Origin of the sequence: Fibrobacter sp. UWB15 (assembly GCF_900177705.1) — a bacterium.
Classification (GTDB): domain Bacteria; phylum Fibrobacterota; class Fibrobacteria; order Fibrobacterales; family Fibrobacteraceae; genus Fibrobacter.
This window is the reverse complement of the sequence record NZ_FXBA01000003.1, coordinates 57,672-115,342: the sequence shown is the minus strand read 5'-3', so window position 1 is coordinate 115,342 and position 57,671 is coordinate 57,672. Positions and strand designations below refer to the sequence as shown.

Annotated in this window: 50 protein-coding genes and 1 tRNA gene (1 of these 51 only partly in view); 40 read left to right on the top strand and 11 right to left on the bottom strand. The window is 52.0% G+C overall.

The window, feature by feature from the left end; genetic code table 11:
* A protein-coding gene (locus tag B9Y58_RS06740; RefSeq protein WP_085534857.1) for an ABC transporter permease crosses the window boundary here: on the top strand, positions 1-872 show its 3' portion. 208 nt of this gene lie to the left of the window's left edge; the window shows 872 of its 1,080 coding nt (coding positions 209-1,080); its start codon lies beyond the left edge, outside the window; it ends in the stop codon at positions 870-872.
* Between the two features lie 143 nt (positions 873-1,015).
* On the top strand, positions 1,016-2,062 hold the full coding sequence (locus B9Y58_RS06735) for an ABC transporter ATP-binding protein (RefSeq protein ID WP_085534856.1): 1,047 nt from the start codon (positions 1,016-1,018) through the stop codon (positions 2,060-2,062).
* 21 nt (positions 2,063-2,083) lie between these two features.
* Here the strand turns inward: B9Y58_RS06735 and B9Y58_RS06730 are convergent, their stop codons facing one another.
* Positions 2,084-2,785, bottom strand: coding sequence for an SIR2 family NAD-dependent protein deacylase (locus B9Y58_RS06730; RefSeq protein ID WP_073055047.1), 702 nt, complete (start codon positions 2,783-2,785; stop codon positions 2,084-2,086).
* Positions 2,785-4,170 carry a M20/M25/M40 family metallo-hydrolase gene (locus tag B9Y58_RS06725; protein ID WP_085534855.1) on the bottom strand — a complete coding sequence of 462 codons (1,386 nt, stop codon included), beginning with the start codon at positions 4,168-4,170 and terminating at the stop codon, positions 2,785-2,787. The genes B9Y58_RS06730 and B9Y58_RS06725 overlap by 1 nt, the downstream gene beginning before the upstream one ends.
* Positions 4,171-4,266: 96 nt before the next feature.
* Between B9Y58_RS06725 and B9Y58_RS06720 the strand changes: the two genes are divergently transcribed.
* Together B9Y58_RS06720 and B9Y58_RS06715 are read left to right on the top strand one after the other, a co-directional pair.
* On the top strand, positions 4,267-5,454 hold the full coding sequence (locus B9Y58_RS06720; RefSeq protein ID WP_073055050.1) for a beta/alpha barrel domain-containing protein: 1,188 nt from the start codon (positions 4,267-4,269) through the stop codon (positions 5,452-5,454).
* A gap of 2 nt (positions 5,455-5,456) precedes the next feature.
* Positions 5,457-6,218: a thioredoxin-like domain-containing protein gene (locus tag B9Y58_RS06715; RefSeq protein ID WP_073055052.1), complete on the top strand. Its 762-nt coding sequence runs from the start codon at positions 5,457-5,459 to the stop codon at positions 6,216-6,218.
* Positions 6,219-6,234: 16 nt separating this feature from the next.
* Here B9Y58_RS06715 and B9Y58_RS06710 read toward each other — a convergent pair whose 3' ends face one another.
* Complete coding sequence (locus B9Y58_RS06710; RefSeq protein WP_073055054.1) at positions 6,235-6,588, bottom strand: hypothetical protein; 354 nt, start codon at positions 6,586-6,588, stop codon at positions 6,235-6,237.
* A 32-nt stretch (positions 6,589-6,620) separates the two neighbouring features.
* Here B9Y58_RS06710 and B9Y58_RS06705 point away from each other — a divergent pair, with 32 nt between their 5' ends.
* Positions 6,621-7,163 carry a hypothetical protein gene (locus B9Y58_RS06705; RefSeq protein WP_073055056.1) on the top strand — a complete coding sequence of 181 codons (543 nt, stop codon included), beginning with the start codon at positions 6,621-6,623 and terminating at the stop codon, positions 7,161-7,163.
* A gap of 358 nt (positions 7,164-7,521) precedes the next feature.
* On the opposite strand, the gene metG is transcribed toward B9Y58_RS06705, so the two are convergent.
* Positions 7,522-9,591 carry a methionine--tRNA ligase gene (gene metG / locus B9Y58_RS06700; RefSeq protein WP_073055058.1) on the bottom strand — a complete coding sequence of 690 codons (2,070 nt, stop codon included), beginning with the start codon at positions 9,589-9,591 and terminating at the stop codon, positions 7,522-7,524.
* A gap of 44 nt (positions 9,592-9,635) precedes the next feature.
* Here metG and B9Y58_RS06695 point away from each other — a divergent pair.
* From B9Y58_RS06695 to B9Y58_RS06680, 4 genes are all read left to right on the top strand, one after another.
* Positions 9,636-9,708, top strand: a tRNA-Arg gene (locus tag B9Y58_RS06695).
* A 61-nt stretch (positions 9,709-9,769) separates the two neighbouring features.
* A complete protein-coding gene (locus B9Y58_RS06690; RefSeq protein WP_073055060.1) occupies positions 9,770-11,251 on the top strand; it encodes an alginate O-acetyltransferase AlgX-related protein in 1,482 nt (493 codons plus the stop codon).
* A gap of 9 nt (positions 11,252-11,260) precedes the next feature.
* Positions 11,261-11,494: a helix-turn-helix transcriptional regulator gene (locus B9Y58_RS06685; RefSeq protein WP_073055062.1), complete on the top strand. Its 234-nt coding sequence runs from the start codon at positions 11,261-11,263 to the stop codon at positions 11,492-11,494.
* Between the two features lie 42 nt (positions 11,495-11,536).
* A complete protein-coding gene (locus B9Y58_RS06680; RefSeq protein WP_073055064.1) occupies positions 11,537-12,865 on the top strand; it encodes a TldD/PmbA family protein in 1,329 nt (442 codons plus the stop codon).
* A gap of 41 nt (positions 12,866-12,906) precedes the next feature.
* On the opposite strand, the gene lgt is transcribed toward B9Y58_RS06680, so the two are convergent.
* The 3 genes from lgt to orn form a co-directional block, all read right to left on the bottom strand.
* On the bottom strand, positions 12,907-13,779 hold the full coding sequence (gene lgt / locus B9Y58_RS06675) for a prolipoprotein diacylglyceryl transferase (protein WP_073055065.1): 873 nt from the start codon (positions 13,777-13,779) through the stop codon (positions 12,907-12,909).
* Between the two features lies 1 nt (position 13,780).
* On the bottom strand, positions 13,781-15,046 hold the full coding sequence (locus B9Y58_RS06670) for a penicillin-binding transpeptidase domain-containing protein (RefSeq protein WP_234982482.1): 1,266 nt from the start codon (positions 15,044-15,046) through the stop codon (positions 13,781-13,783).
* Positions 15,047-15,145: 99 nt separating this feature from the next.
* Complete coding sequence (gene orn, locus B9Y58_RS06665) at positions 15,146-15,682, bottom strand: oligoribonuclease (protein WP_072799329.1); 537 nt, start codon at positions 15,680-15,682, stop codon at positions 15,146-15,148.
* A gap of 135 nt (positions 15,683-15,817) precedes the next feature.
* Here orn and B9Y58_RS06660 point away from each other — a divergent pair, with 135 nt between their 5' ends.
* The 14 genes from B9Y58_RS06660 (at position 15,818) to B9Y58_RS06595 (ending at position 32,882) form a co-directional block, all read left to right on the top strand.
* The gene (locus B9Y58_RS06660; RefSeq protein WP_158278336.1) at positions 15,818-16,906 is read left to right on the top strand and encodes a nucleotidyltransferase domain-containing protein; all 1,089 of its coding nucleotides are present in this window, start codon (positions 15,818-15,820) and stop codon (positions 16,904-16,906) included.
* Positions 16,907-17,032: 126 nt separating this feature from the next.
* Positions 17,033-18,265 carry a beta-ketoacyl-ACP synthase II gene (gene fabF, locus B9Y58_RS06655; protein WP_072799206.1) on the top strand — a complete coding sequence of 411 codons (1,233 nt, stop codon included), beginning with the start codon at positions 17,033-17,035 and terminating at the stop codon, positions 18,263-18,265.
* Between the two features lie 156 nt (positions 18,266-18,421).
* On the top strand, positions 18,422-19,354 hold the full coding sequence (locus B9Y58_RS06650) for a YfiM family protein (protein WP_233247875.1): 933 nt from the start codon (positions 18,422-18,424) through the stop codon (positions 19,352-19,354).
* Positions 19,355-19,466: 112 nt separating this feature from the next.
* Positions 19,467-20,066, top strand: coding sequence for a riboflavin synthase (locus B9Y58_RS06645; protein WP_072799199.1), 600 nt, complete (start codon positions 19,467-19,469; stop codon positions 20,064-20,066).
* Positions 20,053-21,294: a bifunctional 3,4-dihydroxy-2-butanone-4-phosphate synthase/GTP cyclohydrolase II gene (locus tag B9Y58_RS06640; RefSeq protein WP_073055072.1), complete on the top strand. Its 1,242-nt coding sequence runs from the start codon at positions 20,053-20,055 to the stop codon at positions 21,292-21,294. The genes B9Y58_RS06645 and B9Y58_RS06640 overlap by 14 nt, the downstream gene beginning before the upstream one ends.
* 3 nt (positions 21,295-21,297) lie before the next feature.
* Complete coding sequence (gene ribH / locus B9Y58_RS06635; RefSeq protein WP_073055212.1) at positions 21,298-21,759, top strand: 6,7-dimethyl-8-ribityllumazine synthase; 462 nt, start codon at positions 21,298-21,300, stop codon at positions 21,757-21,759.
* Positions 21,760-21,774: 15 nt separating this feature from the next.
* Positions 21,775-22,209 (top strand): transcription antitermination factor NusB, encoded by a 435-nt coding sequence (gene nusB, locus B9Y58_RS06630; protein ID WP_233247874.1) that lies wholly within the window; start codon positions 21,775-21,777, stop codon positions 22,207-22,209.
* 19 nt (positions 22,210-22,228) lie between these two features.
* Positions 22,229-25,297 (top strand): glycosyltransferase family 117 protein, encoded by a 3,069-nt coding sequence (locus B9Y58_RS06625; protein WP_233247873.1) that lies wholly within the window; start codon positions 22,229-22,231, stop codon positions 25,295-25,297.
* Positions 25,298-25,324: 27 nt separating this feature from the next.
* Positions 25,325-26,260, top strand: a complete 936-nt coding sequence (locus B9Y58_RS06620; RefSeq protein WP_073055076.1) for a glycosyltransferase family 2 protein — start codon at positions 25,325-25,327, stop codon at positions 26,258-26,260.
* Positions 26,261-26,274: 14 nt separating this feature from the next.
* Complete coding sequence (locus B9Y58_RS06615; protein WP_072799187.1) at positions 26,275-26,988, top strand: polyprenol monophosphomannose synthase; 714 nt, start codon at positions 26,275-26,277, stop codon at positions 26,986-26,988.
* A 26-nt stretch (positions 26,989-27,014) separates the two neighbouring features.
* Complete coding sequence (locus tag B9Y58_RS06610; RefSeq protein WP_073055078.1) at positions 27,015-28,712, top strand: glycosyltransferase family 2 protein; 1,698 nt, start codon at positions 27,015-27,017, stop codon at positions 28,710-28,712.
* 82 nt (positions 28,713-28,794) lie between these two features.
* The gene (locus tag B9Y58_RS06605; RefSeq protein WP_073055080.1) at positions 28,795-29,040 is read left to right on the top strand and encodes a Trm112 family protein; all 246 of its coding nucleotides are present in this window, start codon (positions 28,795-28,797) and stop codon (positions 29,038-29,040) included.
* Between the two features lie 9 nt (positions 29,041-29,049).
* Positions 29,050-31,764 carry a hypothetical protein gene (locus tag B9Y58_RS06600; RefSeq protein WP_073055082.1) on the top strand — a complete coding sequence of 905 codons (2,715 nt, stop codon included), beginning with the start codon at positions 29,050-29,052 and terminating at the stop codon, positions 31,762-31,764.
* Positions 31,764-32,882 carry a type IV pilus twitching motility protein PilT gene (locus B9Y58_RS06595; RefSeq protein ID WP_073055084.1) on the top strand — a complete coding sequence of 373 codons (1,119 nt, stop codon included), beginning with the start codon at positions 31,764-31,766 and terminating at the stop codon, positions 32,880-32,882. The genes B9Y58_RS06600 and B9Y58_RS06595 overlap by 1 nt, the downstream gene beginning before the upstream one ends.
* An 82-nt stretch (positions 32,883-32,964) precedes the next feature.
* Here B9Y58_RS06595 and B9Y58_RS06590 read toward each other — a convergent pair whose 3' ends face one another.
* Positions 32,965-35,205, bottom strand: coding sequence for a carbohydrate-binding domain-containing protein (locus tag B9Y58_RS06590; RefSeq protein ID WP_144066150.1), 2,241 nt, complete (start codon positions 35,203-35,205; stop codon positions 32,965-32,967).
* Positions 35,206-35,436: 231 nt separating this feature from the next.
* Between B9Y58_RS06590 and B9Y58_RS06585 the strand changes: the two genes are divergently transcribed.
* The 6 genes from B9Y58_RS06585 (at position 35,437) to B9Y58_RS06560 (ending at position 42,864) form a co-directional block, all read left to right on the top strand.
* A complete protein-coding gene (locus B9Y58_RS06585) occupies positions 35,437-36,972 on the top strand; it encodes a capsule assembly Wzi family protein (protein ID WP_234989099.1) in 1,536 nt (511 codons plus the stop codon).
* Between the two features lie 119 nt (positions 36,973-37,091).
* Positions 37,092-38,402: a U32 family peptidase C-terminal domain-containing protein gene (locus B9Y58_RS06580; protein ID WP_085534852.1), complete on the top strand. Its 1,311-nt coding sequence runs from the start codon at positions 37,092-37,094 to the stop codon at positions 38,400-38,402.
* A gap of 29 nt (positions 38,403-38,431) precedes the next feature.
* Positions 38,432-38,866, top strand: coding sequence for a hypothetical protein (locus tag B9Y58_RS06575; RefSeq protein ID WP_072799173.1), 435 nt, complete (start codon positions 38,432-38,434; stop codon positions 38,864-38,866).
* A 369-nt stretch (positions 38,867-39,235) separates the two neighbouring features.
* Positions 39,236-40,705 (top strand): DnaA ATPase domain-containing protein, encoded by a 1,470-nt coding sequence (locus B9Y58_RS06570; RefSeq protein WP_085534851.1) that lies wholly within the window; start codon positions 39,236-39,238, stop codon positions 40,703-40,705.
* 2 nt (positions 40,706-40,707) lie between these two features.
* Positions 40,708-41,592: an NAD(P)H-binding protein gene (locus tag B9Y58_RS06565; RefSeq protein ID WP_073055093.1), complete on the top strand. Its 885-nt coding sequence runs from the start codon at positions 40,708-40,710 to the stop codon at positions 41,590-41,592.
* Positions 41,593-41,682: 90 nt separating this feature from the next.
* Positions 41,683-42,864: a hypothetical protein gene (locus B9Y58_RS06560; RefSeq protein ID WP_085534850.1), complete on the top strand. Its 1,182-nt coding sequence runs from the start codon at positions 41,683-41,685 to the stop codon at positions 42,862-42,864.
* A gap of 79 nt (positions 42,865-42,943) precedes the next feature.
* On the opposite strand, the gene B9Y58_RS06555 is transcribed toward B9Y58_RS06560, so the two are convergent.
* Positions 42,944-43,561, bottom strand: a complete 618-nt coding sequence (locus B9Y58_RS06555; RefSeq protein ID WP_085534849.1) for an FKBP-type peptidyl-prolyl cis-trans isomerase — start codon at positions 43,559-43,561, stop codon at positions 42,944-42,946.
* A gap of 49 nt (positions 43,562-43,610) precedes the next feature.
* Positions 43,611-45,749, bottom strand: coding sequence for a thrombospondin type 3 repeat-containing protein (locus tag B9Y58_RS06550; RefSeq protein ID WP_085534848.1), 2,139 nt, complete (start codon positions 45,747-45,749; stop codon positions 43,611-43,613).
* Between the two features lie 59 nt (positions 45,750-45,808).
* On the opposite strand from B9Y58_RS06550, the gene B9Y58_RS14580 reads away from it, so the two are divergent.
* The gene (locus B9Y58_RS14580) at positions 45,809-45,967 is read left to right on the top strand and encodes a hypothetical protein (protein ID WP_158278335.1); all 159 of its coding nucleotides are present in this window, start codon (positions 45,809-45,811) and stop codon (positions 45,965-45,967) included.
* 45 nt (positions 45,968-46,012) lie between these two features.
* Positions 46,013-48,205, top strand: coding sequence for a LysM peptidoglycan-binding domain-containing protein (locus B9Y58_RS06545; RefSeq protein ID WP_234989098.1), 2,193 nt, complete (start codon positions 46,013-46,015; stop codon positions 48,203-48,205).
* 17 nt (positions 48,206-48,222) lie between these two features.
* Here B9Y58_RS06545 and B9Y58_RS06540 read toward each other — a convergent pair whose 3' ends face one another.
* Complete coding sequence (locus tag B9Y58_RS06540) at positions 48,223-49,005, bottom strand: hypothetical protein (protein WP_085534846.1); 783 nt, start codon at positions 49,003-49,005, stop codon at positions 48,223-48,225.
* A gap of 168 nt (positions 49,006-49,173) precedes the next feature.
* Here B9Y58_RS06540 and B9Y58_RS06535 point away from each other — a divergent pair, with 168 nt between their 5' ends.
* The 9 genes from B9Y58_RS06535 to B9Y58_RS06495 all read left to right on the top strand — a co-directional run bounded on the left by B9Y58_RS06535 (position 49,174) and on the right by B9Y58_RS06495 (position 57,668).
* Entirely contained in the window at positions 49,174-49,911 is a 738-nt protein-coding gene (locus B9Y58_RS06535; protein WP_072799154.1) for an ankyrin repeat domain-containing protein, read from the top strand.
* Between the two features lie 81 nt (positions 49,912-49,992).
* Entirely contained in the window at positions 49,993-50,787 is a 795-nt protein-coding gene (locus B9Y58_RS06530) for a DUF3450 family protein (RefSeq protein ID WP_085534845.1), read from the top strand.
* Positions 50,788-52,311: a MotA/TolQ/ExbB proton channel family protein gene (locus B9Y58_RS06525; RefSeq protein WP_085534844.1), complete on the top strand. Its 1,524-nt coding sequence runs from the start codon at positions 50,788-50,790 to the stop codon at positions 52,309-52,311. It abuts the gene before it with no gap.
* Position 52,312: 1 nt separating this feature from the next.
* Positions 52,313-52,969: a MotA/TolQ/ExbB proton channel family protein gene (locus tag B9Y58_RS06520; protein ID WP_234989097.1), complete on the top strand. Its 657-nt coding sequence runs from the start codon at positions 52,313-52,315 to the stop codon at positions 52,967-52,969.
* Positions 52,966-53,373: an ExbD/TolR family protein gene (locus B9Y58_RS06515; RefSeq protein WP_073055108.1), complete on the top strand. Its 408-nt coding sequence runs from the start codon at positions 52,966-52,968 to the stop codon at positions 53,371-53,373. Before B9Y58_RS06520 ends, B9Y58_RS06515 begins: the two co-directional genes overlap by 4 nt.
* Before the next feature lie 65 nt (positions 53,374-53,438).
* Entirely contained in the window at positions 53,439-54,080 is a 642-nt protein-coding gene (locus B9Y58_RS06510) for an energy transducer TonB (RefSeq protein WP_085534843.1), read from the top strand.
* Positions 54,081-54,240: 160 nt separating this feature from the next.
* Positions 54,241-55,182, top strand: coding sequence for a tetratricopeptide repeat protein (locus B9Y58_RS06505; RefSeq protein WP_233247871.1), 942 nt, complete (start codon positions 54,241-54,243; stop codon positions 55,180-55,182).
* Between the two features lie 19 nt (positions 55,183-55,201).
* Positions 55,202-56,515 carry an MFS transporter gene (locus B9Y58_RS06500; protein ID WP_073055111.1) on the top strand — a complete coding sequence of 438 codons (1,314 nt, stop codon included), beginning with the start codon at positions 55,202-55,204 and terminating at the stop codon, positions 56,513-56,515.
* Positions 56,516-56,549: 34 nt separating this feature from the next.
* Entirely contained in the window at positions 56,550-57,668 is a 1,119-nt protein-coding gene (locus B9Y58_RS06495) for a hypothetical protein (protein ID WP_085534842.1), read from the top strand.
* Positions 57,669-57,671: the final 3 nt, after the last annotated feature.

Below are 57,671 nucleotides of genomic sequence, written 5' to 3'. Positions count from 1 at the left end.
GCGGTGAATACCAGACCGAAGCCGATTACGGTAAATTGTTCGAATCGGTGCGGAAATGCGAAGAAGATGCCGCTGAAGGCTTTACGCGAGCCGGCGGCTGCCCCGATGTGTGGACGATTATGCCCCCGATTGCGCATGACCCGCTGAAGGCTGACTTGAGCGAAGAGGGAACGCCACCTTTTGCTCCTAGCGCAAGACATTGGCTCGGAACCGACAGCAATGGCCGCGACGTGCTTGCTCGCTTGATTCATGGATTTAGAATCTGCATTAGCTTCAGCCTGCTTTTGACGGTGCTCGGAACATTCCTGGGCATTGTGATTGGTGGCATTCAAGGTTACCTCGGCAAGTTCTGGGACACGGGTATGCAACGTTTTATCGAAATTTGGTCGTCGCTCCCGATGCTTTATGTGGTGATTTTGATCGGTAGCATTTATGGCCGTAGCTTCTGGCTTTTGATTTTGATTATGGCGGCCTTCAACTGGATTTCGCTGAGTTACTACATGCGTGCGGAATTCCTCAAGTTGCGCGGCATGACTTATGTGCAGTCGGCAAAGGTGCTCGGCTTGGGGCACCGCCACATATTCTTCAAGGAAATTTTGCCCAATGCCATGACGCCTGTGGTGACGCTTTTCCCGTTTACGTTGATTGGCGGTATCGGTAGCCTCACTTCGCTGGACTTTTTGGGCTTTGGCCTGCAGCCGCCGACTCCGAGTTGGGGCGAACTCATGAGCCAGGGCCTCAACAACCTTTACGCACCGTGGATTTCTGTGAGTACGGTTGCCGCCTTGTTTGTGACGCTGCTCCTCACCACGTTCGTAGGCGAAGGTGTGCGAGATGCAATGGATCCGAAGTCGGGAGATAGATATGTTTAGTATGAATCGACTGAAGGATCCATGCCAAGCGAGAACGACTCGTATTGACGAGTCGTGGAAGCGCGGAGCAATTGACGTCACAATTTCAAGCATGCATAGGTCAATTGCGGAGACTTGTGTTGATCCGAAGTCGGGAGATAGATATGTCTAATTCTTTGCCGGTTTTGCAGGTGCGCGATCTCTCGGTGGCTTTCGGTTTCGACAAGAAGGGGAAACCTCGCGATGGCGTTAAACCGCTGCAGGTGACGGACCGTGTTTCTTTCGATATTTATGCCGGCGAATTCTTTGCGTTGGTGGGAGAGTCGGGCTGCGGAAAGAGCGTGACTGCGATGAGCATTCTGCGCTTGTTGCCGCAACCGAGTGCGCAAATTGTCGAAGGATCGGTTCTTTACAGGGCTAGCGATAATACCGCTCCGGTTGATTTGGCGAAGCTGCCTCTAGCCGATTTGCAGAAGGTTCGCGGAGCCGAAATCGCGAGCATTTTTCAGGAGCCTATGCAGGCCCTGAACCCGGTGGTGACCATCAAGAAGCAACTGATGGAAGTTTTCAAGTTCTGCGGCATCAAGGGCGATTGTCTTGCGACTATCCGCGAAATGCTTGCATCGGCAGGCTTCAAGGATATCGACCGTGTGTTGAATTCATATCCGCATGAACTTTCGGGCGGCATGTTGCAACGTGTATGCATCGTGATGGCGCTGCTTTCTAAACCGAAACTGATTATTGCCGACGAACCGACGACGGCGCTGGATGTAACCGTGCAGGCACAGGTACTCGCCGTGCTCAAGGATATGGCTAGCCGCATGGGAACAGCGGTGCTATTGATTACCCACAATATGGGAATCGTGTCGCAGTATGCAGACCATGTGGCGGTGATGTATGCTGGCCGCATTGTAGAAACAGGTGCTGTTCGCGACGTGATTGATTCTCCGATGCACCCGTATACGCAGGGCTTGCTGGCTGCTATTCCTGAAAATCACAGCGACATGCGCACCATGAAATCGATTCCTGGTTCTGTGCCGCATCCGCGTGACTTTGCCAAGGGGTGCCGATTTGCGGATCGTTGCGAAAAATGTGCTAACGCTACACCCGAAATGCGTGTGAAATGCCTTTCAAAAGAAATGCCCCCGCGTGCAACCGCCGAGGCATCTGAAGGTCACGAAGCATTTTGCTTTATTTGCTCTGCTAACTAAGTTCTGCCAACTGCAGACGGTTTATTTGAAATTCTTGCACCACTTGGGTACAATGTCTGTTGCCTTGCCTTCTACAAAAACGTCGGTGTAGGGGTCGCTGGTGGGCACTTCCAGATTCAAGCAAGTCACCTTCGCGCCAAAGTTTTTTGCAAAACTCTTGAAGCCCGCGGCGGGGTACACGACGCTGCTCGTGCCGATGTAGACGAATTCCTTACAGTGCCTTAAGGCATCTTGGATTTCTTCCATGTACAGCGGCTGCTCGCCAAAGAATACGATGTCCGGGCGGCTCATGGCTCCGCAGAACGGGCAGCGGGTTTCTAAAGTTTCTTCGCCGTCGAATATGAATTCGTGTTTCGGGTTGTGTTCGCAGGTCAGGCGCATCAAGTCGCCGTGCATGTGCAGTACCCGCTTGGAACCAGCACGTTCATGCAGGTTGTCTACATTCTGCGTCACCAGCAAGAAGTCGTCACCTAGGCGCTGCTCCAGCTCGGCCAAGGCAAAATGGGCGGCGTTGGGTTCATGTTCCTTGAGCCCTTTGCGCAAGAAGTTGTAGAAGTCCTTCACGCGCTTCTTGTCGCGGTAGTAGCCTTCGGGAGTGCAAACATCGTCAATGTTTTCGTGCTCCCACATACCGTCATTGCCGCGGAATGTACGAAGACCCGATTCCGCACTAATGCCGGCACCGGTCAGTACGACGAGTCTGGGAAACTTTGTAGTACTCATTAGCAGATTTCTCCAAAGAATAGGGCTTCGGCTACAATGCCGTGTTCAAAGTCGGGCAAGTAGAGGCTTTCGTTTTCGCCATGGGCATTGCATTCGGGGTCTTCGAGGCCCGTGAGCAAAATAGGAATGTCGCCGAAGGTGTTGCGGAATAGCTCTGCGCCCGGGATGCTAGCTCCGCAACCGATAAACTTGGTCTCGGCGTTGTATGCCTTTGCCATGGATTCGCTCATCTTCTGGAAGAAGGGGTGAGTGGTATCGGTCACAAAGGGGTTTGCGCCATCTTCGGTAGTGATACTGCATTGCAGGCCGTAGGGGACTTGCGCCTGCAAGAATTCCACTAACTGCTGGGTAGCGACATCGGCGTTCATGCCGGGGGCAAGGCGAATGCCGATGCGTGCGTAGGCAGAGTTTTGCAAAACGTTACCGGCGTTGGTACGGCTGCCGACTTCCATGGCGGTCACCACGACCGAGGGCCTGCGCCACAGTGACAAGAGAATTTCGTCTTCGGGAACTTTCAGCTTGACGCTGTCCAGAATACCGCCGTCGTTGCGGAAAATTTTCTCGGTCATGCCGAGGCTCTTGTACGAGGCAAGCTCCGCTTCAGTGGGAGGTACAAGCGTATCTTCGAAATTCGGAATCAAGATGTTGCCTTTGCCGTCGGTCATGCTTGAAATCATGCGGCAAAGAACCTGACCCGGGTCAGGAATCGGGCCCGACCAGCTGCCCGAATGGAGCGGGGCCTTGGTGGCCTTGAGTTCTACGTTTACCGCACTCATGCCGCGGAGCGTGGTGGTAATCGAGGGGGTGCCCTTGGCGAAGTTGCCGAGGTCTGCCACAATTACGGCGTCGCACTTCAAAAGCGCGGCATTCTTTTTCAAGATGGTTTCGAAACCTGCACTTCCGGATTCTTCTTCGCCTTCGATCAAGAACTTGAGGTTCGGACCATCGCTCTTTTTCCAGGCGCGAACCTGTTCAAGGGCAGCCAAGTGAGTCACGATACCGGCCTTGTCGTCGGCGGTGCCTCGGCCATAGAGTCTGTCTCCCTGGAGGCTTGCTTCAAAAGGCTTGGTATTCCAGAGCGCTTCGCGCATGGGGGGCTGTACGTCATGGTGAGCGTACAAAAGTACCGTCGGCTTGTCGGGGCTAGTCAGGCTTTCGCCGTATACAGAGGGGCGTCCGCTGGGCGGCAACAGAAACTGCACGTTGGTGAGCCCTGCCTGCAAAAAGAGCTCCTTGACCTTTTCGGCGGAGTCCAGCACGTGTTTTTGGTCAAAATTGTCAAAACTGATAGACGGAATTTTTACCAGATCGCTTAGGGTCTGGATATAGGCGGGCATCTTTTCGTGGATGGCCTTGACGACTAAATCAATTGTTTTCTGTTCCATATTCGTTAAACAAAATAGAAAACGATTGTTAAAATTGTCCCAGGAGGGGTATATTTTCTATTTTTTAGGGTGTAAGTTTAGGCAAAAGGAATACCCATGTCTTTTAATTGTGTAAACCACGAGTATTACCTGAATTTCGGCGACCGTGTCTTGGCCTTTATCCGCCGCATTTTTCACAATAACCCGGAATTCCGTCACGATTCTTTGAAACATGCAGCCCGGTTTGCCCCCTACATTCCTTTTATGGGTGGTCGCCCCGACTTGAGCAAGACTCTCAAGCGCGTCATTACCTTTCCGGACCACAGTAATTCTCTGTACCTGGGTTGCCCTATCATTTTGGCGGCCGGTGCCAACAAGACTGCCAAGCGCATTTGCGACTATGCGAACATGGGCTTTGGCGGCATTACCGTGGGAACTGCTACCCGCAAGTTTCGCGAAGGTAACACTCACCGCCCGCGTATCGGCTTTTTAGAGAATGAGCGTGCTATCCATAACAGCATGGGACTCAATAACGAAGGGGTCGAAGTCATTGCGCGTCGCGCCGACGAACAGTTGACCAAAGCCCACAAGGTAGGACTTTGCGTGGGTGTCTCGGTGGCGGAAACTCCGGGACTTACCGACGACGAAGAAAAGCTGAAGGACCTGCTCGAAAGTTTTGCCATTGCCTACAAGGCCGGCGACTTTATCGAAATCAATTTGAGCTGCCCCAATACCGGTGAATCCCGCGTCGACATGGACCTGACACTCACCGAACGTATTTTCGGCGAAATCATGAAGTACCGCAATGCCCAGGCGATTCGCAAGGCCGTGTATGCCAAGATTAGCCCTGATCTGTCGGAACGCCACCTGGTGAACGTGATGGACATGATTGTGCGTACGGGCGTAAACGGTGTAGTGGTGGGTAATACTTACCCCACCAAGAAGATTAGCGAACTCCCGGTTGAAACCAAGTTCGAAGACTTGACTCCGCTCCGTGCCGATGGCGATTGCGGCGGCATGTCGGGCAGGCCGCTCTACGAAAACATGATGTGGAACGTAACCTACATCCGCAAGCATTACCCCCAGATTAGCGTGATTGCCTGCGGTGGCATTGACCACGGCTTCAAGATCTTTGACTTGATTAAGCTTGGTGTCGATGCGGTGGAATGCTATTCGGTGGTGGCTTTCCGCTGGATGGCGGCTCACGCCATGCGTAAGGAACTGGAAGCGGCCCTTTTGGAAACGGGTTATACCACGCTTTCGGATTACGACGATCACAATCCCAAACAAACTAAAACTGTTTAATCATGACTATTCGCAATGCTATACTCGCGCTTCTCTTTACGGTGGGCGCTTCTTTTGCCGTCCCTTGGCTGGGCGTTACCTTTAAAAAGGCGACTTTCGAAAACCACCTCGCCTTAAACGTCATTGGCGTGCATCCGGAATCGGGCTGCTTTACGGCGGGCATGGTTGCGGGCGACCAAATTGTTGGCGTTGAAGGTCAAACGCTTACTGGCATGGCGCAGATCCAGTCGGCGGTTGCGAACCATAAGGCGGGACAAAAGGTCAAAATCGAAATCGTGCGCGAGGGTAAAAAGAAAACGCTGGCCGTCGCCCTTACCGAACGTCCCGACGATATCAGCAGTCTCACGGGGTCAGCCATCGGCAGTAAAATCGCCAAGTTCGGCGAAAACTTCTACAAGAACGGTGAAAAGCGTAAGGAAAAGCCGAAGGCCACCTTGCTCGACTTTTGGGCCACTTGGTGCGGTCCTTGCCGCAAGACGCTCCCGGTGCTTGCAAACATCTATAAAAAGTACAGCGACAAGGGTCTCGAAATTATCGGCATTGCAGACGAATCGGTGGACGTGCTGAATGATTTCTATGCCCACCAGCATGCGTCGCCGTATCCGCTTTACCGCGACGCCAAAAAAGAAATGTGGATGCGCTATGGCATCCACGCAGTTCCAACACTAATGCTGCTGGATAAGGACGGCTACATCAAGCGGGTCTGGAGCGGCGCTCCTACCGAATACATGATAGAGCAAATCCTTAAAGACGTAATCAATTGATTCGCGGCGGCGGTTGTTATTCAATCGCTGCTTTTTTCTGCGAAGCAAAGATGTCTTCGTATTCTTCTTTGCTGATGCGGGCATAACCGGTGGTGATGCCGCCGAATTCGTAGTAAGCGGAGTCGCCCTTGACGCTCATGCAGTAGGGCATGTCCAAAGAATTCTTACCGCAAAGTTTGCCTTCTTGAATGGTGGCGGAAAGGTCGCCGTTCACGTTGCGAATCGTGAAATCCTGGTTGTTTTCGGAGAGGACTTCAAAAATCATATTGGCTTCGCCCTTCCAGCAGCCGGTATAGTTGGCGTTGTCGCCGCAGCCGAAAAGGAACATCGAAGAAATAAGAGTGGCAGAGATAAGAATTACTTTTTTCATGCCTTTAAAATAGTATTTTTGATGGCGGAAAAATGCAATTTTTTGTTAAACATTTGTACTTATTGGCGCCTGTACTTGCGATTGTAGCTTTGTTTGGTGTATACAGGCTCATTAAGGCGAACGATCGGCCCATTCCGAAGTACGAACCCAAGCAGGTCGAAGAAAACTGGTCCGCCGAAGAATACATGCGCCATTTGAATCTTAAGCCGTTTAATCAGCGTGAGGTTCACCGTTTGCTGCTCAAGCGCACCCGTCAAAAACCGGGGGTATACCTCGAAAGTCTGCTCCCTGCGATGGATACGATGGGAATCGAAGTCGTCCGCTGCTACCATAAGGTGATGGGGGACGATTATGTTCCCGTAATTACCAGTGGAAACGATTACCCTTACCATAAGCAGAATTCAAAGCATTACAAGAATGCGGCTATGGATTTCCGCATCGTCGATGTGCCCATGAACAAGCGCCGTGAAATTGCAGAAATGGCCCAAGATAAGCTTGGGCCGCGTTTCAAGGTGCTCTGGGAAAAAGGCGAAATGGAACACCTCCACGTTGAAATGGTGGACGTAGAGGAATAAGATACAGTCTTCTGTGAGCAACGAAGCCCCTGTTATTAAACAGGGGCGGTTGCGAGAGTGAGCGCTTCGGGGACGGACTTAGTCCGATTGGGCGCGAACGGTCTTCTGTGAGCAACAAACGCCTCGTATTGCAATATGATTGCATAAACCGGCACCTCAACAATAGAAACAAGTAAACTTGTTTCTGCTGTATTCGGCTTAGGTTTATTTAACGAGGCGTGGTTGACGCCTACGGCGTCCGCGGCTTCACTCGGTCATGAAATTATGCAGGCATAATTTCGCGACTCTCGTTTTGCACGCTTTTGCGAGAGAGCTGGCTCCAGAGTAAGGATTCAGTTGATTTTAGCCAGCTCGGTCCTTAATGCACTCCGTTGCCGTCGGCGACGTCGCAGGTCACGGCCTTGCCGTTCACTTCGAGCGCGAGGCTGTCGCAGAACACAGCGCCACCCTTTACAGAAAGCGCAATCTTTTCGAAGTCCTTCACCTTGAGTTCACGCGGTTCGCTCGGAGCGACACCCTTGAACAGGGCGCGGTCACCGGGCTTTGCGTCTTCGGGCACGGAGACGAGGCGGCAGGTGTGGGCCTCGTTATCGAGGTCGCCTGCAAAGAGCATTCCCTGGCTCATGATACCGCGCAGTGCGCTCGGCTTCAGGTTAGCGAACAGGAGAATCTTACGATCCTGTAGTTCTTCGGCCTTGTAGCTGTTCTTGAGGCCACTGCAGATGGTGCGGAGTTCGCCTTCGCCGGCGTCCACCTTGAGCACGTAGAGGCTCGTGGCATCCGGATGGTCGGCCACTTCCTTGATCTGGGCCACGCGCATGTCCATAGCGGCGGGAACGTCTGCGGCCATCAGGGGCTTGTTCTGCTTGGGCTTCGGCTGTTGCTCCTGCTTCTTGACTTCTTCTTCAATACGCGGGAAGAGCGGCTTGCCTTCGCCGAATGCTTCGCCACCCTTGAGGATTCCCCAGGCGAGGTCGTCGGCGCTCTGGAACTTGGAACCGATCATGGCGAGGCCTTCTTCGGACTTGCCCGGAATCACCGGCCACAAGAGGCAGAGCGAAAGGCGCACGGCTTCGGCGGAAACGTAGAGTACGGTCGCGAGTTCGTCCTTCATGGCCGGGTCCTTCGCGAGCTTCCACGGAGCCTTGACTTCGAGGTAGCGGTTGATGCTACGCACGAGTTGCATGATAGTTTCGATAGACTGGGAGAGGCGGGCCTGCGGCAGGCCTTCCTTGATTTCGGCAATCACCTTGTTTGCAAGATCGATGACTTCCTTTTCTGCATCGCCAATGGCGGTGGCGGCGGGAAGTTTGCCTTCGAAGTTCGTGATGACCAGGCGGTGTACGCGGTTCAGCACGTTACCGAGGTCGTTGGCGAGGTCGCTGTTGATGCGGCGCACGAAGGCGTCGTGGGTGAAGTTGGCGTCCTGGCCCACCACCATTTCGCGGGCGAGGAAGTAGCGGAATGCGTCGATGCCGTACTTTTCCATGTAGTCCATGGGGTTCACCACGTTGCCAGCGGACTTGCTCATCTTTTCTCCGCCGTTCACGAGCCACCAGCCGTGGGCCAGAATATGCTGCGGAAGCGGAATGTCGAGAGCCATGAGCATGGTCGGCCAGTACACGCTGTGGGTCGTCAAAATATCCTTACCGATCAGGTGGTAAGTGGCGGGCCAAATCGGCGTGCCGTCGGCATAAGTCTTGTGGAAGGCGGTGGAAGCGCTCACGTAGTTCAGGAGCGCGTCGAACCAGACGTAGGTCACGTAGTCGGTGTCGAACGGCAGCGGAATGCCCCAGCTGAGGCGTGCTTTGGGGCGGCTGATGCAGAGGTCGTTCAGCGGCTGGCGCAGGAATCCGCGGATTTCGTTCCAGCGGTAGTCCGGCACAATCCAGTCCTTGTGGCTTTCCAAGAAGTCAATGAGCTTCTGCTGGTAAGAACCCATCTTGAAGAAGTAGTTCTTTTCCTTGAGCCATTCCACCGGGCGGTGGCTGATGGGATCGCACTTGTTTTCGTCGAGTTCGTCTTCGCTAAAGAAGCGTTCTTCGCCGACGGAATACCAACCTTCGTATTCCTTCGAGTAGATTTCACCCTTGTCCCAGAGCTTCTGCAGGCATTCCTGCACAAAGGCCTTGTGTTCGGGCATCGTGGTGCGGATAAAGAAGTCGTTACCGATTCCCATCTTCTTCCACAGGTCTTCGAAGCGGTGGTAGTATTCGTCTACGTGTTCCTGCGGGGTCACGCCGCGCTTTTCGGCGGCGCGCTGCACCTTCTGGCCGTGTTCGTCGGTACCGGTCAAGAAGAACGTCTGGTAGCCGAGAATCTTGTGGAAACGGGTGAGAATATCGGCCAAAACCGTGGTGTAGGAATGCCCAATATGCGGGGCGTCATTCACGTAATAAATCGGAGTAGTAACGTAAAAATTTTTCATAGCTCCAAATGTAGAAATTTTTTGTTATATTTGCCACCGAATTTGCCTGGATAGTTCAGTTGGATAGAACGGGTCCCTCCTAAGGATCAGACTCGCGTTCGAATCGCGATCCGGGTATTTTGCTGGTAGTTTCGGCTGCCAGCCTTTTTTGTTATGCTGAAATTTTTATTTTTCTAGTGTGAAGAAACTTTATATAGCCTTTATCGTTGTTTTTGCCGTTTTGTTGCTACTGCCGTTTTCGGTGCAGACGGTGGCGGACTTGCGTGGCGAAAAGCGCTTTGTAAGCCTCGATATTTTCAAAGATATTGTATATACCCCTTTTGCGCGCGAATCCAAGATGTCGGAATCGGCGGCCAAGTTGAACGAAGCCTGGTTTGCGGCGCGTGAATCGATTGCCGGTGGTGCCGAAGTGGGCGAATCACTTGAAGGCGTGGTCAGTGCTCTTTCTGACCTGGAAGCGGTTGCGCTTTCGGTGAATAGCTATGCCGAACTGGATACGGCCGAGTCAGACTACAAGTTGCTGAAACATGCGGATACCTTGGTGGCAGCCCTTGAAGATGAACCGGAAACCTTCAAAGCGGTAGATTCAACGCTGAAGGCGGTGGTGGCCGAATTTGGGCAATTCTCGCTTTGGCGTGCGCTTTGTTGCATTAAGCATTATGGCGTGTGGACGAGCCGCTACCTGCGTGCGTTCGAAAACAAGGTCGAAGACGAAAACGCGCTTGTGCTTGCGTTCCGCCCCAAGTACCAGCTAGCGGTGTGGAATATCTTCAATGATCCGGGCGAAAAGGTGGTGCTCGGTTCCGGGGCGGGCCGTTGGCTTTTCTATCGTCAAGATGTCGAATTCCTGGTGCAGCCATCTCCGCTGGATGTGCGTAGCGCAAAACTCGATAACCCGATTCAGGCGATTCTCAAGTTCCGCGAACAGCTCAAGGCGAAGGGCGTTGAACTCCTGGTGGTGATTACTCCGGGTAAGCCGAGTATTTATCCGGAACGTTTGACCGGCGTCGATGGCTTGAAGCTTGCTGGACATGGCAAGGCGATTCTGGATTCCTTGGCGAAACTCGGGCTGAATACGGTGGACCTGTATACGCCGCTCCTTGCCGCGAAGGTTGACGATGCTAGCTTGGGAGCTCTTTATCTGGACGACGATACCCACTGGACTCCCAGGGGTGCGGAACTTGCGGCGGGTGAAATCGCGAAGAAGGTAAACGCGATGGTCGATGCGGGTTTGATCGATATCGGGAATCCGTCCATGGATTATGTGGTGTCTGATTCCTTGGCGAACCGCATGGGCGACATCGGCGAAATGAGCGGGCTCAATAAGTTTAACGTGTTCAAGGTGCAACAGGTGACAGGCCACGTGGTCACTCCTTTCAAAGACGACTTCCGCAAGTCGAAGATTTTGATTCTCGGCGACAGCTTCAGCCGTATTTACCAGACGGATGCGCCGGTGAATGCGGGCTGGATTGCCCATTTTGCAAAGAATATCAGCCGTCCGGTAGCCTCTATCGTGAGCGATGGCGGTGCTTCTACACTCGTGCGTGAAAAGCTCGCCCGCAAGGCAGGCGTGCTCAAGGGCAAAAAACTCTTGATTTGGGAATTTGTAGAACGCGACCTGCGCTTTGGCGCCGAAGGCTGGAAAACGATTGAATTTTAGGAACTGATTATGGCTAGGCATGGAACACCCACTCCGGGACAGGCAATTTTAGAAGGCATTGAATGGCTCAAGATGGACAAGGTAGAATTTGCCCGCCGCATCGGCGTCCCGATGGAAACGCTTGAGGGCCTGATTGCGGGAACCGTTGAAATTACTCGCGAACTCGCCGAAGCGCTTGAATCTGTGACCGGTAGCCCCGCTGCTTACTGGCGCATGCTCGCCAGCAAAGCCAAAAGAGCGTGAGTGTCATCCTGAGCGGAGTGCAACGGAGCCGAAGGATCTGTTATGAATATTATAGATGCTGTAAATTGCATGTGTGACCTCGCGAAGGGCGAGGCGGAACAGTTTGATGTGATTGCCTCGAATTCTCATTCCGAGGGTTTGTCTGTTTTTCAGGGCCAGGTGCAGAATACTGAAATTTCGGATTCCGTGGGCCTTGGCATTCGCGTGATTAAGGACGGACGTCCGGGTTACGCCCATACGGAACGCTTGACGAAGGAAGCGATTGCGCAGACTATCAAGGATGCCGTTTGCCATACGCAGTGGACCGAAGCTGTAGATATTACTCTTCCTGCACCGGCAAAGATTCCAGAAGGCAATCCCAATTACAATCCGGAACTTGAAAAGCTGACCCTTGCAGATGTCAAGGATTTTTGCATTGAACTTGAAAAGCAGACGTTTGCCCGTTCCAAGGAAATCGTCAATATTCCTTATTTGGGCGCAGACTTGAACAGCGATTTTTCGATTGTGGCTAACCATAATGGTCTTTTCTATACCGATAAGGGAAATTCGGTATCGGTGGGGGCGGGCGCAGTCGCTGTGCGAAATGGCATTAGCAAGTTGGGAAACTTCGTCAAGAGCAGCCGCAACTGGGCCGAAATTTCCATGGATGAAATTGCGACCAAGGCCGCTACCTATGCGACAGAACTTTTTGGTGCCCAAAAGATTGAAGGTGGCAAAATCCCGGTCGTGTTCTCGGAACGAGTTTCGGGCAGAATCATAGGCATGTATTCGTCTCCCTTTATTGCGGAATCCATGCAGAAAGGAACTTCTCGCCTTGCGGGTAAGCTGGGCTCCAAGATTGCTTCCGACAAGTTCTCGCTTATGAGTGATCCGCTGGGTGAAAACTTTAGCCACAAGATGTACTTTGATTCCGAAGGTTCGCTCACACGCCGAGTCGATGTCGTGAAAGACGGAGTCTTCAACGAAGCTCTCTACAATCTGGAAACAGCCGCAAAAGACGGTTGCAAGACGACAGGTAACGGTGCTCGCGGTTTTGGTTCCAAGATGTCTACCGCTTTCTGGAACATGTATGTGCCCGCAGGCGAACGGACCACTGCCGAATTATTGAAACTGTTCCCCAAGTGTCTCTTGGTGGTGCGTCTTGAAGGTGGCTCCGGCTGCAGCTCCGTAAGTGGCGAACTCAGCATTGGCGCCCATGGCTTCTGGTGTGAAAACGGCGTGATTCAGCACCCCGTTGATGGAGTCACCTTGTCTGGAAACTACTTCGACATCATCCAGAATGTGGTCGGTGTCGGCAATGAATACTACAATCCGTTCGCCGGCGTGAAGGTGCCTGCGCTCGCCATCAGTGAGCTTGCGGTAAGCTGTTAAAAAAGTCCCCATACGGGGACCCTTTTTTAATAACAGACTTCCTACTGTCTACTGTCTACTGCTTTCTTCTGCCTGTAAATCAGTACAATCAGCCAGATTAAACCGGTCAGGAACATGACGCTACAAAGCGTCTGTCCGCGGCTCATGCCGAACAGGTCAACGCGGCCGAGGTGTGCATCGGGCCTGCGGAAAAATTCGATGAAGAATCTAAAGAAGCCGTAGCCCATCAGGTACAGGCAAGGCATCTTGTCGCGCAGCAGCGGGATGCGCCTTAAGTTGTACAAAACTGCAAACAGGATTACGCCTTCGAACAACATTTCGTAAAGCTGGCTCGGGTGGTGTAGAATTGGGTTTTCGATAGGGCTGTCGTGGGCGAGCGGGAACCACATGCCAATGCCGCTCGTGGTGACTTCGCCAAAAAGTTCGCCGTTAATGAAATTGCCCCAGCGTCCCCAAGTGTAGGCGAGCGGAGCAAGCATAAAGCAAAGGTTCAGGCCTTCCCAGACCTTCATCTTGTTGCGCTTCAGGCCAATGTAGGTGAATATCGTTCCAAGAATCATGCCGCCGTGGTAGCTCATGCCTGAGATTCCGGCAAAGTGGTAGCCAAGAGCATCGTGAGTCATGGGCAGTATGATTTCGGTCGGGTTTGCAAGGTAGTAGCCCGGTTTGTAGAAGAACACGTAACCCAGGCGCGCACCGATAATGATGCCCGCGATAATCCAGGTGAACAGGCTGTCGAACTGGTCCTTGGTGTAGCCCAGCTTTTCTTTCTTGTTCACGTGCATCAGCGTCAGGTAGCCTGTCACGAAGGCGAAAATGTACATGATGCCGTACCAGCGCACTGGGAAACTCCCGAGTGTAAAGGCCGTTCCGTCAAAATAAGAAGGGATTAGATTCCACCATGTCGGTTCCATTTTACTTTCCTTTCTTGGGTAAATATTGGTGAGCCCAATAGTTAAACAGCATTCCGGCGACCTGGGTTGCCGGCTGCGAGCGCATACCTTGTAAGTCGTGCACCTGCATAATCACAAGCACTACCGCCTTGCTCGGGTCTGCTTTAGATTGTGCAAAACCCATGAACCATTCGTAGCGGCCGTAGGGGTCGTGCCCGTCGAGTGAGCCCGTCTTTCCGCCGATGTTTAAAGCTTCGTAGTTCTTACGGGCCATGTGCCTGGTCGAAATGTTTTTACGTGCGGTACCGTGCGTGACAGTACGAATCATCGCTTCGCGGAGCCCATAATAGGTGTTGTCGCTGAACTTGCCGACATCAAGCGCGATGCGGCTCTTGGGGGCGTAACCGTCCAGGTTTGCGGCCCACGGAATTTCGAGCGGCTTTTTCATGAGAATGGAGCGGACCTGGGCTGCGGCAAGGAGCGGCGTCAAGGTGGTGGCTTCCGTAAAGCCGCTGCTGACTTCGGCGAGGCCGTAGCCGGTATCGGGCGGAGCGTAGTTGGAACGCGGGGGGAGCGCTCCCGGGAAGTTCGTGTTGTAGCCAAGTTTCTTGGCGGCGCTGCGCAGGCGTTCGGCACCCACGTTCATGCCCACGATGGCCATCGGCGGGTTCGCGGACTTGGCGTAAGCGTCTTGCAGTTCAATAAATGGCCCCTTGTAGCCTTCCTTGACGCGCAGCTGGTTCTTGTAAAGGTGAATGCTGGAGCCAATCATCGGAATCTGCGACGTGAGCGAGTAGCGGTTCGATTCCATGGCGGCCGAAATGGTGACCGTCTTTGCAAGCGATGCTGCCGGGAAGGTGTTCTTGATAAAGTAGTCGGGCTTTTCCTGTACGTGGTTGTTGCGGCGTTCGCCCCAGGCAATGATTTCGTTGCTCTGGGGGTCCACCATCAGTATCACCGCATGTTCGGGGCGGAATCGGCGCAGCAGGTTGTCGATCTTTTCGGCCATGAAAACATCTTTCTGGGCCTTGATGTGCGTGCTGTCGATGACGTCTGCTTCGGTCGGATTATCGGGAACGACGGCAGCGGCAACCGTTGCCTGCGTGTTCGCCAGGTCTTCGGAATCGGCCTTGGGGAAAAGTCCAGTTTCGCTTAGCTGTTCGGCCTGCAGGGTGGCATTATTTGCGGCGGTAGAATCGATAGCTTCTGCGTATTCATCTTCTTCAGCGGGCTTCGGTGGTTCTTTCTCGCCAAAAATGCAGGTGCCCATCAGGGCGCAAATTCCCATAAAAACGGAAAAAACGATAATTCGGTTGCGGATCCTGACGGCGTAGGGGAGCCTTTTTTTCGGAAGGTAGTTATTATAGTCCATCTTAAAGTTTAAGCGTTACTTAAAAATCGTCTTGCGGTAGTACTGGAGTTCGGCGATGCTTTCGCGGATATCGTCCAGGGCCTGGTGCTTTTCCATCTTCTGGAATTCCGGCAAGTCCGGGTACCAGCGGAAGGTCAGTTCCTTGATGGAACTCACGTCGATGTTTCTGTAGTTCAGCCAGCCGGTCAAAAGCGGCATGTACTTGTACAGAAAACGCCTGTCCTGCGTAATGGAATTCCCGCAGAGCACGTTTCCGCGTTCGGTAGTGAAGGGCTTGATGAAGTCAAGCGTCATCTTGTCGGCGTCGGCCATAGTGAGAGTCGACTTGCGGCAGCGTTCCACGAGTCCGCTCTGGGTGTGGTGACGCTTGTTCCAGTCGTCCATGCCTTCAAAAATGTTTTCGGTCTGGTGAATTGCCAAGACGGGCCCTTCGGCCAAAATATTCAAGTTCGGGTCGGTTACGATCGTCGCTATTTCGAGAATAACGTCCCTTTCCGGCTCAAGACCCGACATTTCGAGGTCCATCCAGACGAGGTTCGGTGCGCTTTTAATTCTTGCCATAACGCGGACAATTTAAAAAAAAATGAGGATCAAAATTGAATGGGGAAATAGTTATGGATGAAATTCTGCCTAGGAATGATATTTTCTTATTTTTTGAATATGGAGCCTCTGTACAAATTGTTGCGAATGGCGCTTTCACCAGAAGGCGATGTGCTTGTTTTGGACCGTAAGCTGAGTGATTCTGAATGGAATTCGATTCATTCGGAAAGTTTGCGTCATTTAGTGACGGCAATCGTGTACCGTGCCATCAACCGTTTGCCCAAAGAGCAGCGCCCTTCTATGGAACTTGTGTTCCAGTGGGCGAGTGAAGCGGAGACTGTCAGGGGGCATAACGAACTTCTGAATGCCGAAGCAGCTAGGCTTGCGCAGCTGTTCGAGGCGCAGGGCCGCAAGACGGCTGTGTTGAAGGGGGCCGCCAATGCGAGGCTTTACCCGGATCCATTCATGCGGCATGCAGGAGATATTGACTTGTGGGTCGAAGGCGGTCGCAAAAGCGTTGAGGACCTTGTGAAAAAAATGGGCTACGAAATAGACGAAAAGGATACTGGCGCTCCGCATCATATTCACATTTTGGGGATGAGCAAGGTTCCTGTAGAAATCCATTTTAGGCCTGGCTCTGGAGTATTTAGTCCTTTTGCGAATAGGCATCTGCTGCGGTACTTGGAAGTAGAAATCTTGAATACGGAGCGTGTGCCTGAAGGTTTTTCCGTTCCTTCGATCAAGTTTGCCCTTGCAATGCAATTGGCTCATATCCAGCGTCATTTTTTCAAGGGGGGGGTGGGGCTCAAGCAGATTGTAGACTATTTTATTTTGCTCGAGCATTCAACTGCCGATGACCGTCGTGAACTTTCGGCGAAGCTTTCACGATTTGGCCTCAAGCGGCTGGGAGCTGCCCTTATGTGGATCATGGGAGAAGTTTTCGGTCTTGAAAAAGACAAAATGTTGGTGGCTCCTGATACAAAACGGGGCAAAAAGATGCTCGCCGAGGTCTACGCATGCGGAAACTTCGGGTTCTATCATGTGAACGCCAAGGACGAACACAAAATGAATTTCGTGGAACGTTGGCTATGGAACCGTTGGAAAACGGCTCGTTTGGCGCCTTTTTCGCTGTCTGAAGTTTTCTGGCAAGAGATGGATTATTGTCGGGATTTCATCAGAAAGATTCCTTTACGTATTAAATATCGCCGGATTTCGATTTGGGAACTGTATCATTAGGTTGCCCCAAATGGCCCTAACCTGTTGATTTGTAATATAATTATAACAAATTTGTATTGAATTTCTAAAAAATAAGGACAACGTACTCCCGAAGTGCTAACCTTTTTTTCTATATTTGGGCGCACTATGGAAGAAGTTGTAATTACAGGTATGGGGTGTGTTTCCGCCCTCGGCAATACGCCGGAACTCCTTTGGAACAACCTGCTGGAAGGTAAATCCGGACTCGCAACGATCGATCGCTTCGACGTAACCAACTATCCGATCAAGATAGCTGCCGCCGTCAAGGAATTCGATGGTTCTGAATTTATTTCCCCGCGCGATTCGTCCCGTCTGTCCAGGTGCATCCAGTACGCTGTGTATGCTTCTTTCCAGGCACTCAAGAACGCCGGTATTTCTCCCGAAAACGAAGATCCGACCCGTTCTGGCGTGATTATCGGTTCCGGTATCGGCGGTATGCAGATTTATAGCGATTCCGTCGTTTCGCTTTCGAACCGTGGCCCGAGCCGCGTGTCCCCGTTCTTCATTCCGATGTCTATCGTGAACATGCCCGCTGGCGAAGTTTCCAACCGCACTGGCTGGATGGGCCCCTGCTACGCAGTGGTTTCCGCTTGCGCCACCTCTAACCACTCTATCGCCGCCGCCTACGACCAGATCCGCTTGGGCCGCGCCGATATCATGCTCGCCGGTGGTACCGACGAAACCGTGAACAATGTGGCTCTCGCTGGCTTTACCTCCATGAAGGCCTTGAGCAAGCGCAATGACGATCCGACGACGGCTTCTCGTCCGTTCGACAAGGACCGCGACGGTTTCGTGATCGGTGAAGGTTCTGGCATTCTCGTTCTCGAAAGCCTTACGCACGCCAAGAAGCGTGGCGCCAACATTCTCGCTCGCGTGGCCGGCATCGGCATGAGCGCGGACGCTCACCACATGTCCGCCCCGCGTGAAGACGGCGAAGGCGTCCGCCTCGCTATCGAAATGGCTCTCCGCGAAGCCGGCATTTCCCCGAAGGATGTGGGCTACGTGAACACCCACGGTACTTCGACCCCGCTTGGCGACGTTGCTGAATGCTCTGCACTCGAAAAGGTCTTTGCCGGTGCTACCGACAACCTCAAGGTGAACTCCTCCAAGTGCATGATCGGTCACGCTCTCGGCGCCGCCGGTGCTCTTGAAGCCATCATCACCGTGAAGTCCTTGCAGAATCAGATGATTCACGCGACCACGAACGTGTTCAACCAGGACGAACGCATCCACCTCGATGTGTGCGCCAACAAGAACACCAGCCACTCGTTCAACTACGCCATGTCCGACAGCTTCGGCTTCGGTGGCCAGAACAGCGTGCTGCTCCTCGGCCGCAACTAATTCAATGTGAAGTGTGAAATGTGTAATGACTAATTAAAAATTATTCATTTCTCATCACACACTACACATTCCACATTTACAAAAAGCCTTTTGGAGTTTCGTTCTCCGGGGCTTTTTTTGTTGCCTTTGTAAAGAAAAGTTTCTATCTTGAAGTCCGTGAATTTTTTTCGGGCTTTTATAATTTCTGTCGTTGCGCTTCTGTTTGCAAGCGTTTCCTTGCAGGCAGCCCCTTACGATCCGCTGACTTGGCGCGATTCTACTTGGGATTACCGCAGCGAAGAACTCGGCGATACGGTTGAATTTTCGGTTGCCAAAAGTGTCGGTGTCGCCTCTACGGTTTTGATTGCTTACGGTGCCGCTTACTGGCTTGTATTTGATAAAGGCTGGTGGGACGAACAGGGGAGTGATTTCCATTTCGAAAACGATTTTGATTACGCGCTAAACCTCGACAAGTTCGGCCATTTCGCCTCGGGCGTCATGATGGGCGAGTCCTTTTACGAAGGCTATCGCTGGGCGGGAATTTCCGAATTTTATTCGTACTTGTTCGCGGGCTTTTCGGCGATGGCGACCCATATTGCAATCGACGTGAAGGACGGCTTTTCGCCGGAGTGGGGCTTTAGCGTTTTCGACGTGCTTTCGGGAACGCTCGGTGGTTTCTTGCCGATGGCCGAACGCTATGTTCCCGTGTTCAAGTACGTGGACCTCAAGTGGAGCTACTGGATTAACACCAAAGCGTACTACAGACAAAGTAAAACAGGCGTATTTACCGACGACTATTGTAACCAAACATTCTGGGCGTCGTTCAAGGTTTACCGCATGTTGCCTAAGGCCGCGCGTCAGTATTATCCGAGTTGGCTTGCCATTGCAGCGGGCTTAAGCATTGACGAAGGTGTGTTCCTGCACGACAAAGATGTGACGCCGCATCGCGAAGTCTACATTGCGCTGGATTACGACCTGGAAGCATTCCGCCCGCAGAGCCGCATGGCACGCACTATCGTGAAGTACCTGAATTACTTCAAGTTGCCGGCCCCCACCGTGCAAGTTTATCCCGAATTCCACTGGTACTTGCTGTATCCGATTAAATTCTAGAGGGCTATTTTTCTACATGGCACTCCTTCGGAGTGCATATAGTACGGCTCGGCCATGCCAACGCAATTCTTATGTTGGCGCGGCACTCGCCTTTTGCTATATTTGCCCCCGTATGTTTACGGGTATTATTCAATCTACCGGTGAAATCGTTTCTATCGAAAGTAGGGGCGATGCGCTTACCATGCGCCTTAAGTCACCGGGCTTTTTTAAAAATTGTAAGTTGGGCGACAGTGTCGCCAACGATGGTGTGTGTCTTTCCATAGAATCTTGTACCGATGACGAAGCCACTTTTTGCCTGATGCACCAGACGGTGGAAAATACGGGCTTTAAGCAGGCCGCTGTCGGTAAGTTGGTGAATTTGGAACTACCGTGTCGTGCAGACAGCTTTATGGGCGGTCACTTTGTGATGGGCCATGTGGACTGCATAACCGAAGTCATCAAGGTGACTCCGCGCGAAACGGGTGTCGAAGTGGATTTGAAGCTTCCGGCTGACCTGCGTCGCTATGTGATTCGCCGCGGTTCGATTTCTCTCAACGGAATCAGCCTGACGGTCGCTGAAAAGTTCGAAGATTCCATTCGCGTGTGCATTATCCCTGAAACGCTTGCTCGCACGAATCTGCGCAATTGGGTTCCGGGTACAATCGTGAATGTGGAAGTCGACATGCTCGGCAAGTATATTGAAAATTATCTGAAGGAACGTGACCTTGCTTAATACGATTGAAGAGGCCATAGAAGATTTTAAGAACGGCAAGTTTTTGATTGTGGTCGATGACGAAGACCGCGAAAACGAAGGCGACTTTGTCATCGCCGCCGAAAAGATTACGCCCGAAAAGGTGAACTTCATGCTCCACGAAGGTCGTGGCGTGCTTTGCGCACCGCTCCCGATCAAGCGTTGCCATGAACTGAACCTCACGCGGCAGACCGCCGAGAATACCTCGATTTTGGGCACGCCTTTTACCATCATGGTCGACAAGATTGAAGGCTGCACCACGGGTGTATCCGCTCACGACCGCGCTGCAACGATTCTCGCTCTTTCGGACCCGAATTCCAAGCCCAGCGACTTCGGCAGGCCGGGGCATATTTCGCCCCTGTACGCCCAGGAAGAGGGCGTACTCCGTCGCGCAGGCCATACCGAAGCAGCTGTAGACCTGGCAAAGCTGGCGGGCCTGCGCCCGGCGGCCGCCTTGATCGAAATCATGAACGAAGACGGCACCATGGCCCGCATGCCGCAGCTTCAGGAAGTCGCGAAGAAGTTTAACCTCAAGATTATCTCGATCCACGACCTCATCGATTACCGCCTGAAAAACGAAAAGCTCGTGCAGCGCGTAGCCGCTCCGCATGTGTCGACCAAGTACGGCGACTTTACCGCATACGCCTACAAAAGCAAGACCGATGGCGTAGAACATGTGGCGTGGGTCGCGGGCAATCCCGACTTCAGCAAGCCGGTTTACGTGCGCGTGCACAGCGAATGCCTTACGGGCGACATTTTCGGTAGCCTCCGCTGCGATTGCGGCGAACAGCTTGCCGCCGCCATGAAGTTCATCGGCGAGCACGGCGGCGTGTTCCTGTACATGCGCGGGCAGGAGGGTAGGGGTATTGGCCTCTGCAACAAGTTGCGTGCCTACGAACTGCAGGAGAAGGGCATGGACACGGTCGAGGCGAATCTGCACCTCGGGTTCAAGTCGGACCTCCGCCAGTACGGTACGGGCGCCCAGATTTTGGCCGACCTCGGCGTCAAGGAAATGCGACTCTTGACGAACAACCCGAGCAAGATTTCGGGCATTACGGCTTACGGCCTTAAGATCGTGGAACGCGTGCCCATCGAAATCAAGCCGAACAAGGAAAACCTGTTCTACTTGCTCACGAAGCAGAAAAAGATGGGGCATCAGCTGCATATCGACGGCGCTGCACCCCAAGAAAATTTGAATGAGGAAAAGTAAATGGTGAACGAAATCAAGAATTCCCTCAATGGTAGTGGCCTCAAGGTGGCAATCGCCGTTGCCCGCTTTAACGAGGTCGTGACCGACAAGCTTCTGGAAGGGGCTGTGCGTCAGCTCGAACTTCTCGGTGTTGCCGACAAGGATATTACAGTCGTGCATGTGCCGGGCGCATTCGAACTTCCGGGCGTGTGCCGTCGCCTCGCCGACAGCGGCAAGTACAGTGCCGTAATGGCGCTGGGTGCCGTGATTCGTGGCGAGACCAGCCACTACGACGTGGTGGTGAATGCTTCTACCGGCGGTATCGCAAACATCGCCGCCGAAGGCAAGCTCCCCGTGATTCTTGGAATTTTAACCACCGACACCGTGGACCAGGCAATGAACCGTGCAGGCCTCAAGGCCGGCAACCTCGGTAGCAGTTGGGCATCTACCGCCGTTGAAATGGCAAACCTTTATAAAAGCATCTAATTATTGGCGAAGATTATGAAAGTAAGTTACAGACCCGCCCGAGTTTTTGCCATGCAGCTCTTGTATGCCATGGAAATTACGGGCCAGACCGCAGGGGAAGCTCTTCCGGGAATCCTTGAATCCCAGCCCCTTCACGCTGAACAGAAAAAGTATGGAATGAAGTTGGTGGACCTGGTGCAGGCCCATCGCGAAGAACTCGACGAAAACATCAGGGCCGCGGCTGCCCACTGGGAACTGGACCGCATGGCTAGCCTTGACCGCATTGTGCTCCGCATTGCGATGGTCGAACTTTCTTATATCCCCGAAATCCCGATGAAGGTCGCCATTACCGAAGCGGTGCAGATTGCCGCCAAGTACAGTACCGACAATTCGGATTCTTTTGTGAATGGCCTTTTGACTGGCTTTATGCGTAACCGTGGCATGGTTGTCACCGAACCTAAGGAAAAGTAAAATGCTCAAGGAAAAATGGATGAAACATATCTTCGCAGGCATTGCGGCACTTGTGGCACTGGTCGTGTACGTGCTGACAATGGCTCCTACGGTAAGCTTCTGGGATTGCGGCGAATTTGTCGCCTGTGCCAATACCCTGGGTATTCCGCATCCTCCTGGAACGCCGTTCTTCGTGTTCCTCGCCCGAGCGGTCATCGTGCTGCTCCCGTTCGTGGGTGAAATCGCAAAGCGCGTGAACTACATTTCGGTGGTGAGTTCTGCAGCAACCGTCTACGTGACGGCTCTGTTTGCTTGGGAACTCCTCGCAACCGTTCTCAAGACTGACGCCCTTGCCGAAAAGATTACCGGTAAGGTTCGTACGGTGGTGCTTGCTACGGCAGCCCTTGTTGCCGGTTTCCTCCTGACTTTCTCGGACACCTTCTGGTTCAACGCGGTCGAAGCCGAAGTCTACGGCATCGCCATGTTCATCTTGATGTTGGTGTCTTACCTCGGTCTCGTTTGGTACAACAAGCGTAACGAAGAATACAGCGACCGCATCCTGATTTTCATTTGCTATATCGCTTTCCTCGGCGTGGGTGCACACCTTTACACCATGCTTACGGTTCCCGCCGTGTTTGCGCTTTTGCTCGTGGCCGAACCCAAGAAGATTGTGGAACGCATTCCTATCTGGATTACGGGTACGCTTCTTTGCTCCGTGATTTACATGGTGTCTGCCTTTATTGAAATTTCGTTCCTCTGCTTAATCGCTCTTTCGATTCTTTGCTTGGCCAAGCCGTTCAAGAGCAAGGGCGTGCAGCGCAGTATGCGTCTGTCCTTGGCTTTTGCGTTCTTCGCCTTGATCGGTTACAGCACGCACCTCTACATTCCGATCCGTTCAGAATTGAACCCGATTATCGACGAAAATGACCCTGAAATCAATATCCGTGACGAACAAGGCAACCTCCAGCTCGGTAACCTGTTCAAGGATGAAAACTGGGTCGCCTTTAACAACTTCATTGAACGTAAGCAGTACGGCTCCGAAAGCATGATTAGCCGTGCTTTCTACCGTCGTTCTCGCATTAGTCACCAGTTCCTTTCGTTCCCGCACATGGGTTACGGTGGATACCAGATGGCTCAGTACCTGCCTTACAAGGTGGGCGACGTGAACTACGCCAATGGCATTTACACGTTTGATGCTGCGGACAACCAGCCGGTGGAACGTTTCGGCATCAAGTTCCCGACTCAGATGAGCTTCATGGGCGATGCGACACTCCCGCAGTTCATGATGTTCTTGCTCTTTAACGGTTTGCTCGTGATGGTTTGCGTGTTCGTCTGGAAGCGCAACCGCAACTTGGGCGTGTTTGTTTCTGTGCTCTATGCACTTTGCTCTCTTGGCCTGTTGTTCTATATCAACTTCGCCGACGGCACCCGCATGGAACAGCGCGAACATGACTACTGGGTGAGCGTGATGAGCCGCAATGTGTCTGACCTGAATGCCCGTGGAATGGGTATTACGGCTCTCCCGGACCCGAACGAACTCATCGACATGCGTCAGAACATTGAGTTCACCAAGATCCGTATGGAAACGCTCAAGGCTCATGGTGCCCCCGATGCCCGTTTGGCCGAGCTCCAGCGTGAACTCGATGGCTACACCAATTCCGCTATCTGGCAGAATTGGCAGAAGATTGAAAGTGGCTTTGCCCAGGTGGGTGGCCGCGCTCCGTTCCCCGATGCCGTTCATCTGGAAGTTCGCGAACGTGACTACTTCTATACACCGGCCTTTATCTTCATGAGTATGATTTACGGTATCGGCGCCGGTATTTTGGTGTTCCTTGCCGCTACTTCTAGCTTTGCCGCATTTGCAAATCCGGTGGCAGCACTCTTGGTTGCCGTTTCCTTCTTGGTTCCCTGCGTTTCCAACTACAAGGAACATGATCGTTCCGGCCTTTGGGTTCCTTGGGATTACGCATACAATTTGCTGAACAGCTGCCGCCCGAATGCAATTCTTTTCACCAACGGTGACAACGATACCTTCCCGCTGTGGTTCGCTCAGGAAGTGGCCGGTATCCGTAAGGACGTTCGCGTGGTGAACCTCTCGCTCGGTAATACCGACTGGTATATCAAGCAGATGCTCGACAACGAACCGATTCTTAAGCTCAGCTACGACAAGGCTGCTATCGACCGCGACATGGTGCTCGACAACAGTTCTGCTTCGAACCCGAACCATCAGGTTTCTACTTGGGTCAAGAACGCCCAACGCCTGATGCCGCAGCTCAAGAACCGTATCGATGCTATGGAAGGTCAGCAACTCTCTGCTGCTGATTCCGCAAAGCTTCTGCAGTTCAAGGTGCATTACCAAGTGTGGGACGCCTTTACCGAATGGGCTGCCCGTACCCGTAGCGGCATGATGCTCACGCAGCATAAGTTGGTGATTGACCTTGCTCTCCAGAACATGGACAAGCCGATTGAAATCTCGACGACCGTCGGTACTTCCAATTTTATGGGTCTCGAAAAGTACATGGTGCAAGAAGGCATGGTCTACAACTTCGTGAAGGGCGATTTGAACCCGAAGCGCAACGCCTTTGATGCAAAGTTCACGGCAGACCTCATTGATTCCGTGTTCAAGTTCCGCGGTCTCGGCGACGGTACCGCCTACATCAACGAAGAAACTTCCCGTCTGCTTTCGGGTTATGTTTCCCTGTACCTGCAGATTTCTTTCGATGCTCGTGACAAGATTTCCAAGCTCCGCAACGAACATCCGTTCACAGCCGAAAAGAAGGCCCAGGTGGACAGCATCGCTGCCGCTGCGACGAAGTATCTTGAATTGGGCATCAAGCAGTTCCCCTCGGAATGGCGTAACTACTGGGCAGCAGCATTCGTTTACGAAGCCGCCGGCCAGAAAATCAATGCCCAGGAAGTGCTGAACCGCGGCCTTAACAGTGTTCCGGCTTATGAAGAAGGTGGCCGTGCTCGTCTTCTGATGAGTGGCCGTCAGATAGAGAATATGTCTGATGAACCTCTGAAGGTTGAAGAAAGTGCCCCGGCTGAACCGGCCGATTCCGCTGAAAAGGATTCTGCTAAGGAACCTGCTGTTGTTGCAGCAAAGTAATTATTGCGATAAGAGGAGAGGATACGAATGGATTTGAGTCTTGTTATTCCGGTTAAGGAAGAAAGCGAGAACCTGCCTGAACTTTTTAAGGAGATTGTTGCCGCCATCGAGCCTACGGGCTTCACCTACGAAGTCATTTTGATTGATGATGGTAGCCGCGACAATACCTGGGAAGTGGTGGAGTCTTTATCCAAGGAGTATACCTTTATTCGCGCATTCCGCTTCCAGTTCAACTGTGGAAAGGCCGCTGGACTTGCCTTCGGCTTTTCCAAGGCTCGCGGCAAGTATGTGGCGACTCTGGACGGCGATCTTCAAGATGATCCGCTTGAAATTCCGAAGATGATCAAAATTCTGGATGATGGCTACGACCTGGTTTCGGGTTGGAAAATCCGTCGTCTGGATCCTTGGCATAAGACTTGGCCCTCCAAGCTTTTCAACCTGACGGTCTCGATTGTGTGTGGCCAGCGCCTGCATGACTTTAACTGCGGCATCAAGGCTTACCGTAGTTCCGTAGTGCGCTTTATTCACCTGTACGGTGACTATCACCGCTTTATTCCCGTGATGGCCAAGTGGCAGGGCTTCCGCATTACCGAAATGCCGGTCGCACACCGTGCCCGCATTCATGGCGTGTCTAAGTATGGCGTGTCTCGTTTGGTGTCTGGGTTCCTGGATTTGGTGTCCCTGATGTTCATGCGCAGCTTTGCTTCGAAGCCGCTCCATTTCTTTGGACTTCTGGGCCTCATCTTTATGCTCGTCGGTTTCGGCATTTCGGGTTACTTCGGCTACGAATGGTTCCAGACAGGTGCTCTCCACGTGCGTCCGCTCCTTTTGGCGGGTGGATTCTCGTTGGTGATGGGGGTTCAGTTTATTTCTCTGGGCCTTTTGGGCGAAATGATGAACGGAAGCAAAAAGCAGAGCTATCCGGTGGCCGAATCGATTCGTGAAATTGTAGATTTGAGTTAGGAGAAAGTTGGTTTATGGCGTATCCTAAAAGTCTTGTAATTGTTCCGACTTATAATGAGAAAGAAAATATCATGCTCATTATGTCGGCTATTTTGGAACAGAACGAATGTCTGGAAATCTTGGTGGTCGACGATGGCAGTCCCGATGGTACGGGTGACATGGTCGAAGAAGAAACCAAGAAGAATCCACGAGTTCACCTAATCCGCCGTAAGGGCAAGATGGGGCTCGGTTCTGCTTATGTGACCGGCTTTAAGTGGGCTCTTGAACGCGACTATGAACGCGTTTTCGAAATGGATGCCGACTTTAGCCATGCTCCTACGGACTTGAATCGTTTTTTGGAAACTGCCGAAGATGCTGACCTCGTACTCGGTAGCCGCTACCAGAATCACCGCATTAGCGTGGTTAACTGGGACTTGCGTCGCCTGATTCTCAGCTACGGTGCAAATGTTTACACCCGCATTGTGACGGGGCTCCCGATTAGCGATGCCACGGGCGGTTTCAAGTGCTTTCGCCGCGAAGCGTTGCAGGCCTTGAACTTAGACAAGATGAAGAGTGACGGTTATTGCTTCCAGATCGAGACCACCTTCAAGATTTGGAAGAAGGGGTTGCGTGTCAAGGAAATTCCCATCATCTTTACGGACCGTACCCGCGGCACCTCCAAGATGAGCGGCGGCATTATTTCCGAAGCGTTCTTCCTGGTTCTTAAACTCCGCCTAGGACTCGCATAATTTCCCACTTCCTACTGTCTACTTCCATGTACTCTTGCTCCATTATCATCATCGCTTATAATTCTTGTGACTTTATCCCGGCATGTCTAAAGTCCGTGCGCGATGCGTGCGAAAATGTGGATGCACAGATTATTGTTCTGGATAATGGATCCGAATCGCCGATTCTGCCTGAAATCAAGGCCTATTTCCCCGAAGTTCTTTGGCTCGATTCCAAGGAAAACTTGGGCTTTGGCAAGGGCTGTAATCTCGCCGAAAAGCAGGCTACGAAACCGTACTTGTTTTTTATCAACCCCGATACGGTGGTGTCCCGCGATTCCTTTAAGCAGGTGCTGGACTTTATGGAAGAACATCCGGAAGCGGGTACGGTGGGCTGCCGCATCTTGAACGAAGACGGTTCTATCCAGTGGGCTTGCCGTCGTTCGTTTCCGACAATTATTTCTGCAGTTTCGAAGACAATCGGTCTTGCCGCCTTGTTCCCGAAGAGCAAGCTGCTGGCTAGCTACAACATGACCTACGCCGATCCCGATGCCGTTACCGAAGTGGATGCGGTCAGTGGTTCATTCTTCTGCATGAAGCGGGACCTGTACGAACAGCTGAAGGGCTTTGACGAAGACTTCTTTATGTACGGCGAAGACTTGGATCTTTGCTTCAGGACAAAGGCCGCGGGGCGCAAGAACTACTACACGCCTTCGACCAACATTCTGCATTTCAAGGGCCAGAGCTGCCGTACGCGCCGCTGGGGTTCTTATGTTGACTTCTACAAGGCCATGTTGATCTTTGTGAAAAAGCACAAGGACCTTTACTTTGTTCCGAATTTCCTGGTGTCTTTCGGTATTCTTTTTGCGGCATTCGTTGGAATGTTCTCGAGGCTCATTCCGAAGTTCTGGAAGATGTTCCTGGATTTGGGCGTTATTGCCATCTGGGCATTTATATTCCTGGGCCGCGGCGATTCCATTGCCCGTTCTTGCGCCAAGATGGGGCTTAGCGGCGATGCCGCCTTGGATTGCATCGACTATTCCGTAGTCGTAAAGCATTCCATGTTGAGCGTGTCGCAGTTCGAAGACTGGTGGCTTGTTGGCTTGGTCGCTGTCTTGAACATGGTTTTCCTCATCTTCCGCGGGGAATACACGGTTTCTAGCTTGAAGGGTGAAAAGTTCCTTCGTTATTTGGTCCCCTTGAATATGCTTACGGTGGGGGGCTATGCGGCTTTCCGCTACTTTACCCAGACGCCGATTGTTAACGACGAAATCAGTATATTGCCCTACAATTATCAGTGGATTGCTGTTGTGGTTTCAACTTGTCTGGTGATTCCCATTGCGCTTTTTGTATGGCGTCGCGTGGCATTTTGGATAAACTATTTCTACCGCATTTTCGCGAAGAAACGCCACCGCTCTATTTTGCTTGGCGGTCGCGAAGATTCCCTTAGCAACTGGTTCGATAGCTACAACGTGATTCCCGGAATCGAAATCCTGGGTTGCGTGAGTTCTGAACCCGAAAAAATCAGCGAAGAGAACCGTCAGCATCTTTTAGGTCCCCTTTCCGAGATGGAATCGATTTGCAACCGCACCGGCTGCCGCGAACTTCTGGTGGTGTCCAATTTCTCCGGTTATCGCGAAGATTTCGACATCAAGTGGCTCGACAACCTCGGATTGCGTGTGTTTTTGCTGATTGGTAACGGAAAAGAGGGCAATTACGCCCTTGTTAACCTCAAATATCTGCACTAAAACATAAAATACCTACATTTTCTTTACACATTACACAAAAATGATGTTATTTTTTGTGTAAGTATTTGATTATTAAGGTTTTATGTTCGATACAAATCTTTTGGATATTCTTTGCTGCCCCGAAACGAGGGGTAAGCTGAAATTGGCGTCCGACGAATGCTTGGCCGCTTTGAATCAGGCGATTTCTGCAGGCACGTTGAAAAACGTTGCCGGTGAAAAGGTGACGGAACCTCTGGCCGAGGCTCTTACTACCGAAGACAATTCCAGGGTGTATCCGGTTCGCGAAGGAATTCCCGTTCTTTTGGCGGACGAAGCAATTTTGCTCTAAGAGGTGTTTATGGCGGTAACGTTGGAATCACTTAGAAAGTCTGTTGGCAAGAAAAACACCAACTCCATGGTGTTTGCTTGGCTTGCAGATCTCGAACGTGTGGCGGGTGAGCTGGACAAGGCTCTGCAGAGAGTCGATGGCGGTCTCACGCTGTACCCGAATGATATTTCGGCAAGGCTCGTTCGCGCGAAGATTCTTATTCAGCTGGAAGCCTACGAACCTTGCGTCGAGGAATGTGAACGCATCATTGTGATGGATCCGTTCAACCTGGCTGCCCAGCGCATTATGGGCGATGCCTACGACAAGCTTGGCATGTTGGCCGAACGCAACGTCTGTTACCGTCGTTTGCACGATATGGATCCGTTGAACAACTTCTGGAAAGAAGAATACGACGTCGTGCTGGAAAGCACGGCAGCCGCTGCTGCGGTTGGTGCCGCTGCGGATTCCGATATCATCATGTCCGACAGCACCCAGGATTTGGGCCAGTCTGTTGGCAAAGAAACTTCGCCGCTTGACCTGTCTTTCGATGACGACGAAACGTCTGAACCTAAGACCGAGGATGCCGGTACGGAATCCTTCGAAATGCCCGCCACCGAAGACTCGATTGATTCTGAGACGGTGGATTCTGACGATCCCTTTGCGTCGCTTGCAGCTATGTTGCCCAACGGTGATTCCGCTGACGATTCCACGATGGAAGACCTGTCTGCTTCTCTGGAATCGGCCATGGATTCTATCAAGACTGATGAATCCGAAGGCTTGGTTGAGGAATTCCCTGCAGACGAAAATATTTCTGGCTCTGACGTTTCTTCTGCCCTGTCCGACATGTTCGGTCTGGACGATGACTTGGAACCCGAAGAAACGACTCCCGCGAGCCCCTTTGCCAGTGCCGCTCCTGCTGCAGACATTCCTGTAAGCATCGACGACAATGCGCAGTCCAATGCGGAATCCGTGTTCGAAAGCGCTTCTATAGACGACAAACCGCAGAGCATTGACGATGCCTTTGGTGATATCTTTGGCGAAGATGAACTCCCCGAAGAAAAACCGCAGGAAGAAGCGAAACCCCAGGAAACGTCTAGCTTCGGCTCCATTGAAGATCTTGCTGAATCTCCGCTGAACGAAGGAATCAAAGATGACGATGGCGATTCCCTGTTCGAAAAGTCTGCCGAAGTTTCTGCCCCTGCAGAAGACAAGCCGCAGAGCATTGACGATGCCTTTGGCGATATCTTTGGCGAAGATGAACTCCCCGAAGAAAAGCCGCAGCAAGAAGCCGCTCCGCAAGAAGAATCGCTTGAACTTCCGGCTGAAGAAGAGGGTGGCTTGTTTGAAAAGTCCGCTTCTGCGGACATGAACCTGACGAGCGATGACAGTCCGGCTGAAGTCGCTGAGCTCGAAGCTCCCGCAGCAGAAGCTGCTCCGGCAGAAGATGCTCCGACGACCATCGACAACGCCTTTGATTCGATCTTCGGTGAAGACGAACTGCCCGAAGAAAAGCCTGCCGAAGAAAATGCTGCGGCTGAACCTATTGCAGATCTTGAGCTGCCTGCCGAAGAATCTCTCGAACTTCCTGTTGAAGAGACTCCTTCTGAAGAAGAAATCTTCAAGCTTGACGATGAACCGGTCGCTGAAGAAGCTCCGGCTCTTGAATCGCCGATCGACAATCTTTTTGCTGACGATGCCCCTGCCGCCCCTGCTGCAGAAGAAACTGTGGTTGAAGAACCCGCCGCAGAAGAAATCGTTGCCGAAGAGTCTGCTGTCGAAGAAACGCCTCTTGAGGAAGCTTCTGTTGAAGAGGCTCCTGTTGAAGCTGCTCCCGCATCGGATAACGACTTTAGCGTAGACAAAGCCTTTGATTCCCTCTTCGGTTCCGAAGACGATCTGCCCGAAGAAAAACCTGCCGAAGAAACTTTGGCAGAAACTCCTGCGGCCGACTTGCAGGAAACTGAATCGGAAACTCCCGTTTCACTCGAAGAACAGGTGAATCAGGCGGAAGCCGAATTGGAAATGCCCGAAGTGAAGTCTGAATCTTCAGACTTGGCAAAGGAAATGGGCGGAGCCTTCGCCTCCATGTTTGGCGATGCTGACGATGACTTGGATTTGCCCGGAACTGCTCCGCAGGCTGAATCGAACGAACAGGAACTTACCGGCGCTCCGATTGAAGAAACTTTTGACAAGTCCGCCGAAAACGTTCAAGAAACCATCGAAAGCGACCTCGACAAGTCTTTTGATAATTTGTTCGGAAAAGAGGACGACTTGCCGGCAGAAGGAGATAACATCTCTGCCGAAGTAGAAACGGCTTTGGATGCCTCCGCCGATATCGCCCCGGAAGCACCCGCAGCAGAGAGCGCCCAGGATTTGGATTCCCTGGAATCTGAAGTGTCTGGCGCCTTCAAGGGCCTCTTCGATATGGACGATGACTCCTTGACCGAAGAAACCAAGCCTTCCAACAAGGGTGTCGATTTCTTGATGTCAGGCGATTCTGACGATGAAATTTCGGCGGGTCTGATTAATGACCCCGATGCTCCGCTGGATCGCGGCGCACAGGATTTGGACGAAAGCTTGAATACCCGTACCTTGGCTGAAATTTATTTTGACCAGGGACTGTACGCAAAGGCTCTTGAAATCTATAAGGATTTGGCACAGAAAGAACCTGAAAATGAAGACATCGCGGCTAGACTTTCCGAAGTCGAAAAACTCTATAACGAAAAGTTTGGAGGTGAAGCCTAATGGCCGAACAGCAACAGCAGCCGCAACTTCGCATTGAAAAATTACTCCGTGAAATGGTAAACCGCAATGCATCTGACTTGCACTTGCGCGTGGGCGTTCCGCCTGTTTACCGTATTAACGGTGCTTTGCAGCGCCCCTTTGATGTCAAGGTCGATTCGTTGATGATGGATTCCTTCTTGGATGATATCATGAACCGCGACCAGAAACAGCGCTTTGAAGCGAACAAGGAATGCGACTTTGCCGTGGGTGCCCGCGACATGGGCCGTTTCCGTGTGAACGTATTCCGTCAGCGTGGCACTATCGCAGTCGTGATTCGTCACATTAAGGCTAAAATCCCGGCCTTCGAAGACTTGCATTTGCCCGATGTCATTCGCGACATGTCCTTGACTAAGCGTGGTCTCGTGCTCGTTACAGGTACGACGGGTTCGGGTAAGTCGACGACGCTTGCCGCCATGCTCGATTATATCAACCAGAACGAAGCGGTGAATATCATTACGGTTGAAGACCCGATTGAATACCTTTACCGCGATGACAAAGCCATTATTTCTCAGCGTGAAATTGGCGTGGATACCCTTTCGTATGCAAACGCCCTTCGTGCAGCACTTCGTCAGGACCCGGATGTGCTTCTGGTGGGCGAAATTCGTGACTTGGAAACGATGCAGATTGCGTTGACGGCCGCCGATACAGGCCACATGGTGTTTGCGACGATCCATACCACGAACGCGACCGAAACGATTCACCGTGTGCTTTCGATGTACCCGCCGCACCAGCATGACGAAATCCGCTTGCTGCTTTCTGAAGTGCTTGCCGGCATTATTTCGTTGCGTTTGCTGCCGACCAAGGATGGTAACGGGCGAGTGCCTGCTGCCGAAATTTTGGTGAATACGGCTGCCATTAAGGAATACATCGAAGACAAGGACAAGAACGACTTGATCGAACAGGCCATTGCCGAAGGTCACATGCAGTACCGCAGCCAGACCTTCGACCAGGCGCTCCTGAAGCTTTACGAAGAAGAAAAGATTTCCCTTGAAACGGCGATGAACGCTGCCACGAACCCCGATGACTTCGATCTTAAGATTCGCGGTATTTCGGGTACTTCTGAACGTAGCTGGATGTAGTTAAAAGCAAGGCGGCTTTGCCGCAAGAATATGAGAAGTCCTCCGCAAACGCGGAGGACTTTTTGGTGGATTAGGAGGAATTCTATTCGTTGTAGTAGACTGTGCTTCCTGAAGGGAAGGTGACGCTTTTCTGGTAGCTGGAGGTATTGCTTACTTGTGCGGGCTGACCCGTAGTAGCGACCATGTATCTACCCGATATGGTGGGCTTGAATGCGATGTTAGAGGTTCCGTAGTAGCTGCCGGTTGTAAAGCTCACGTTATAGTTTGTGCCCTTTTCCGAGGAACCGCTGCTGAATCCGAGAACTGTTTTGCTGGTGAGGCTTGCAGAACCGTCGGCGTCGAAGGAGCCTCCCATGCCGCCGCTAATCTGGCATTCTACGATGACTACGCCACCGGAGATTGTGAGTTCGCCGTTGCTGTCAATGCCGTCGGTGTCACCGGAGCCTGTCTTTGCGTGGTGTACGCCGCCTGTGATGGTCAGGAATCCGCTGCTGCTTCCCATCCTGCCGCCCATGCCGCCTCCGGGGCCGAATCCCCAGTTGGACTGGCCGCTTTGATTGGTATTGCCGGAACCGTCATTACCACCTGCAGCATTCCAGGCATCGTTGGTTCCGTAGACATCGGTAATGCCGCCGTTAGCCTTGATGTACCAGGCTTCCAGACCTTCGTAGGAATTGGTCACGTAGATGGTGCCATCGTTAATCATGAGGGTTGAGTCGGCGTGTACGCCGTCGTTCTTGGGGGCCGCAATGGTCGTGTAGCCTCCGTTAAAGTAGATGTTCTGGTTGGAATGAACGCCGTCGTCACCAGAGGAAATATCGATCTTTCCGGCATTGATGTAAACTCTGTTGTCAGAGACAATGCCTTTGCCGGTCGATGTCACTTTGATAGTCGGCTCAGAAACAGAGTCCTGGACGATGATATAGTTGTAAGCCTGGATGCCGTCATCGCCAGCTTTGGTAATGGTGATGTTGCCGCCCTTGATATTGACAATGCCTTTGTTGTCGACTATCGCGCCTGCATCTTCGCCTTCGTCACTCTTGATGCCGTCGCCGTTGGTCGCTGCGATGGTAATGTTTCCATTTTCGATATCCACGGTGTTCTTACCTTTCAAACCATTATTCACTGCGGTTACGTTGACGGTTGTTGCGCCGCGGAAACGCAGGTCGTTGCTGGTGTGAATGCCGTTGTTGTAGTTGCCCTTGACGATTAAGGTGCCTTCGCCCTTGATGGTCAAGTCGTCCTTGGCGTAAATGCAGGCGCCGGTGGTATCTACCTTCGTTTCGTTGTTGGAATTGACGTAAGTATAAGACTTTGTACGGGTGCTTCCGTCGCTAAGCGTGTTGGTGGTTCCGCTTTTGGCGACCACGAAGGTCTTGCTGGACATCTGAGCGTAAATGGGGGCATCTGCCGTATTGGTGAGCGTGAGCCCGCGTAGGTTCAGGTAAACGCCCGAATCGCTTTTGGGAGAATACACGCGGATCTGCGCATCTGCGCCACTATAGGTTCCGCTAAAGTCATAGTCACCTGCACAAGTAATCTCGACTTCGCCACCCGTGACCGTGACGCAGTTGTTGTTGTTTTCGACCATGGCGCCGCTGGCAGCGTAAGTGATTGTCGGCACGTTTCCATTCGAAGTGGAGGATGCGCTGCTGTTCGGTATTGAGACTGCAGAACTGTTAGGCGTTGCATTTGAACTGCTAGATACAGGTGTTGCGGTTTCGGAAGAAGAAAGTCCCGGTCGTGATGCGCTGCTTGCGGGAGCCTCGGGATCTTCCGAAATGGTTTCAGAAGAACTGCTTGCCGGTGCGATCATCGAAAGGGATGTCTTGTTGCAGTCGGTATCAAAATAATAGAGGCTCCCGTCTTCATTCTTGTAGTAAGAAATGCCGTTTACGGAATAGAGAGCCTTGTCGGTGGTACAAGACTGCGTTTCGCTTGCTGGTTCGGAATCCGTTGAATCCTCTGCGGGTTTGTCGGCGGATACCGTAGAGTCGCTAGGCGTCGTTGTGCCTACATCTGTGCTGGTTTCGATAGGATCTGCGGTGTTATTTTCAGTGGAGCCCGGCGTGGCTTCGGGAAACCCGTAGCTTCCGTCTGCATTGATCCAGAAGGCAAGAGTACCTTCGGTATCGAGGCAAAGCGTTTCTCCGCTTGCGCCTTGCATGGCGGCGTAGCCGTCATAGACGCATACGTTAGTGATGATTCCTGTAGCATCGGCGAGGTTGTCTTTGGGGCTGGTAGAGCTGCTGTCGCTCGAACATCCGGCAATAAGGCCTCCTGCTACAAGGGAAGTAATTCCCAAACAATTCCTTGTAAGCATGATTTCCTCTTTTATGGGGGTTGTTTTTGTTTTTATTAAAAATACATAGTGGAACAATCCGTTTTAAACAAAAAAGTGACTTAATAAAAAAAACAGGAAATGTAAAATGGAACGATTTCCCCCGTTCGGAACAAATCGCTCCAATTTGTTTTTGTTTCGGTGTATACAGGGAATAAAAAGCTATCTTTTTTTAAAATTACGCCATTTAGATTCTTGTAAAATCGAGACGTTATGAAAATACCACTGTCTAAGCCGCTTGCCCTTTGGGTGGCAACCCTGCTTTCTATGCCGGCCTTCGCTGCATCGCCGGTGGTAGGCCCCGAGAACGTTCGCAACTTGCGCCTGTTGGAAAATTCTCCGATGCTGTTTGATTTGCATCGTGTGACAACAGGGGAGAATCGTCAGTTCTTTGCTTACCCGCATCGCGATACATCTTTCCGCAAGAACTTTGTGGCTAGCGAAAAAAATGCGCTGCTGTATTTTGATAACGAAAACGGTCCTTCGATTTCGGGGCATGGTTCTTTTGAAAAATCACAACCCCGCATGGCTTTGGCGATGTCGCTGGTGGGTGGTATGGACTATCGCGGTGGCGAAGCACTTGGCGATACGATTTGGCCGGGGATCGATGGTGGCATTTACTTGCGCGGTTATGCGGATTCCATTGACTTCGTGCTGGACGCCCGCATTTACGACGAAGGTCATTCTGCCAGTTCCCCGAAGTCTTTTGACGGTGAATTTTTGGAATACCAGAAAGAAGAAAACAATTCGGGTCTGGAATATACGAGTTACGCCCGCTACCGTACACACATCGCCCTGAACTACGATTGGCTGCGCCTGGACTTTGGCCGCGACGTGATGCACTGGGGTCCCGGTTACTACAACAACTTGAGCTTGAACCAGTTTGCGCTGCCGTACAACATGCTTTCGCTCGATATGCAGTTTGGCCCGTTGCGCGTGCTTTCGTTTTATGGTGACCTGCGAATCTTTTCGAGCATGAGCTCCAGCAATATCGACAACACCCGCAATATCTTTGGCCACCGTTACGAACTTGCCGTGGGCAATGCCACCTTCGGTATCAGCGAACTTCAGATTCAGTATGACAACTTGAAACCTTGGCTGTTCATTCCGACGGTTCCCCTGTTCATGGAAAAGGGCAACTACTCCGAAGACAGCAACAACGGCTCTCTTTCTTTTGACTTCAACTACCGCTTGTTCAATTCACTCCGCCTTTATACGGAATTTTTCCTGGATGATATGGAAAGCCCGGTGAGCCTCGTGAAAAACGACAACATCGAAGCCAAGTGGGCGTGGATGGCGGGTATGCATGGCGCCCATGATTTCAAGATCAAGTCGCATCTGCTGGAATCGGGCTTTATTGCAGAATACGCCCGTGTAGAACCTTATGTGTATTCCCACTTCTACGAGAATACGGCGCAGATGGCTCACTTAGGTCGCCCCCTGGGTAGCCAGGCCGGCCCCAACAGCCAGACCGTTGACTTCACTGCGTATGGCCGCCTGGATCATCACGTTTTTGCCTCCCTGCGTAACACCTGGTTCTGGAAGGGAACGGATCATGGAAGCATGGTAAACGACACGACTCCGCGTCGAGATCACATGAAAATTCACAAGCATTTCTTGCGTGGCGCGAAGATGGAATACTCTCTGACGCCCTCGGTCAGCTACGAAGGGCAGTATGTGTTCTTCCTCGGCGAGATTACATTGTTCAACGACGAAAAGGTTTACCTCCGTACCGGCTTCAAGTGGTAATTGCGATCCCACACCCCTTCCAACTTCCAACTTCCTACTTCCTACTTCCTACTTCCTACTTCCTACTTCCTACTTCCAACTTCCTACTTCCAACTTCCTACTTCCTACTGTCTACTACAATGCTACCTGAACTCCTTGCTCCTGCTGGCGACCTTGTTCGCATGAAGTACGCCTTCGCTTACGGCGCCGATGCCGTTTATGCGGGCCAGCCAGCCTTTTCGCTCCGTGCCCGCGAAAACGGATTCAAGAACTTGGACGACTTGGCCGAAGGTATTGAATACGCTCACCGCTTGGGTAAAAAGTTTTACCTCACCAGTAACGTGATTCCCCGTAACGTGAAGGTGGAGGCCTTCCAGAAGGCTTTGCTTGCCGCCATTGACTTGAAGCCCGATGCATTGATTGTGGCAGACCCTGGTTTTGTGGGTTGGCTTCGCGAAGTGCGACCCGAGGTCGAGATCCATTTGTCTGTGCAGGCGAACACCACGAACTACTTGGCGGCCAAGTTCTGGCACGATCTTGGTGTGAGCCGTGTGATTTTGAGCCGTGAACTTCGTTTGTCCGAGATTCTGGAAATTAAGGATCGTTTGCCGGATTTGGAATTGGAAGTCTTTGTGCACGGCGCGGTCTGTATGTCGATGTCCGGTCGTTGTATGCTCAGTAACTGGGTGACTCGCCGCGACGCAAACCAGGGTGCCTGCGATAACAGTTGCCGTATGCCGTATCGTTTGTTCGCAAACCCGGAGCCGCAGTGCGAAAACTATCAGGAGCATGAAGGCAAGTTCAGTCTGCAGCGTACTGACCGCCCGGAACTGGACCCGATTGCTTTGGACGAAGACACTTGGGGCACGTACTTCATGAGCAGCCGCGACATTTGCGCTATCGACGTGATTCCAGAACTGATGGCGGCGGGGCTTGATTCTTTTAAGATCGAAGGTCGAACCAAGTCGGTGTATTACTTGAGTCAGGTGGTGCGTGCCTACCGTATGGCGATAGATTCTTGTGCCGATCAGTTTGCACAGGGCTTGCCTACGGAATCGGTGAAGGTTTCCGACGAAAGCCGTCGCGCGATTTCCTTTGTGGATGGTCGCGGATTCATGCCGGGATTCCTGCGTGGCCCTCTGCCGCAGAACTACGAGTCTACACATGAAGAAGCTCCCGGTGGTTGCGTGGCAGCCCAGGTTCTGTCTTACGATGCAGCGACGAATTCTTGCCGCGTAAACGTCAAGACACCCTTCTCGATAGACGATTCTCTTGAACTGATGACACCTTCGGGAATGGCTCCTTGCAAGGTCAAAGCGATGAAGGATTTCAAGGGGGGAGACGTGGATCGCTTGCATCCAGGAACGGAGGGAGTTGTTTTCTTACAAGAAAATGAAAAAAATCTTTCAATTAGTGCGAATTTTGCCTTTTTTGTGCGTGAAATCACATAAATTTTGAATTTTTTATAAATTTATTGCGTATGGCTGTCGACGAAGCGACAAAGAAACAAGACGAACTGGAACTTTATCAAATTGATGATAAAGCCATTATGCCTTTCTTTCAGTGCCACTGCGAAGAATTGAAGCAATTCATTCAGGAACGCAGGGCTCAGAACTTGTCGCTTCTGGAATTGCTCAAGCAGTTTATCCGCACCTACAAGCTTCCCTTCAACATGCAACGTTATATGTCTGTACAGACAACGTATATCAAGCAGGTATTGCAGGAACGCATGCAGGATCGCCAGGTGGCGGTGAGCCGCTGGATTCAGGAACACGCCGGTAGGCACCGTAATCGCATGATCCAGTTGCAGTGCCTTTATCTGGACCGCATCAAGGATAAACTCCTGCCCGAAATTCAAAAAATGCTGGAACAGCGTATCGAAAACCTTCAGTCGAAAGTCGACGAAAATAAATAGATCGCTAAATCCTTGACAATCAATATCTTCTACGAAAAACTGCCTTTTTTTGACAAAAATGGGCAGTTATTTTTTTGTATGCTTTTGAAAGTGGTGCTTTTTTGTTCATCGAAGGTGTTCGTTTTCTTGTCAAGACATAGTTCAAAATTTTTCTGTTGATAAATTGTTCCAATCATAGGGAGTCTGTCTTGATTGCGGAGTGACTAAAAGCGTGATTTGTTTGTAACAATGGGGGCAATATTGGTAATAAATAATTTTTTGCGTTTTTTGAACCAAAATCGCCACTTTTCAAAAAAAAAAACGAGCCGGCGTCATTTTGTTGTATGCTTTATTTAATTTTTTCATGCTTTTTTAGATGATTGGTAAAACGTGACGAACTCTGTTGCTCTTTTGAATTCAGAATCTTCGGTCTGGCAGTTGGTGTTGGACCGTGCGCATATTGAATGTAATGATTATTTGGGCCTCGAAATCCTTGATATGGTCGGATACGAGGGATTTTTTGACGGCTACGCCCAGATAACGGTTCCTGATGAATTTCGCAGAGATTGGGTGATTGCCCATTACGCCGGTGTATTGCGTACCGCCTTTTCCGAAGTCCTTGGACCGTCTTTTGTAGATTTCAAGGTTACGATTGCCGCTAGCGAAAAAAACGTGCAGGTGATGTCGACTCCGGCAGCCCCGAAGCTTCCGCCCGTGCGCCCGGCCCGTGTGGCCGCCAAGAAGCGTGCCCCCCGCCACAAGCTTTCTTTGTATGCCGGCTATACCTTCGAAAACTTTATCGAAGGCGACTGCAACTTTACCGCTTGCGAAGCTTGCAAGTCTGTGGCCGAAAAGCCGGGCGATCCGGCTCTGAATCCGCTTTTTGTATATGGCAAGTCCGGCCTCGGCAAGACTCACTTGTTGCAGTCTATTGCCGGCCAGATGCTCAAGGGCAATTCCCAGATTCGCGTGGTGTATTGCCATGCCTACGAATTTTTGCGAGACGCTACCGCCATGAGCAAGGCGTTGGATGCAAAACTCGGCAATGTCCGCGAACTTGCTTACGCCTTCCAGGAAAAGTACGAAAACTGCGATGTGCTGCTTTTGGACGATGTCCAGCTTCTGGAATATGGCGTCAGCACGCAGAAACGTCTTGCTATCTTGATTAAGCATTTGCGTGCCCAGGGCAAGCAGGTGGTGCTTTCTTGCGACAGGCATCCGTCGCAGTTCAATCCGCTTCGCGAAGGCGAGGCGCGTCCCAAGGGCCATTCCGAAATCCCGTGCATTTCGGAAAAGCTTCTGGCTCCGCTGGAATCTTGCGTAGCGGTGGGCCTCGATGTTCCTGACTTGACGACCCGCATGAAGCTCATCCAGAAGAAGTCCATGAGTATTCCGTTCGTGGACAAGGACCGCGAAGAAATTTGCAGGTTCCTCTCGCTTCCTCCGCGCGAAAACTTCCGCGTGATCGAGGGTATGCTGAATGGACTTCGCGCCATGAACGAGTTCTGCGAAGAAAACCTGGACTTGGGCGCTGTCAAGCGCTTGGTGGCTGCTCCGGGAACTTCTGGCGTCGAGGATCTTTCGGTCAAGGGAATCTCCGAGACCGTGGCAATGGAATTCGGTTGCGAACTCACGGCCCTTGCAAGCAAGCGTCAGGACGCAGGTGTAGCCCTTCCGCGCAAGGTGGCGATGTACCTCTGCCGCGAAATGACGAGCTCATCGCTTGTAAATATTGGCGAATTCTTTAACAGGGATTACTCTTCTGTTATCGCCGCGATTCGTTCACTTGTAAAGCAGATGGATAAAGACGAAGACCTTGCCCGCAAGGTCAAGGATATCCGCTATTTGCTGGAAGCCTAGCAATGATTGCTTTGGTGACGGGTGGCGCAGGCGTCGTAGGGAAGGCGCTCTGTCGGGAACTTTTGGCTCGTGATGTGTGTGTTCGCGTGCTTGTGCTCCCGGGCGATACCCAGGCTGGGTTTTTACCCGAGGGGGTGGAGGTTTTTTATGGGGATGTGTCGGATCTCGAATCGATCCGCAAGGCCTTTGAAGGTGTAGATTTGGTCTACCACCTGGCCGCTATCCTTCTTTCGACAAAACCGGGCGCCTTTGAACGCATCAATACCGATGGTACCCGGAATGTGGTTGCCGCCGCCCGGGAAGCCGGTGTAAAGCGCTTGCTTTACGTTTCTAGCATTTCTGTTACATATCCCGTACTTACGGAATATGGCAAAAGTAAGTTGGCGGGGGAGTCTTGTGTCAAGGAGTCTAGCCTAGAATGGACTATTGTGCGCCCGACATTGGTGATTGGGGATCCGGTCGGTTACGGAGGCGGAATCGAATTCAACATGTATGCCAACTATGTGCGCCGCTTTCCGGTGTATTTCTTGCCTGGTGGTGGCAAGTGCCTCAAGCGTCCTGTCAAAAGTGTTGACCTGGTCAAGGGAATTGCGCTAGCGGGCCTTTCCGAAAATGCCGTCGGGAAGACTTACGTCCTGGCGGGTGAAGGAGTCCTTTCGTTGGCGGAAATGGCAAAAGCCGTCCTGAAGTTGGCGGGCATGCGGCATTGGATGATTCCCATGCCCTGGTGGATTGCAAAAAAGCTTGCCGCGCTCAAAAGCTGGATTGGGGGGAAACCTGTTACGGCGGAACAGGCCTTGGCCGGTTTTTTGTACGACGCTGCTCCCGATATCGAAAATGCTAGGGTCGATTTGGGCTATCATCCCGGTTCTCCCTTAGAAATTTGAGTTTAAAAGCGTATTTTATCACAAAAAATCGGCAGTTATTTACATTGCCCTTTTTTTTGTTTATATTCCTATTCATAAAACGAGGTAAGTATGAATTTTAAAGTTGGTTCTGTATTGGGTACATCTGCTTTGGCGATGACCTTGATGCTTGCCGCTTGTGGCAGCGATGACAATTCGTCTAACGTGGAGCGTGGCGACGACGGTTCTTCTTCTAGCGTCGAAGAAAAGTCTTCTTCTTCGACGACGGAATCGTCGTCATCTGAAGATGTCGATGTGCCCAAGGGCACCCGCGCCGCTACCCTGGATGACTTGGAAAAGAACATGACTCTCGGCGAAATGTTTGGCACCGAGCTGTACTTCGCTTCGGGGAACAAGCAGGGCGTGTTCTCCCTGTGGATTCAGGATGCCTCGTCGATGGCTGTGATTGCAGTTCATTCGGATTTCAAGGGCGGCGTGATTAAGGTAAGTACCGATAACGGATCCTTTATGGGGTCTGACTCGAAGAGTGCAGACGAAATGCAGGATTTCATAGAAAAGACCGCTACGCTCAAGTTTATCGTCAACGAAAAAGACCAACTGCAGGTATCTATCAATGATGGCGACTACAAGGATGTCAAGAAGTCTCCTGTAGACGTTGACCGCAACGATATTTCGGACGCCAACGAATTGCATGGAACTAAACTTACCTGCAAGAATGAAAGCGAAAAACTGGAACAGGTGTATTCCTTCTACAAGGATAGCTATATCGTCGAAGAAAAAGTCGGTGATTCCACGACGTGGTCGGCTGGCTCCTACGATATCCAGCGCGGTTACTTGCTGATGGTGACTGAACTTTTTGAATCGGAAGCCTATTCCCTTGTTATGGCATCTCTGAGCAAGAAATTTAAACTGTCCATTCAGGCGGGAAGCACGTTGGAATGCACGAAGGCCGAACTTGACACCAAGGAAGTAGATGGCGAAAAATTGGCGGGTAGCTGGGTGGCCTATGATGAAGACACCAAGTGGGCGCTTTCCCTCGACAGCAATGGCGATTATACTTTAGAGTGGACCTTGAGCAAGGTGCCTCAGGGAAAGAGGTCCGGCGTATGGGCCGTGTTTGGCGATCAGTTGATTCTTATGAACAAGAGCTGCACTGTTTATGCTGATGGCAGCAAGTGTAAGTCTGCCGTGAAAGGTGCTGTTGAAAAGCTGGACCCGGAAAAGGGCTTCACTTACAAGCATAACGACTCCGCTCCCGTTCCTACGGAATGGGAACTCCCGCAGTACGAGTAAAAGTAGGGCTTTGCCCCGGGAATAAAAAAAACGCTCCGCATCTAGCGGGGCGTTTTAAGTTACTTAGACGTCTTGACCGTTACTTGCCGTGGTGCTTGTCGTGGTTGGGGCAGCCGCAGCCGCCGTTGCCGTCGCAGTTTTCCTTGTGACCATGGCCTTCTCCGCCACATTCGCATTCGTGGCCTTCTTCGCCGCATTTGCATTCGTGATCGCCTTCGCCTTTGCCTCCGCAGCAGCAGTGGTGACCTTGCGGATTGAGTTCTTCTTCGGTGGCTTTGCGCACAGAAACGACTTCGATAGCGAAGTTCAGGTTCTGGCCGGCGAGTTCGTGGTTAGCGTCGATCACGGCGGTCTTTTCAGAAACGGACTTCACGCGGATCGGCATCGGGCCGGCCGGAGTCTGTGCATAGAACATCATGCCTTCGACCACCTTGTCGACACCCTGGAAAACGTCCAGCGGGACTTCCTGGGTCATTTCTTCGTTGTATTCGCCGTAGCCTTCGGACGGAATCACCTTGACGTCGAACTTGTCACCGACTTCGTGGCCGACCATGGCCTTTTCGAGACCGACCACGATCATGTGAGCGCCCTGAATGTACTGCAGCGGTTCGCGGCCTTCGGAAGAATCAATGACCTTGCCTTCGTCGGAGGTCAGGGTGTAGTGCATCTGGACAACAGTCTTGTCGGCTATCTTCATAGAAAATCCTTTTTTGTTAGAGGAAGTTCAAATATAGAAAAAATACTTCCTACTTCCTACTGTCTACATCCCACTGCCTACTAGGAACAAATCTAACCGCGTCAGTGCTGCCGTTCTTCTGGATAAGGGTAGGGGGCAGTTTCTTGCCGAATCCCTGGAATTTGAGGCGGTCTTTGCTGATGCCTTTCTTTACCAGGTAGTTGTAAATGAACTGGGCACGTTCGTTAGAAATGCGGTTGGCGTTTTCGCCGGAGGCATCGCTGGCGGCGCACTGGATTTCCAGATTCACGGGGAATTGCCGCATGTGGTGTACGATGTCGTTCAAGGCGGTGTAGCTGGAATTCACCAGCAGCGTGTCGTGGCCCTTGAAGTGGATTTGCTTGGCGAATACGTTGAAGTTCTGTCTGGGGTTGGTGGGGCAGCCAGAATCGTCGATGATTGCTTGGTCTTGGGTGCCGGGGCACAGGTCGGCCCAGTCGGCAATACCGTCACCGTCAGAATCCAGCGGGCAGCCCAAGCTGTCGGTGGGGGCACCTTCGGGGGTGCCCGGGCACTTGTCTTCTTCGTCAAAGATTCCGTCACCGTCTTGGTCTATGCGGCAACCGAGAATATTGACCAAGACGCCTTCGGGAGTGTCGGCACATTCGTCCTTGGTGTCGGGAACACCGTCTTTATCGGTATCCAAGTGGCAGCCCGATTCGCCGACTTGTTCGCCGAGCTTACTGTTGGGGCATTTGTCCAAATCGTCAGGGACGCCGTCGCCATCGAAGTCCAGCGGGCAACCGTGCTTGTCAATAGAGATGCCTTCGGGCGTGTCGGGGCATTGGTCCAAGTCGTTGGTAATGCCGTCGTGGTCCTGATCCAGGGGGCAGCCGTCTTTGCCCACGTGCTCGTTTTTCGGCGAATCGTTACACTTGTCGTTGTTGTCGTCTATTCCGTCGCCATCGGTGTCCAGTGTACAGCCGATGGAATCTACGGCGAAGCCTGCAGTGGTATTGGGGCATTTGTCCAAGTAGTCTGCCACGCCGTCGCTATCCTGGTCCAAGGGGCAGCCGTTGTAGTCTACCACCAGTCCCATCGGGGTAGCGGGGCATAGGTCAACAATGTTCAGAACGCCGTCCAAGTCTTCGTCCACGGGGCATCCGCGGGGGTTGACCACTTGTCCCCTGATGGTGTTGGGGCACATGTCCTTGCGGTCGATAACGCCGTCGTGGTCGTCGTCGCTCCAGCTAAAGTCGAAAATCTTGCTCAAGGTAATGGCGATTCCCAGTTCCGGTGAACCTGCCATGGGATAAAAGATGTTTTCTTTTCCGGATTTCAGGTTGACTTGCAAGGCGTCTTCGGTGTCCAGCTCCTTGAAGTAATGGAAGCCGATATCACCCGAAATGGTCAGGTAGCTTTGACGGGGGAGATTGACTCGCAGACCGGGGGTGATTCTGAAGGGGCTGTTCAAGAAATGGTCGCCCCAGCGGGTTGAACGGAAGGGGGTTTCGCCAGATGCTTCGAGAATGAGGGTGATGGTTTTTTCGGGGAAAACGTTGACGCCTGCACCCCAGAGGAAATACTTGTCCTTATCCTGGAGATCGTTCAAGATGCCGGTGTAGCCGTTGAAAACCAGGTAATGTCTCCAGTCGAACGAAAAGTGGACATTGATGTTGGTGGCCGCGTTGTTCGCGGTGAATGCGTAGGCGTCGTTGTCGCTCTTGATATACCAGCGGTGTCTCGGGCGGAAGCCTTTTTTTGTGGACCCCGTGGGGAACAGGATTTCACCGCTGAGTCCCAGATTGAACCATTCGTTTACAGGGATAGAGCCCTTGGCAGAAAATTGCAGGTCTCCGAGACCGATTCCATCCAAGTCCGTATTGTTGATTTTGCCTTCGTAGTGGACCGGTAGCGAAAATCCGAGTTCCAGGTTGTCCAAGACCGCAAAACTCACGAAAAAGGTTTCGTCGTTAGAAGGCGTGTTGTTGTCGAGTTCGGTAAAGTTTCCTTTAGAATCGGTATAGCCGTCGTTCATGCTCAAGGTGTTTCCGTCGCTAGCCATTTCGAAGGCGCCCGAAATGTACAGGTTGCCTTGAGGATTCGTCTTTGCCGAAGGTGCATGAATGCCGCTGGTAGACCTTACGATGCCGACCTGTGCGAGGACCGGCATGGACATTAGGCAAAATGCGGCAAACAGCTTTCTCATAACTTGATGTATAACATAGAAAATTTCTTATCGCTGCTAATTACTATATTTCTAGCGAAATGAAGGAATTGGAAGAAAAACAGGAACTGCCCTCTTGGCACCGTAAAGCCCAAAAGGCTTATCGACTGAATCGGATCATCATTATTTTGCAGATGGTTGCAGCCTTTGTCTTGGCCGGTGTCATTTGGTTTGGTGTAGAAAAAGTAACTGGAAATTAGATGTCGTATTTCGTTTCGGGTATATTGTCCCTATTGCTATTGGTCATGGCGGGTTGTGCGAATAAGCCCGATATGACGCCCAAGGTTGAAACAGCAGATTCCACAGAAACAGAATCTTTTTCGGAACGTGCTCTCAAGGAAAAAATTTCGGATTCTCTTGCCATTCGCCCGTCCTGGACTTATTACCAATACGCTTTGCAGGCCATGGACAACCAGGAATGGCTTTTGGCTAGGCATTACCTGGACGAATCCTTGAGGCAGTTGGTTTCGGAAAGGTTCGATTCCACCTACAAGAATGTCTCTGCGGCCGAAGATTCCGCCTACCGAATCAAGATGCCGCTCCGCATTGTGCGTGCTCTTGACGAAGTGTACCCGAACGTGGCCGAAATGGGGCAGAATATTGACAACTATACGCGAAACGATGTCTCTATCGAAGGTATTGATGCTCTCGACGAAAGTGCTGCCGACAGCGCCGCCCTCCAGGTCATCGAAAGTTTCCTGGATACTTTGGACGTGTCGCAATTTACGCTTCCCGTGAGTTTCAACGAACGCGTGCTCCAGGAAATCTACTATATGACGACTTCGGCTCGCGCTTTCATGGCGGGCTCCTTGAACCGCAAGACCGCTTATGATTCGCTGATATACGCCCAGCTCGATGCTGCCAAGATGCCTCGCGACCTGATTTATCTCGCTTTGGTGGAATCGGGCTTCAAGGTCAAGGCTTACAGCCGTGCCAAGGCTTCGGGCATGTGGCAGTTTATTCCCGAAACGGGTAAGCGCTACGGCCTAGAGGTGGACTACTGGGTGGATATGCGCCGCAATCCCGAAAAGGCGACGATGGCTGCCCTCAAGTACTTGAATCGCTTACACGATGAATTTGGCGACTGGCTTTTGGCGATGGCGGCCTACAACTGTGGCGAAGGCCGCGTGCGTCGCCTGGTTCGAGAAATGCAGGAAGACACGACACGCGACTCGACAATCGCCGTTACCTATTGGGACTTGGAACTGCCCAAGGAAACCATGCGCTATGTGCCCCGTATATTGGCTGCCATGGTGGTCGGTCATTATCCGGAACAGTACGAAATGACGGTGGAACAGACGTATCAGCCCGATTTCGATACGGTGACGGTGTTCGACTCCTTCCCGCTCGAAGAAGTGGCTAAGCTTTTGAAGGTCTCCGAAGATACGCTACGTACCTTGAACATGGAACTGGTCAAGTGGTGTACGCCGCCGAACAAGGATTCCTACTTGTTGCGTTTGCCGGTAGGGACTCGCGCCGCCTTTGTAGATGGCTACGACAAGATGGAAAAGAACAACTTCTCCAGCTGGCACCACCACAAGGTCCGTAAGGGAGAAAACCTGGGCGTGATTGCTCGCCAGTACGGTATCAAGGTGTCTGAACTGCAACAGGCCAACGACATGAAAAACACCCGCATTCGTGCGGGCCAGTCCCTGCTGATTCCAATCAAGGTCACTCCGAAGCCCAAGGCTAATCGCGGCAAGAAACCCGTAAAGGTTCGTACCTATGTGGTCCAACCCTCGGACAATATTGCAGCTGTCGCCCGCAAGTTCGGCATTTCCCAAGATTCCGTCCGCTCCTGGAATTCCCTGGATGCCGCCGCCGTTATCAAGGAAGGCGACACCTTGGTGGTCTCTAAACCTGAACCGAAGCCTCAGGTCGAAAAGAGCCGCCCGAAAATGGCCAAGGGCGAAAAGTACGTTGTTCGCGAAGGGGATACCTTTGCGGCAATCGCCGAAACCTTTGACGTCCCGGTGGTCATGCTCATGCAGGCCAACGAGGGCTTTAACCGCCGTCTTTCGGTGGGCGATTCTTTGGTGATTCCCGAATACGTGCGCAAGAAGGCCGAAAAGAAGTCTACAAAGAGTGAGAACAAGTCCGCTGCCGCAAAGCCGAAGTCTTCTAGCGAAAAGACCTCTGTTTATACGGTGCAGCCAGGGGACAACCTCACGAATATAGCCCGCAAGTTCGGCACCTCAGTGGCAAAGATCCAGGAACTGAACAATATGGGCAGCTCCTCTAGTTTAAGCGTTGGGCAGAAACTGAAAGTTGCCGGTACCGCTCAAGAAGCGCAGATCAAGATTCATACCGTTAAAAAAGGCGAGGGTCTCTGGGACATCTCTCGCCAATATAAGGTGACCATCGAAGAAATCGTCAAGTGGAACGATTTGCAGGACACCAAAATTAAGGTCGGTGAAAAGCTGAAAATCAAGCAGTAAACCTGCTTTACCGTTCCTTAGAACAGCGTGATTCCGAGGCTCACGTAGGGCTGGAAGTAGGTGTCGAAATCAAGCATGAATTCGTCGTTGTCGCGGACGTCTCCGGTCTTGCGTTCGAAATAAGTGTGGAAATATTCGTGGCTGTTACGGAAACCGCCCGAAAGAAAGAATCCGTGCCAAGCCGTACGGAGTCCCGCGCCGTAGGCGTAGCCGTAAATGGCGGGGGAGGTAAATTTGGTGTCGTCGGCAAAGAATGTCTTGCCGAATACGGCGCCGCCGAAGGCGTAAAGCTTGAGCATGAACTGGTGCTTGTAATTCATCACCAGGGGGAGAGCGAAGTCGAAACCCAACTGGAAAAGAGCCGTATGGATTTCGTGGCGACCTTCCAGGTCGGAGGAATCGAAGGGGGCTTCGAAAAAGTCGTCATCGTCGTCGTCATAGGCGGCGAGGTCCTGATATGCCTGTTCCCTGTTGCGGGGGGAATGGCTGACGCCCAGGTACTGGTAACCGGCCATCAGGTAAATGTCGAACCATTCCGTGAGGGGGAGGCTACCCGAGGCGCCGTAAAGGTAGGTGTTGTCCACGCTGATATTGTGGCTCCTGCCGTTCACCTTGTAGGAATAGTTGACGTTTTTCATTTTGACGCTGCTGAATTCCATGTAGGGGCCGAACGATCCGCGGTCTTCGAAATCCTTGTAGTCGTTGTCTGTTGACGCCGCCATGGAGGTGTCTATGACGATTCTGTCGGCGAAAGTGAGGGAACAGCAAAGCAAAATTAGTGTAAAAATTCTCTTTCTCATGCCGTAAATATATTAAGGATTGTCCGGAGCCAAAAAATGGGGCTGTGGAGGTGCGGGGGATATTTTGGTAAAAAAAAGTTCTAAATAGAGTTTTTTTGTGTTTATTGCCTAAAAATTGATTATTTTTTAGACCAAAATTAAGAAAAACCTCATTTGGAGCAGATTTTTATGAAAAAGCAGTTGTTGGCCCTTTGCGCCGCCGCATTGATGGTTTCCGTTACCGGTTGTAACGATAAAATGGACCCGAACGACCCGCAGTCCGTGCGCAAGTACCTGACCAAGCAACAGATTCCCTTTACCCCGAACCAGTTTGTTTCTTATGCCGTGAACGGCGATACTGCCAAGATGACTCTCTTCTTGCAGGCTTCTTTCGAAATTGACGCTCCGGCCGACAACGGCAACAACGCCGTGGCCATCGCTGCCAACAAGGGCAACATGGTGGTGCTGAACTACTTGTTTGAACATGGTGCCAAGGCCGACGTGAAGAACGGCAACGGCGAAGCCGTGCTCGACAACGCCGTGATGATGGGCAACAAGGAAGTGGTGAACCGCCTCCTCACTCAGCTCAAGGCCGAAGGTGCTGAAACCCAGACGCTCGGCACTGCTGTGCTTCTCGCCGCAAAGACCGGCAAGGTCGACATGCTCGAAGTGCTCGCCGAAGCTGGCGCACCGCTCGATTCCCGCAGCGCTGACGGTTACCTCCCGATCCACTGGACCGTGAAGAATGGTAACTACGACGCCATGATGTTCCTCATCAACAAGGGTGTCGATGTGAACGCCAAGTGCGGCCAGGGCTACTCTGTGCTCGACTGGGCAACCAACGAAGGCTATACCCGCTTGATCAAGGCCCTTAAGAAGGCTGGCGCCAAGAATACTCCGCAGTATTTCAAGGATTCCAAGAAGTAATTCTTGAATTTTACGCAAATTTCGCGATTTTCTCGCTTAGAACCGTGGTCTGGTGGCCGCGGTTCTTTGTATTTTTCGCATATGAAATTTCATTTACTGACCAAAATATTCCTTTGCTTGAGCCTTGCGGGCGTTGTTTCGCAGGCTCAGGAAACGGTAGAAAGTGTCCGTCACCAGATTAAAGCGGTGGAGGCCGAAACAGCCCGCGAAAAATCGCTCCATGATACAGAAAAGAAGCGTCACGCCGAATTCGTGGAAGTGGGCCGCAAAAAGGTGCAGGCTCTTGCTTCGCAGAACAAGACCTTGAAGGCGGAAATCGATTCCCTGAAGGCGGAACTCCAGAACTTGGCAAACGTACGCCAGAAATCCCTGGGTACGGTCAAGTACTTTGAAAACCGTAGGGCAAAGTATGGCGAATCCTTGGCCATGGTCATCGATTCCTTGATTCCCGTATTTGAATCGGATTTCCCGTACCGTAACGAAGAAACGGTCAAGAGCGTGCAAGAAATTGCAAACCAGTTGCATAAAGGCTTGATCGAAGCCGATGATGGCTTGAACCGTGTGCTTGAAGTTTTCTATGACCGCATTCGTCTGGGGTACACCACTGAAGTCTACAAGGGCTTTTTGCAGGTAGATGCCCGCAGTGTTCCGGGAACTTATTTGCGCTATGGTGCAGTTGCCTCCATTTTCGTGAGCAACGACGGTAACGACGTGCTGTGGCTTGCACGGACTGCCGATGGCGGTTATGCCTGGAAGAATGTGTCTGATAACTTGGCCATGCGTACCGTACTTAAAGACGTGATGAAGGTGGCCGAAGGTAAGACTGCTCCGAGACTTGTCATGATTCCGGTGACGATTCCGAAGGAGGGCAAGTAGATGAAATGTGTAATGTGTAATGTGAAGTGCGGGATGGGGGCTCTCGTCTTAGTAGCCTCTCTCGCTACATTGGCGCCGCTCTCTTACGCCCAGCAGAATGCGGATGTAGATGCAGTAAAGCAGCGTGCCGCCTTGAACAGCGCAAAGGCAGACCTTGAAGAAGCCCGTAAAAAGCGCGACATGGCCGTTGCTGCCCGCTGGAAAGACCGTGAAACCGCCAATCAGGAACGCGAGCTTTTTAACGAAAAGTACAACGAAAGCAAAGAGAAAGTCGACGCCTTGATGTCGGAACGAGCCCGCCTTTTCGAAGACGTTCGCGTTGCTCGCGAAGACTTGGCCCAGGTGAAGCTGCAGGCAGAAAAGGCCCGCGCCGAATACCTGTCGCTTGCTGCAGGTCCCGAACGCTTGGAAACGCTTTCGAAGTTTGCAGAACAGGGGATTCCCTTCAAGATTGCAGAACGCGTCGAAGTTCAGAACAAGGTGAAAAAGGAAATGGGCCTGTACAGGGATGATCCTCTGCGCATAGCTCAGTCGATTTTGAACGCGGCCCGCGCTGAAATGGAATTTACCCGCGAAAGCGGCGTAGAGAAGGCTGAACTGGTGTTCGGTTCTTCTGTCGCCCAGGGCGACCGCATGCGCTTGGGCGGCCTCTATGCCATGCAAATGGCAAACGCAGTCGATATCAACGGCTTGCATCCGGCGGCATTGATGCTCCCGGTGGCTGGCGAAAAGAAGCGCGTGTTCAGCTGGCAAGAAAATTTGACTCCCGATACGAAGTCTGAAATCAGCAAGGCCTTTGCCGAAGCGAAAGATTCCGCATACGTCATGGTGCCGGTGGATGTACTCCTCAGTACCGAACTTTCTTCTGAAATGGCGAACCACCAGGAAACCACTTGGAAGGATGACCTCAAGGTGTTCTTCAAGAACGGCGGGATCTTGATGTATCCGATTGCGACGCTTTTCGGCCTCGGTCTTTTGATTGTGCTGTGGCGCCTTATCTGGTTGGTTGTCGCCGGTTTTGGTGGACTTTCGACCAGACGTTGCATCAAGGCTTTGGAAAAGGGCGATGTGGCTACTGCCCGCAATCTGTCCTCGAAACTCCACGGTAAGGTGGGCAAGGTGCTGCGCACGGTGCTTTCCAAGAATTACCCGAATCGCGCTTCTGCAGAAAAGGCCTTGGAAGAAGTTTTTGCGGCGGAATCGCCGAAAATCGAAATGGGACTTTCCTGGATTTCCGTGTTTGCGGCAACGGCTCCGTTGCTTGGCCTTTTGGGTACCGTGATGGGAATGATCGAACTTTTCGATGTCATTACCATGCATGGTACTTCTGACCCGAAACTTTTGGCTGGCGGTATTTCTATTGCCCTCGTGACGACGGAAGCGGGCTTGATTGTAGCCATTCCGCTGCAGTTGCTGCACACCTTCCTTACGAACCGCGCCGATGCTTTGCGTGGCCGCATGGAAGCTGCCGGCCTTGCCGTGTTGAACGCCCTTTGGATTAACGAATCGGTCAAGGAAGACTAATTTGGCTCCGGTCGATCAAAATTCCATACTGGAAGCAGTATTTGGCATCCTGTTCAGGGGTGGCTGGGTGCTGGCCCCGCTGTTTGCGTTGGGCTGGTTCGGCTGGTTTTTGATGATTGAACGTTACGGCTACTATTTTATGCTGAAGGGAAGTCGCATTAACGGCTTGGGCGGCTTCTGGAAAACGCTGCAGAAAAGCGGCGAAGAGGCTGCCTTTAAAAAGCTGGAACGTCGCCGTTTCGGCTACTTCTATGCGCTCGCATCGGATATCCGTAACCACAAGGATCAAGGCCCCGTGGCAGTTCGCAATGCCATGGAAGCGACCCGTCACCGCATATCGGTCAATTTGTCGAAGGGCCTCAAGACCATTTCGACTTGCGCTGCCATTGCCCCATTGCTTGGACTTTTGGGAACGGTGTCTGGGATGGTGCATACCTTCAAGTCCATTCAGCTTTTCGGTTTCGGCAATCCGGTGCTTATGGCAGACGGCATTTCCGAAGCGCTCCTGACGACCCAGGCGGGCCTTTTGGTTGCCTTCCCCTTGATGTTGGCTTACAACTTCTTGGCGAGCAAGGTCGAAAAAGTAGAAGAAATTGCCTGGAGCGAAGCTTTGAAATATGAATCCTACGTATTTGCAAATAAATCGGAGGAAAAATGAGTTTTATTCGTAAACGTTCGCAGGAGGCCGGCAGGGTCGATGTTTCCCCCATGCTAGACATGGTATTTATCCTGCTTATCTTCTTTATTGTGACGTCGACTTTCACGCGCGAAACAGGCGTGGATGTGACAAAACCCAAGGCCAGTTCTGCCAAGGAACTGGCTAAGGAAAGCATTTTGATTGGCGTGACGCGCCAAGGCACGATTCACATTAACGAAACGCAGGTGAATCTGTCGACGCTTAACACGGTGCTCCGCCAGATGATGGCCGAAGCCCCTGACCGCCCGGTGATTATCGTGAGCGACCGCGATGCCCCCAATGGTGTGGTGGTGGATATTCTCGATGAATGCAACCTCGCCAAAGTCCGCAAAGTCTCCATTTCGGCAAATAAGGAGGGGGAATGAATAGACAGTAGGCAGTAGACAGCGTAAAAACTTCCTACTTCCTACTTCCTACTTCTAACTGATCTATGCTTGATTTTGTTGGAAAATATCTCCGTTACCCGATTGCGCTGGTGCTCTCCTTTGTCGTGAGTGCGGTATTCTTCCTTGCTATCCCCGTAATCAATGCGCTGATGTCGGACAAGGGCGTGAAAGGAGAAACGGAACTTGAGGCCGTGACCGAAGTCGAAGTCCTGGTGAGCGAAAAGAAGCCCGAAGTCAAGCAGAAGGTGATTCGTACGATTGTGAATCCGAACCCGTTCAAGATTACCTCGAACATGGGAGTGTCCCGCAGTCAGAATTTCCAGATGGACTTGTCGCTTGCCCGCGGTGCCGCCGGCGATGGTGTGGCCGTGGGGACGGGCTCCATGGAAAACGTGGTGTACGAAGCGGGCGAAGTGGACGAACAGGCTCAAGTTTTGCGTGAAATTCAGCCCAAGTTCCCCGAAAAGGCAAAACGCATGGGCGTTTCGGGTTACGTGAAAGTCTTGATTGTGATCGATGTGTATGGCGACGTGGCGCAGGCTCAGGTGTTAACGCAGGACCCGCCCGGCTATGGATTTGATAACGAAGCCTTGAAGGCTGTAAGACAGTGGAAGTTTAGCCCGGCGCAGTTGGGCGGATTCCCCGTGGCACAAAAGGCCACAAAGGAGTTCCGCTTTGTCAATTAATTTTAATTACAAATGGGGCTTTTTTAAAATGCTTCGCAAAATGCTTATTTGCGGGCGGGGCCCCAGCTCGGAGTTGCGAAGGCCGCACGGGCCCCTCCCTGCACCCTCCCCATCCTTGGCCGACGCTTTTTTAAGAGTGAAATGCTTTATATTTGTTTTTTTGCTGCCTTTTTTTTCCTTCGCTGCAGAAGATTACTTCTTCAAGGCGAACGAGCTTTACGACCAGGGGAAGTACAAGGAAGCGGTTCCGCTGTACCGTGCGGCGATTGACGAAGGTCGCTACGAACCGTTTGCCTGGTTCAACTTGGGCAATGCCATGGTGCAGCTGGACCGTAAGCAGGTGGCGATGGTCGCTTACAAGCGTACGGTGGAACTTTTGCCGACTTTTGAAAAGGCCTGGATGCTCCTCGGTGACCTTTACTACTTGGGTGGCGATGTGGGCGAGGCTATTGCCGCCTACCAGCGTGCCGTTGAACTTGGCGTGGAATCGGACCACGTGCATTTTGCACTTGCCGAATGCTACCTGAAGGGCCGCGACTGGACGCTTGCCCAGAAGAACTTTGAACGAGCCTTGCAGCTGAACCCGGACCGTATGGATGCGTGGTACGGTTTGGCCGAAGTATACGAAAAATTGGGCGATTACGAATACGCTATCAAGACGCTTCAGAATGCGCTTCAGATGACGGCTACCGCGGGTGCCGATGTTCACTTTACCATGGCCTATTATTACCGCAGCATGGATTCTACGAGACAATCTTTGAACGAAATGGAAAACGGAATCCTGATGGATCCGGAAAATGTTTCGGCTCGCCGCTACTTGGCGCAAATGTATGTGCAGAATAATTCCCCGTGGATGGCGATTTTCACGCTTGAAGAAGGTTTGCGTCACAATAAGGGCAAGGCCGATTTGAACTTGGATTTAGGGCAAATCTACTTTACCCAGAAACGCTACGACGAAGCGTTCGAATGCTACATGAAGGCTTGGCTTGCGGGCAATTCTCAGGGCCGCATCGGTGCCGAAAACGTGGGCCATGTGTTCTCGAATGCAGGCGATACCGAAAAAGCGGAAAGCCTGTATAAGCGTATTCGCGAGAAAAAGTAGATTTTTCGTGGTGTAGCGCTTGCTTTTACTCGTTGTCATATATGCGGCTTTTATTGGCTTAGGTCTCCCTGATACGGTGCTTGGGGCGGCATGGCCCTTGATGCAGCGTGACTTGATGGCGCCTCTTTCGGCGGCGGGGCTTTTGTCGATTATCGTAAGTGCGGGAACGATTGTTTCTAGCCTGTGGACGCCGGCGCTTTTGCGTTTGATGGGGACGGGCAAGCTTGTCTTTATAAGCATTGCGCTTACAGCGGTGGCTTCGTTCGGTTACGGCATTTCGAATTCTTTTGCGATGATGTGCCTGTTTGCGATTCCCATGGGAATCGGGGCGGGCGCAATCGATGTCGCGATGAACAATTTTGCGGCGATTTACTTGGAATCGAAACACACGAGTTGGCTGCATGCCAGCTGGGGCGTGGGCGCATGCCTTGGTCCTGCCTTGTTTTCGATTTCGGTGGTGACGGGTGTCGGCTGGCGTGGCGCTTACGATATGGTCGCCTTGTTGCTTACGCTGATAGCCGTGATGATGCTTATAACGCTCCCGATTTGGAAGAAGATGGAGAAACGCGACGCCTCGCAACAGGAGTCGGCGGTAAAAGATATTTCGCTGCGGGCGGCCCTCAAGGTGCCCGGAATGAAGCTTTCTTTTTGGGTGTTTTTCTTTTATTCGTCGCTTGAAATTTCCACGAGCCTTTGGTGCGGTACTTACTTGGTGGCCCGCGGCTTCGAGCCTGAAATCGGTGCGATTGCGGTCTCGCTCATGTTTGCAAGCGTCATGGTGGGGCGCATTTTGAGTGGATTTTTTGCCATCAAGTTTACGGATATGCGCTTGGTGCATGCGGGTATTGCGATTGTGGTGCTTGGTTGTCTGGTGTTGGTGCTGCCTTTGCCGCTTTGGTTTACTCCGGTGTGTATTTGCCTGCTTGGGCTCGGTTGCGCTCCTGTATATCCGTCGCTGATTCACGCGACTCCAGCACGATTTGGCGAAGAACTTTCGGGCCGTGCCATCAGTATTCAAATGGCTGGTTCTTATGTGGGCTCTATTCTGATGCCGCCCGCATTTGGCCTTGTGGCGAGCAAGACATCTGTGATTGTGTGGCCGGTGGCGCTTGCGGTGTTTGTGGGCTGCCTTTTGCTATGCGTGTGCATGCTCGATTATGTGACGCGGAAAAAGTTGCACAATGCTTTTGCGACCGAGCGAATCAAGGACATTTTGCACCAAGTGGAAGCGATGGCAGAACAGCGCCGAAGACTCCGTAAGGAACGCCGCCGTGAACGCCGTAAAAACAAGCTGAAACAAGCGCGAATCAAACGGAAGCTGGATCGGCAATAAGTAGGGGACGATTCTTTTTTCTACATTTGGTTTCATGGCAAAGAAGAAAAAGATTTGGAAATCTCCGGCCATGGCACAGGCCATGCGCAGCAAAGAAGATAAACTCCGTGATACACTCACTCAGATTGTAAGCGGACAGAGCAGACTTTTAAACCGCCCCGAAGACTTGTACGAGGCAATTGCAAACGGCATTGACGATATCGAAAACTTCAAGGATCCCAAAGACCAGCTGGAACTTTTGGCTTGGACGTTGCGTGCGGACTTTATTTCGTTCAAGGCCGATACCGACGAAGAAAAGGAATACTGGGACAACCTCTTTTACGATGCCGGAACGTTCTTTGTGGAACTGGCAACGCAGTACAGCGACAAGGATTACGTTGCAGACTTGGTTCATGACCTTGCCATGCGCCATGTGGGTGGTGAAGGCCGCTCGGTGGTGTTCCTGAGCGTCGAAGAAATTTTGCCCAAGGAACGCGCGCAGGCTTTGCTCGAAGAATTGATTAACAAGGTGACGGAAGTCGACCAGGGAAACCGCGAAGATATTCTGGATGCCATTTGCGATATGGCAGACTCTATCAAGGATGCCGCGAACTTTGCGAAGGCCGCCCTCCTTAAGGACCCGGACAAGAGCAACGCCACGCTTATTGATATTGCTAATGCCCAGTTTATGGCAGGGAATATTGAACTTGCCAAGCAGTGGCTCGGCGATGTCCGTAACCCCGGCTCCGAAGACGAAGAAGCGTACCTGGATTTGCAGGCCGCTATTGCCGACAAGGAAGGTCGCAAGTCCGACTGCATCAAGATTGCCCGCACCTTATACGAAACCTTCCCGAAGGTGATGAACCTCGGGCGTTTGGCCGCCTTCTTGCCCGAAGCGGATGCCGACCGTGTGCTCAAGGAACATGAACAGTTCCGTAACGGCAATACGGCGAATCTTGAATTTATGCAACTGCTCGCAGGCATGAAGCGTTACGAGCAGCTTTCGGGCTACGTGGACCGCTACGAAAAGGATTTGACGACGCTCGATGCCGAAGAACTGACAGAATTTGCTGACGCCGTTGAAAAGGACGGCCAGAAGGCTCTTGCCGACCACATTCGCGACTGGATTGTGGAAGAACCCGAAGACGCCCAAGCATTTGACGATAAAGAATAGACG

Excerpts from the sequence above, each read along its gene's own strand:
- B9Y58_RS06735 (WP_085534856.1), top strand. The coding sequence starts at position 1,016 with ATGTCTAATTCTTTGCCGGTTTTGCAGGTGCGCGATCTCTCGGTGGCT.
- B9Y58_RS06730 (WP_073055047.1), bottom strand. The coding sequence starts at position 2,785 with ATGAGTACTACAAAGTTTCCCAGACTCGTCGTACTGACCGGTGCCGGC.
- B9Y58_RS06725 (WP_085534855.1), bottom strand. The coding sequence starts at position 4,170 with ATGGAACAGAAAACAATTGATTTAGTCGTCAAGGCCATCCACGAAAAG.
- B9Y58_RS06720 (WP_073055050.1), top strand. The coding sequence starts at position 4,267 with ATGTCTTTTAATTGTGTAAACCACGAGTATTACCTGAATTTCGGCGAC.
- B9Y58_RS06715 (WP_073055052.1), top strand. The coding sequence starts at position 5,457 with ATGACTATTCGCAATGCTATACTCGCGCTTCTCTTTACGGTGGGCGCT.
- B9Y58_RS06710 (WP_073055054.1), bottom strand. The coding sequence starts at position 6,588 with ATGAAAAAAGTAATTCTTATCTCTGCCACTCTTATTTCTTCGATGTTC.
- B9Y58_RS06705 (WP_073055056.1), top strand. The coding sequence starts at position 6,621 with ATGCAATTTTTTGTTAAACATTTGTACTTATTGGCGCCTGTACTTGCG.
- metG (WP_073055058.1), bottom strand. The coding sequence starts at position 9,591 with ATGAAAAATTTTTACGTTACTACTCCGATTTATTACGTGAATGACGCC.
- B9Y58_RS06685 (WP_073055062.1), top strand. The coding sequence starts at position 11,261 with ATGGCTAGGCATGGAACACCCACTCCGGGACAGGCAATTTTAGAAGGC.
- B9Y58_RS06680 (WP_073055064.1), top strand. The coding sequence starts at position 11,537 with ATGAATATTATAGATGCTGTAAATTGCATGTGTGACCTCGCGAAGGGC.
- lgt (WP_073055065.1), bottom strand. The coding sequence starts at position 13,779 with ATGGAACCGACATGGTGGAATCTAATCCCTTCTTATTTTGACGGAACG.
- B9Y58_RS06670 (WP_234982482.1), bottom strand. The coding sequence starts at position 15,046 with ATGGGAATTTGCGCCCTGATGGGCACCTGCATTTTTGGCGAGAAAGAA.
- B9Y58_RS06660 (WP_158278336.1), top strand. The coding sequence starts at position 15,818 with ATGGCGCTTTCACCAGAAGGCGATGTGCTTGTTTTGGACCGTAAGCTG.
- fabF (WP_072799206.1), top strand. The coding sequence starts at position 17,033 with ATGGAAGAAGTTGTAATTACAGGTATGGGGTGTGTTTCCGCCCTCGGC.
- B9Y58_RS06645 (WP_072799199.1), top strand. The coding sequence starts at position 19,467 with ATGTTTACGGGTATTATTCAATCTACCGGTGAAATCGTTTCTATCGAA.
- nusB (WP_233247874.1), top strand. The coding sequence starts at position 21,775 with ATGAAAGTAAGTTACAGACCCGCCCGAGTTTTTGCCATGCAGCTCTTG.
- B9Y58_RS06625 (WP_233247873.1), top strand. The coding sequence starts at position 22,229 with ATGAAACATATCTTCGCAGGCATTGCGGCACTTGTGGCACTGGTCGTG.
- B9Y58_RS06620 (WP_073055076.1), top strand. The coding sequence starts at position 25,325 with ATGGATTTGAGTCTTGTTATTCCGGTTAAGGAAGAAAGCGAGAACCTG.
- B9Y58_RS06615 (WP_072799187.1), top strand. The coding sequence starts at position 26,275 with ATGGCGTATCCTAAAAGTCTTGTAATTGTTCCGACTTATAATGAGAAA.
- B9Y58_RS06610 (WP_073055078.1), top strand. The coding sequence starts at position 27,015 with ATGTACTCTTGCTCCATTATCATCATCGCTTATAATTCTTGTGACTTT.
- B9Y58_RS06605 (WP_073055080.1), top strand. The coding sequence starts at position 28,795 with ATGTTCGATACAAATCTTTTGGATATTCTTTGCTGCCCCGAAACGAGG.
- B9Y58_RS06600 (WP_073055082.1), top strand. The coding sequence starts at position 29,050 with ATGGCGGTAACGTTGGAATCACTTAGAAAGTCTGTTGGCAAGAAAAAC.
- B9Y58_RS06595 (WP_073055084.1), top strand. The coding sequence starts at position 31,764 with ATGGCCGAACAGCAACAGCAGCCGCAACTTCGCATTGAAAAATTACTC.
- B9Y58_RS06590 (WP_144066150.1), bottom strand. The coding sequence starts at position 35,205 with ATGCTTACAAGGAATTGTTTGGGAATTACTTCCCTTGTAGCAGGAGGC.
- B9Y58_RS06585 (WP_234989099.1), top strand. The coding sequence starts at position 35,437 with ATGAAAATACCACTGTCTAAGCCGCTTGCCCTTTGGGTGGCAACCCTG.
- B9Y58_RS06580 (WP_085534852.1), top strand. The coding sequence starts at position 37,092 with ATGCTACCTGAACTCCTTGCTCCTGCTGGCGACCTTGTTCGCATGAAG.
- B9Y58_RS06575 (WP_072799173.1), top strand. The coding sequence starts at position 38,432 with ATGGCTGTCGACGAAGCGACAAAGAAACAAGACGAACTGGAACTTTAT.
- B9Y58_RS06565 (WP_073055093.1), top strand. The coding sequence starts at position 40,708 with ATGATTGCTTTGGTGACGGGTGGCGCAGGCGTCGTAGGGAAGGCGCTC.
- B9Y58_RS06560 (WP_085534850.1), top strand. The coding sequence starts at position 41,683 with ATGAATTTTAAAGTTGGTTCTGTATTGGGTACATCTGCTTTGGCGATG.
- B9Y58_RS06555 (WP_085534849.1), bottom strand. The coding sequence starts at position 43,561 with ATGAAGATAGCCGACAAGACTGTTGTCCAGATGCACTACACCCTGACC.
- B9Y58_RS06550 (WP_085534848.1), bottom strand. The coding sequence starts at position 45,749 with ATGAGAAAGCTGTTTGCCGCATTTTGCCTAATGTCCATGCCGGTCCTC.
- B9Y58_RS14580 (WP_158278335.1), top strand. The coding sequence starts at position 45,809 with ATGAAGGAATTGGAAGAAAAACAGGAACTGCCCTCTTGGCACCGTAAA.
- B9Y58_RS06545 (WP_234989098.1), top strand. The coding sequence starts at position 46,013 with ATGGCGGGTTGTGCGAATAAGCCCGATATGACGCCCAAGGTTGAAACA.
- B9Y58_RS06540 (WP_085534846.1), bottom strand. The coding sequence starts at position 49,005 with ATGAGAAAGAGAATTTTTACACTAATTTTGCTTTGCTGTTCCCTCACT.
- B9Y58_RS06535 (WP_072799154.1), top strand. The coding sequence starts at position 49,174 with ATGAAAAAGCAGTTGTTGGCCCTTTGCGCCGCCGCATTGATGGTTTCC.
- B9Y58_RS06530 (WP_085534845.1), top strand. The coding sequence starts at position 49,993 with ATGAAATTTCATTTACTGACCAAAATATTCCTTTGCTTGAGCCTTGCG.
- B9Y58_RS06525 (WP_085534844.1), top strand. The coding sequence starts at position 50,788 with ATGAAATGTGTAATGTGTAATGTGAAGTGCGGGATGGGGGCTCTCGTC.
- B9Y58_RS06515 (WP_073055108.1), top strand. The coding sequence starts at position 52,966 with ATGAGTTTTATTCGTAAACGTTCGCAGGAGGCCGGCAGGGTCGATGTT.
- B9Y58_RS06510 (WP_085534843.1), top strand. The coding sequence starts at position 53,439 with ATGCTTGATTTTGTTGGAAAATATCTCCGTTACCCGATTGCGCTGGTG.
- B9Y58_RS06495 (WP_085534842.1), top strand. The coding sequence starts at position 56,550 with ATGGCAAAGAAGAAAAAGATTTGGAAATCTCCGGCCATGGCACAGGCC.